At 40.1% G+C, this 57,671-nt stretch carries 60 protein-coding genes, 1 tRNA gene, 1 other RNA gene and 1 other annotated feature (1 of these 63 running past the window's edge); of the genes, 4 read left to right on the top strand and 58 right to left on the bottom strand.

Annotation, left to right across the window (positions count from 1 at the left end):
* The 33 genes from tilS to metG form a co-directional block, all read right to left on the bottom strand.
* Window positions 1-562: the start of a tRNA lysidine(34) synthetase TilS gene (tilS, locus tag KH400_RS17670; RefSeq protein ID WP_217226898.1), read on the bottom strand. It extends 833 nt beyond the left edge of the window; only the first 562 of its 1,395 coding nucleotides appear in the window; it begins with the start codon at window positions 560-562; the stop codon falls past the left edge of the window.
* Window positions 546-989: a threonine/serine exporter family protein gene (locus tag KH400_RS17665; RefSeq protein WP_217226896.1), complete on the bottom strand. Its 444-nt coding sequence runs from the start codon at window positions 987-989 to the stop codon at window positions 546-548. Before KH400_RS17665 ends, tilS begins: the two co-directional genes overlap by 17 nt.
* 53 nt (window positions 990-1,042) lie before the next feature.
* A complete protein-coding gene (locus tag KH400_RS17660; protein ID WP_217226893.1) occupies window positions 1,043-1,798 on the bottom strand; it encodes a threonine/serine exporter family protein in 756 nt (251 codons plus the stop codon).
* 62 nt (window positions 1,799-1,860) lie between these two features.
* A complete protein-coding gene (gene prkT, locus KH400_RS17655; RefSeq protein WP_217226935.1) occupies window positions 1,861-2,823 on the bottom strand; it encodes a serine/threonine protein kinase PrkT in 963 nt (320 codons plus the stop codon).
* Entirely contained in the window at window positions 2,792-3,532 is a 741-nt protein-coding gene (locus KH400_RS17650; RefSeq protein WP_217226891.1) for a vWA domain-containing protein, read from the bottom strand. The genes prkT and KH400_RS17650 overlap by 32 nt, the downstream gene beginning before the upstream one ends.
* 78 nt (window positions 3,533-3,610) lie before the next feature.
* Entirely contained in the window at window positions 3,611-6,106 is a 2,496-nt protein-coding gene (gene spoIIE / locus KH400_RS17645; protein WP_217226889.1) for a stage II sporulation protein E, read from the bottom strand.
* Between the two features lie 390 nt (window positions 6,107-6,496).
* Window positions 6,497-6,961, bottom strand: a complete 465-nt coding sequence (locus tag KH400_RS17640) for a S1 domain-containing RNA-binding protein (protein ID WP_217226887.1) — start codon at window positions 6,959-6,961, stop codon at window positions 6,497-6,499.
* Window positions 6,962-7,038: 77 nt separating this feature from the next.
* A complete protein-coding gene (locus KH400_RS17635) occupies window positions 7,039-7,422 on the bottom strand; it encodes an FtsB family cell division protein (protein ID WP_217226885.1) in 384 nt (127 codons plus the stop codon).
* Window positions 7,423-7,424: 2 nt separating this feature from the next.
* The gene (gene yabQ / locus KH400_RS17630) at window positions 7,425-8,021 is read right to left on the bottom strand and encodes a spore cortex biosynthesis protein YabQ (protein WP_217226883.1); all 597 of its coding nucleotides are present in this window, start codon (window positions 8,019-8,021) and stop codon (window positions 7,425-7,427) included.
* Window positions 8,018-8,299, bottom strand: a complete 282-nt coding sequence (yabP, locus tag KH400_RS17625) for a sporulation protein YabP (protein WP_217226933.1) — start codon at window positions 8,297-8,299, stop codon at window positions 8,018-8,020. Before yabP ends, yabQ begins: the two co-directional genes overlap by 4 nt.
* Before the next feature lie 144 nt (window positions 8,300-8,443).
* Window positions 8,444-8,719: an RNA-binding S4 domain-containing protein gene (locus KH400_RS17620; RefSeq protein ID WP_217226881.1), complete on the bottom strand. Its 276-nt coding sequence runs from the start codon at window positions 8,717-8,719 to the stop codon at window positions 8,444-8,446.
* Between the two features lie 2 nt (window positions 8,720-8,721).
* The gene (gene yabN, locus KH400_RS17615; RefSeq protein WP_217226878.1) at window positions 8,722-10,200 is read right to left on the bottom strand and encodes a bifunctional methyltransferase/pyrophosphohydrolase YabN; all 1,479 of its coding nucleotides are present in this window, start codon (window positions 10,198-10,200) and stop codon (window positions 8,722-8,724) included.
* Complete coding sequence (locus tag KH400_RS17610; RefSeq protein WP_217226876.1) at window positions 10,197-11,813, bottom strand: putative polysaccharide biosynthesis protein; 1,617 nt, start codon at window positions 11,811-11,813, stop codon at window positions 10,197-10,199. Before KH400_RS17610 ends, yabN begins: the two co-directional genes overlap by 4 nt.
* A gap of 301 nt (window positions 11,814-12,114) precedes the next feature.
* Window positions 12,115-12,654 carry a stage V sporulation protein T gene (spoVT, locus tag KH400_RS17605; RefSeq protein WP_246589802.1) on the bottom strand — a complete coding sequence of 180 codons (540 nt, stop codon included), beginning with the start codon at window positions 12,652-12,654 and terminating at the stop codon, window positions 12,115-12,117.
* Window positions 12,655-12,825: 171 nt separating this feature from the next.
* A complete protein-coding gene (gene mfd, locus KH400_RS17600) occupies window positions 12,826-16,374 on the bottom strand; it encodes a transcription-repair coupling factor (RefSeq protein WP_217226874.1) in 3,549 nt (1,182 codons plus the stop codon).
* Window positions 16,375-16,615: 241 nt separating this feature from the next.
* Complete coding sequence (fin, locus tag KH400_RS17595) at window positions 16,616-16,843, bottom strand: anti-sigma-F factor Fin (RefSeq protein WP_217226872.1); 228 nt, start codon at window positions 16,841-16,843, stop codon at window positions 16,616-16,618.
* Window positions 16,844-16,919: 76 nt separating this feature from the next.
* Complete coding sequence (gene pth, locus KH400_RS17590; RefSeq protein ID WP_217226870.1) at window positions 16,920-17,477, bottom strand: aminoacyl-tRNA hydrolase; 558 nt, start codon at window positions 17,475-17,477, stop codon at window positions 16,920-16,922.
* Between the two features lie 80 nt (window positions 17,478-17,557).
* Complete coding sequence (locus KH400_RS17585) at window positions 17,558-18,181, bottom strand: 50S ribosomal protein L25/general stress protein Ctc (RefSeq protein ID WP_217226868.1); 624 nt, start codon at window positions 18,179-18,181, stop codon at window positions 17,558-17,560.
* A 100-nt stretch (window positions 18,182-18,281) separates the two neighbouring features.
* Window positions 18,282-19,232 (bottom strand): ribose-phosphate diphosphokinase, encoded by a 951-nt coding sequence (locus KH400_RS17580; protein WP_217226866.1) that lies wholly within the window; start codon window positions 19,230-19,232, stop codon window positions 18,282-18,284.
* Window positions 19,233-19,265: 33 nt separating this feature from the next.
* Window positions 19,266-20,636, bottom strand: a complete 1,371-nt coding sequence (gene glmU, locus KH400_RS17575) for a bifunctional UDP-N-acetylglucosamine diphosphorylase/glucosamine-1-phosphate N-acetyltransferase GlmU (protein WP_217226864.1) — start codon at window positions 20,634-20,636, stop codon at window positions 19,266-19,268.
* A gap of 333 nt (window positions 20,637-20,969) precedes the next feature.
* Complete coding sequence (gene spoVG, locus KH400_RS17570) at window positions 20,970-21,263, bottom strand: septation regulator SpoVG (protein WP_217226861.1); 294 nt, start codon at window positions 21,261-21,263, stop codon at window positions 20,970-20,972.
* Between the two features lie 190 nt (window positions 21,264-21,453).
* The gene (locus KH400_RS17565) at window positions 21,454-21,828 is read right to left on the bottom strand and encodes a RidA family protein (protein WP_217226859.1); all 375 of its coding nucleotides are present in this window, start codon (window positions 21,826-21,828) and stop codon (window positions 21,454-21,456) included.
* Window positions 21,825-22,673, bottom strand: coding sequence for a pur operon repressor (gene purR / locus KH400_RS17560; protein ID WP_217226857.1), 849 nt, complete (start codon window positions 22,671-22,673; stop codon window positions 21,825-21,827). The genes KH400_RS17565 and purR overlap by 4 nt, the downstream gene beginning before the upstream one ends.
* A gap of 60 nt (window positions 22,674-22,733) precedes the next feature.
* Window positions 22,734-23,600: a 4-(cytidine 5'-diphospho)-2-C-methyl-D-erythritol kinase gene (gene ispE / locus KH400_RS17555; RefSeq protein WP_217226855.1), complete on the bottom strand. Its 867-nt coding sequence runs from the start codon at window positions 23,598-23,600 to the stop codon at window positions 22,734-22,736.
* A gap of 343 nt (window positions 23,601-23,943) precedes the next feature.
* Complete coding sequence (locus KH400_RS17550; protein ID WP_217226853.1) at window positions 23,944-24,123, bottom strand: small, acid-soluble spore protein, alpha/beta type; 180 nt, start codon at window positions 24,121-24,123, stop codon at window positions 23,944-23,946.
* 119 nt (window positions 24,124-24,242) lie between these two features.
* Entirely contained in the window at window positions 24,243-24,506 is a 264-nt protein-coding gene (veg, locus tag KH400_RS17545) for a biofilm formation stimulator Veg (protein WP_217226851.1), read from the bottom strand.
* 263 nt (window positions 24,507-24,769) lie between these two features.
* Entirely contained in the window at window positions 24,770-25,636 is an 867-nt protein-coding gene (yabG, locus tag KH400_RS17540; RefSeq protein ID WP_217226849.1) for a sporulation peptidase YabG, read from the bottom strand.
* A 62-nt stretch (window positions 25,637-25,698) separates the two neighbouring features.
* Window positions 25,699-26,571, bottom strand: a complete 873-nt coding sequence (rsmA, locus tag KH400_RS17535) for a 16S rRNA (adenine(1518)-N(6)/adenine(1519)-N(6))-dimethyltransferase RsmA (RefSeq protein WP_217226847.1) — start codon at window positions 26,569-26,571, stop codon at window positions 25,699-25,701.
* Window positions 26,564-27,124: a ribonuclease M5 gene (rnmV, locus tag KH400_RS17530; protein ID WP_217226845.1), complete on the bottom strand. Its 561-nt coding sequence runs from the start codon at window positions 27,122-27,124 to the stop codon at window positions 26,564-26,566. Before rnmV ends, rsmA begins: the two co-directional genes overlap by 8 nt.
* 109 nt (window positions 27,125-27,233) lie before the next feature.
* A complete protein-coding gene (locus tag KH400_RS17525; RefSeq protein ID WP_217226843.1) occupies window positions 27,234-28,484 on the bottom strand; it encodes an RNA-guided endonuclease InsQ/TnpB family protein in 1,251 nt (416 codons plus the stop codon).
* Between the two features lie 422 nt (window positions 28,485-28,906).
* Complete coding sequence (locus KH400_RS17520; RefSeq protein WP_217226841.1) at window positions 28,907-30,124, bottom strand: resuscitation-promoting factor; 1,218 nt, start codon at window positions 30,122-30,124, stop codon at window positions 28,907-28,909.
* A gap of 231 nt (window positions 30,125-30,355) precedes the next feature.
* Window positions 30,356-31,123, bottom strand: a complete 768-nt coding sequence (locus KH400_RS17515; protein WP_217226839.1) for a TatD family hydrolase — start codon at window positions 31,121-31,123, stop codon at window positions 30,356-30,358.
* Between the two features lie 177 nt (window positions 31,124-31,300).
* Window positions 31,301-33,262, bottom strand: coding sequence for a methionine--tRNA ligase (metG, locus tag KH400_RS17510; RefSeq protein ID WP_217226837.1), 1,962 nt, complete (start codon window positions 33,260-33,262; stop codon window positions 31,301-31,303).
* An 855-nt stretch (window positions 33,263-34,117) separates the two neighbouring features.
* Between metG and abrB the strand changes: the two genes are divergently transcribed.
* Complete coding sequence (gene abrB / locus KH400_RS17505) at window positions 34,118-34,402, top strand: transition state genes transcriptional regulator AbrB (protein WP_217226835.1); 285 nt, start codon at window positions 34,118-34,120, stop codon at window positions 34,400-34,402.
* Between the two features lie 54 nt (window positions 34,403-34,456).
* Here abrB and rsmI read toward each other — a convergent pair whose 3' ends face one another.
* From rsmI to KH400_RS17460, 9 genes are all read right to left on the bottom strand, one after another.
* Window positions 34,457-35,326, bottom strand: coding sequence for a 16S rRNA (cytidine(1402)-2'-O)-methyltransferase (rsmI, locus tag KH400_RS17500; RefSeq protein ID WP_217226833.1), 870 nt, complete (start codon window positions 35,324-35,326; stop codon window positions 34,457-34,459).
* The gene (locus KH400_RS17495; protein ID WP_217226831.1) at window positions 35,301-35,591 is read right to left on the bottom strand and encodes a GIY-YIG nuclease family protein; all 291 of its coding nucleotides are present in this window, start codon (window positions 35,589-35,591) and stop codon (window positions 35,301-35,303) included. Before KH400_RS17495 ends, rsmI begins: the two co-directional genes overlap by 26 nt.
* Window positions 35,581-36,321 carry a tRNA1(Val) (adenine(37)-N6)-methyltransferase gene (locus KH400_RS17490; RefSeq protein WP_217226829.1) on the bottom strand — a complete coding sequence of 247 codons (741 nt, stop codon included), beginning with the start codon at window positions 36,319-36,321 and terminating at the stop codon, window positions 35,581-35,583. Before KH400_RS17490 ends, KH400_RS17495 begins: the two co-directional genes overlap by 11 nt.
* Before the next feature lie 172 nt (window positions 36,322-36,493).
* Window positions 36,494-36,850 carry a DNA replication initiation control protein YabA gene (yabA, locus tag KH400_RS17485; RefSeq protein WP_217226826.1) on the bottom strand — a complete coding sequence of 119 codons (357 nt, stop codon included), beginning with the start codon at window positions 36,848-36,850 and terminating at the stop codon, window positions 36,494-36,496.
* A 13-nt stretch (window positions 36,851-36,863) separates the two neighbouring features.
* Window positions 36,864-37,691, bottom strand: coding sequence for a PSP1 domain-containing protein (locus KH400_RS17480; protein WP_217226824.1), 828 nt, complete (start codon window positions 37,689-37,691; stop codon window positions 36,864-36,866).
* A 6-nt stretch (window positions 37,692-37,697) separates the two neighbouring features.
* A complete protein-coding gene (holB, locus tag KH400_RS17475) occupies window positions 37,698-38,684 on the bottom strand; it encodes a DNA polymerase III subunit delta' (RefSeq protein WP_217226822.1) in 987 nt (328 codons plus the stop codon).
* Between the two features lie 37 nt (window positions 38,685-38,721).
* Window positions 38,722-39,051 carry a cyclic di-AMP receptor DarA gene (gene darA, locus KH400_RS17470; RefSeq protein WP_217226820.1) on the bottom strand — a complete coding sequence of 110 codons (330 nt, stop codon included), beginning with the start codon at window positions 39,049-39,051 and terminating at the stop codon, window positions 38,722-38,724.
* A 35-nt stretch (window positions 39,052-39,086) separates the two neighbouring features.
* Window positions 39,087-39,710: a dTMP kinase gene (tmk, locus tag KH400_RS17465; protein ID WP_217226928.1), complete on the bottom strand. Its 624-nt coding sequence runs from the start codon at window positions 39,708-39,710 to the stop codon at window positions 39,087-39,089.
* Between the two features lie 29 nt (window positions 39,711-39,739).
* On the bottom strand, window positions 39,740-41,179 hold the full coding sequence (locus KH400_RS17460; RefSeq protein WP_217226818.1) for an aminotransferase class I/II-fold pyridoxal phosphate-dependent enzyme: 1,440 nt from the start codon (window positions 41,177-41,179) through the stop codon (window positions 39,740-39,742).
* 627 nt (window positions 41,180-41,806) lie between these two features.
* On the opposite strand from KH400_RS17460, the gene KH400_RS17455 reads away from it, so the two are divergent.
* Together KH400_RS17455 and KH400_RS17450 are read left to right on the top strand one after the other, a co-directional pair.
* The gene (locus KH400_RS17455; protein ID WP_217226816.1) at window positions 41,807-43,366 is read left to right on the top strand and encodes a BCCT family transporter; all 1,560 of its coding nucleotides are present in this window, start codon (window positions 41,807-41,809) and stop codon (window positions 43,364-43,366) included.
* A 253-nt stretch (window positions 43,367-43,619) separates the two neighbouring features.
* Window positions 43,620-44,195, top strand: coding sequence for a DUF2179 domain-containing protein (locus tag KH400_RS17450; RefSeq protein WP_217226814.1), 576 nt, complete (start codon window positions 43,620-43,622; stop codon window positions 44,193-44,195).
* A gap of 151 nt (window positions 44,196-44,346) precedes the next feature.
* Here KH400_RS17450 and KH400_RS17445 read toward each other — a convergent pair whose 3' ends face one another.
* The 16 genes from KH400_RS17445 to guaB all read right to left on the bottom strand — a co-directional run bounded on the left by KH400_RS17445 (window position 44,347) and on the right by guaB (window position 56,494).
* Window positions 44,347-44,553, bottom strand: coding sequence for a sigma factor G inhibitor Gin (locus tag KH400_RS17445; RefSeq protein WP_217226812.1), 207 nt, complete (start codon window positions 44,551-44,553; stop codon window positions 44,347-44,349).
* Between the two features lie 221 nt (window positions 44,554-44,774).
* Window positions 44,775-45,041 (bottom strand): pro-sigmaK processing inhibitor BofA family protein, encoded by a 267-nt coding sequence (locus tag KH400_RS17440; RefSeq protein ID WP_217226810.1) that lies wholly within the window; start codon window positions 45,039-45,041, stop codon window positions 44,775-44,777.
* Between the two features lie 95 nt (window positions 45,042-45,136).
* The gene (locus tag KH400_RS17435) at window positions 45,137-45,364 is read right to left on the bottom strand and encodes a YaaL family protein (protein WP_217226808.1); all 228 of its coding nucleotides are present in this window, start codon (window positions 45,362-45,364) and stop codon (window positions 45,137-45,139) included.
* Between the two features lie 38 nt (window positions 45,365-45,402).
* Entirely contained in the window at window positions 45,403-45,999 is a 597-nt protein-coding gene (recR, locus tag KH400_RS17430) for a recombination mediator RecR (protein ID WP_217226806.1), read from the bottom strand.
* A gap of 12 nt (window positions 46,000-46,011) precedes the next feature.
* Window positions 46,012-46,323 carry a YbaB/EbfC family nucleoid-associated protein gene (locus KH400_RS17425; protein ID WP_217226804.1) on the bottom strand — a complete coding sequence of 104 codons (312 nt, stop codon included), beginning with the start codon at window positions 46,321-46,323 and terminating at the stop codon, window positions 46,012-46,014.
* A 74-nt stretch (window positions 46,324-46,397) separates the two neighbouring features.
* The gene (dnaX, locus tag KH400_RS17420) at window positions 46,398-48,086 is read right to left on the bottom strand and encodes a DNA polymerase III subunit gamma/tau (RefSeq protein ID WP_217226801.1); all 1,689 of its coding nucleotides are present in this window, start codon (window positions 48,084-48,086) and stop codon (window positions 46,398-46,400) included.
* 144 nt (window positions 48,087-48,230) lie between these two features.
* Window positions 48,231-48,496, bottom strand: an RNA gene (ffs, locus tag KH400_RS17415) — signal recognition particle sRNA large type.
* A 148-nt stretch (window positions 48,497-48,644) separates the two neighbouring features.
* Window positions 48,645-48,806, bottom strand: a complete 162-nt coding sequence (locus tag KH400_RS17410; RefSeq protein ID WP_217226799.1) for a YycC family protein — start codon at window positions 48,804-48,806, stop codon at window positions 48,645-48,647.
* Window positions 48,807-48,883: 77 nt separating this feature from the next.
* Entirely contained in the window at window positions 48,884-49,393 is a 510-nt protein-coding gene (gene tadA / locus KH400_RS17405; protein WP_217226796.1) for a tRNA adenosine(34) deaminase TadA, read from the bottom strand.
* A 167-nt stretch (window positions 49,394-49,560) separates the two neighbouring features.
* On the bottom strand, window positions 49,561-49,683 hold the full coding sequence (locus tag KH400_RS25355) for a hypothetical protein (RefSeq protein ID WP_281418743.1): 123 nt from the start codon (window positions 49,681-49,683) through the stop codon (window positions 49,561-49,563).
* Window positions 49,684-49,963: 280 nt separating this feature from the next.
* A tRNA-Ser gene (locus tag KH400_RS17400) sits at window positions 49,964-50,056 on the bottom strand.
* A gap of 151 nt (window positions 50,057-50,207) precedes the next feature.
* Window positions 50,208-51,488 carry a serine--tRNA ligase gene (gene serS / locus KH400_RS17395; RefSeq protein ID WP_217226794.1) on the bottom strand — a complete coding sequence of 427 codons (1,281 nt, stop codon included), beginning with the start codon at window positions 51,486-51,488 and terminating at the stop codon, window positions 50,208-50,210.
* Window positions 51,489-51,559: 71 nt separating this feature from the next.
* Window positions 51,560-51,777: a binding site (T-box leader), on the bottom strand.
* Between the two features lie 33 nt (window positions 51,778-51,810).
* Complete coding sequence (pdxT, locus tag KH400_RS17390) at window positions 51,811-52,404, bottom strand: pyridoxal 5'-phosphate synthase glutaminase subunit PdxT (RefSeq protein ID WP_217226791.1); 594 nt, start codon at window positions 52,402-52,404, stop codon at window positions 51,811-51,813.
* 72 nt (window positions 52,405-52,476) lie between these two features.
* Complete coding sequence (pdxS, locus tag KH400_RS17385) at window positions 52,477-53,361, bottom strand: pyridoxal 5'-phosphate synthase lyase subunit PdxS (protein WP_217226789.1); 885 nt, start codon at window positions 53,359-53,361, stop codon at window positions 52,477-52,479.
* A 171-nt stretch (window positions 53,362-53,532) separates the two neighbouring features.
* On the bottom strand, window positions 53,533-54,897 hold the full coding sequence (locus KH400_RS17380; RefSeq protein ID WP_246589798.1) for a D-alanyl-D-alanine carboxypeptidase family protein: 1,365 nt from the start codon (window positions 54,895-54,897) through the stop codon (window positions 53,533-53,535).
* 139 nt (window positions 54,898-55,036) lie between these two features.
* A complete protein-coding gene (gene guaB, locus KH400_RS17375) occupies window positions 55,037-56,494 on the bottom strand; it encodes an IMP dehydrogenase (protein WP_217226787.1) in 1,458 nt (485 codons plus the stop codon).
* A gap of 151 nt (window positions 56,495-56,645) precedes the next feature.
* On the opposite strand from guaB, the gene KH400_RS17370 reads away from it, so the two are divergent.
* Window positions 56,646-57,602, top strand: a complete 957-nt coding sequence (locus KH400_RS17370; RefSeq protein WP_217226783.1) for a YaaC family protein — start codon at window positions 56,646-56,648, stop codon at window positions 57,600-57,602.
* Window positions 57,603-57,671 lie beyond the last annotated feature (69 nt).

Here is a 57,671-nt window from a genome sequence, read left to right as displayed (position 1 = left end):
GTCGCGGTTTTAGCGAGACTTCTTTACAATAGTGCTCAATTTGTGCTTTCGTTATTCCTAAAAAGGGTCGAATAATTTCACCACAACTAAACGGACGACGAACAGGAATTCCTGCTAGCCCTATGCCGAAGCTGCCGCGTACTTGTTTCATGACCATCGTTTCAATTTGGTCATCTCCATGGTGAGCAAGGGCGAGATAATCAGCCTGAAACTCTTTCATCACTTCATCAAAAAAAGCGTAGCGGCATTCACGCGCAGCCATTTGCGCACTCACCTTGGTCTGTTCTTGATACGCCTTAACATCAATACGCGCCCCCCGAAATGAAATCCCTTGTTTGAGACAATAATTCTCGACATACTTATAATCTTCATATGATTGCTGTTTGCGAAACATGTGGTCTACGTGGGCGGCAACGATTGTTAAATGTAATTGCTCTTGTTCTTTAGAAAGATAGTGAAGCAACGCCATCGAATCAGGTCCACCTGACACACCTACGACAACAGTCGCCTTAGAGCGCAACAAGGCATGGCGCTCAATAAAATGCTTAACGGCTTGTTTCATAGCGTTGTCCGATCCCCTTTCCAAATGAAAAGATTGAAAGTGCAAAAATCAATCCAGCTGCAATGGCCCCTGCTTGAAGCATTGTTTCAATTCCATGCTCTAGACCTAGTAAGTAATTGCCATCTACAAAAGCAAGCATCGTAAAATAGGCTTTACTTCCAGGCAACAGTGGAATAATACCTGGAATACTAAAAATCGTCCCTGGTAGCCGGTAACGTCTTGCTAAAAAATGAGCAATCGATGCACTAACAAAAGCAGCAACAGCAGTTGCAAAGATAATAGTAACATCATATTCAGGTAAAACCCGATAAATGACCCAAGTAATCACACCTATGCCGCCGCCTAACACAGCCGCTTTGTTTGGGACATTAAAAATAACCCCAAACGATACAGTTGCAATAAAGCAAAAAAGTAATTCTAATAACATCCGTCTCTTCACCACGTCTTCCCAAGCTTCATCAATCTACCTGTTAGCCTTCTTCATAAAAACAAACCGATCGCAAGCGCAACACCAGTAGCGATCGACAATGAGGTGATGGTTGCTTCAGCACCCCGGCTAACCCCAGCAACAAGATCTCCTGACATTAAATCTCGAACAGCATTCATAAGTGGAATCCCAGGTACTAGTGGCATCAGTGTACCAATAATCACTTGATCAAGATTTTGACCGATTCCAAAAAAAACAAGCCCGATTGCCGTCGCTCCACCTAAAAAGGCAGCCATAAACTCGGCAAAAAACTTAACCTTTAAATACTCCTGAAATTTCACTACGCTTATACTGGCGATAATCCCAGCGATAAAAGCAGGGAATACATCCCTTACACCCCCACCAAATAAATAGGAAAAGCCACCACCAGCGAGTCCAGAGGCAAAATGAATCACCCAAACTGGGTAATTCATTGGTGCTTTTTCAATCATAACAAGTCGATCATAAGCTTCATCCTCATCAATTTCACCGCTGACGAACTGTCTAGAAACTTGATTAACGAGTGAGACTTTATTTAGATCCTGCATCCGGTCATCAACACGAATCATCTGCATCGTATCACCTATTCCTTCTTCTTCAAAGGAAAGGAAGATTCCTGTTGTTGTCACAAAACTATGGACATTCTTAAAATGTGCTGCTCTTGCCATTCTCTCAAGCGTTTCTTCAACACGATACGTTTCAGCGCCATAGGTTAGCATAATCTCTCCTGCTAATAAGCAGATATCCATCATTTTATCTGATCTTCTCATCGGTACTCCTCCACGCCGCTGGGAACTCATTTTTCTAGTTTTAGGATGTGTTCAACAACCTTTTACATTAATTGCCCAAATAAGTATAGAATATATGCCAAAAGAATAAAAGAGACGACCAGAAAGATTTCAACAAACACCGAAGATTTTTGCTTGCGTTCTCTTTTTCTCTTTGCTTGTCTTTGCTGTGACCGCTTCGGTTTTGGTTTATATGTTGTGTGCGAACTTATTGCATCAACAAGCTCCTTTCTCATTTCCTGGGCATGCTCATATCGCCCTTGCAACGCTTTCATAAGAACACCTTCATATGGGCGTAATGATGATTTAGCTGTAATAGCCTCCTTTAATTGTTCAATTCCTTTTTCACTCTTCTTTTCAAACCTTGAAGGGTAACAACAGTTGATCATAATCATCGCAACAGCAAACAAATCATAACTAGGTTCAGCCTTACGCGTCCCCTGCCCCCAATACCCTCGGTCATAAAACTCCGTATATTCTTTAATGGAGCGTCCTAACAACGTTGTCCCCCCAACATCAAACCAGCGAATCCTTGCAGGTGGTCCAACTACAATTAAGTTATCTGGCTTCAAATCACCAAACACCCACCCCGCACGATGAAGACGATCAAGATCTCCTAATAATTGTACAACTAAAATCCCAATCCACTCGTCACCGCGCTTTTGTATAAACTGTAGTAGCTCCTGTCCCTTTAAATACTCCATTACATAAAAAGGATACTGATTTCCGCCACTGACAAGATCGTCAACATCTAACAAAGAAGGTCCAAGAACTTGTCCTTGGACCTTTGAAAAATGCTTCAATACGTTTACTTCGGACGTAATTGCCATATTATTTATTCCTATTTTCAACGCGATTCTACCATCTTGCGAATCAGCAAGATACACTGATCCAGTCGCACCAGACCCTAACTGCTTAATGATTTTATAAGGCTTGTTGTGCCATTTCCCTACAATTTTAGTTCCAGGTGCAAAGTTACATACCGGACTCTTCGAATAGCTCTTCATCGCCACGAGAAATCAAACTCCTTCTCGAGTTATTTTTTGCAAACTTTTTCATAACTGCTTGGAGTGCTGGACCGGTTGGCGTAACCCCACCGGATGATAGCTTATGAAACACTCCTGTTAAAGAATTTAATTTCGGAGTCCAATCTAGCAAACGATCAACCTCTTTACGTTTCCCCGGAAATGAGTAAAGGGAGAAACGGTTTTGCCCCATCCGTGACGTTAAGCTAATCGATAAGTCGGTAAGCGCCTCTTGAACCATCGGCAACTTACTTCTCATACTCGCACTTGTATCCACTAAAATAAGCACTTCTAAATCAATCGTTTCACCTAATTCATCGACAACTTCCATCACTTCGCCACGCTTTTCAGGTGATAGGTCTTCAATCTCTTGTTTGTCGCCTAGAATTTGTGATAACTCTTTATTAACAACACCGTGCAATGTTTGTGTCATTGCTTTTCTCGTAACCATTTGAACTGTTTTTGCTAATTGCTTCGTATAAACAACCTGACTGACGCCACCTCCTGCCATTGCAATCGATTCGATCTCCTCAATCCCTTGTTCACTAATGGGGCTATCGTCAACAACACCAATGACATTGATAGTTACACCTTGCTCTTTTGCAAACGTCGCAATGGCAACAGGATCTTCACCTTGGTTTGAACAACCATCCGTTAATAGTAAAATCTGCTTTAACGTTCCTTTACCCATAAAATCCCCTCCAAATCGTCTAGTTATCACCATCATTGACCAGTTAGGAGGGGATTATACCTGTACCGTTGTTGTAGGTTACTGTGCTTCTTTTCGTAAAAACCGAGTCTGATGATAGAGTGGAATCGCCGCCCATTTTGGTGTATTCCTTTTAACTTGAGCAACAACGACAGTCATATCATCTTCAATCGCACCACTGCCAGAGCGTATCACATGCTCAAGAATTAAATCGGCGACTTCTTGAGGGTCATTTGTTTCAATCTCAGAAATAATTCGCTTAAGCCACATTTCTTTATTTTCCACATGTTTAGGCGCATCAAAAATACCATCACTCATCATAATGAGCAAATCACCTGCTTTCAGCTGCTCACTAACGACATCAACATCAAATTCCTGAATGATTCCCATTGGTAGGTTACTCGCCTCTATCTTCGTAACATCATGCCCTCGTTTAATAAAGCTTGGGATCGATCCAATCTTCAAGAACTTTGCTCTCGCATCTTGCAAATCAACCATCGCCAAATCAAGCGTTGAAAAGATTTCATCCGTCGTTCGTAGTGACAAGACAGAGTTAATCGACTTAATCGCGACCGTTTCCTCAATCCCTGACTGAAGGACCTTTTGCAACAATTGCAACGTTTCATTACTTTCTAAGTGCGCCCGTTCACCATTACCCATGCCATCACTAATGGCGATTGCATACTTTCCAGAACCAAGCTCAATCGTTGAATAACTGTCTCCGGACACCCAAGCGCCGCCTTTTGCAACATTAGCTACTCCTGTCTCAACGACAAAGCGTTTCGCCGACCCGAAGGAGACATGACTATAACCATTTGGATAAAAGGCATGCTCTTCGCTTTTTACGACAATTGTTTCATTGACGATATCAGATAGCATCGGAGCAATAATTTTTTCTGCTTGCCCATGACCGTCATCATTCGGGACACTCATTTCAATTTCTATATTGCCTTCTTCTAAACGATAAATATCAAGGTGCCCAATTTCTAAACCGACCCCACGTAACGCATCCAAAATTTGTTCCTCTTGAGCATGATTCACTTCCTTTTCGCGCTGGATTTCTTTTGCAAAGTCACCCATGACCCGAGAAACTCCTAACAATTGATCTGCTACTAACTTTCTACTTTCTAGCACCTGCTGTTTTAGCTTTTTATTGGCCTGAAAATGGCTAATCTCATCCTGAATCGCTTTTATAACCTTTTCATCCTTCACACAATAGCTTGACCATTCCGCTATTAGTGAGCGGTCACTAATTTTACGATTTTTCTCTGTTTCATTCATAATCATCGTCATATAATCATAGGTTGTATTAAAGTTCGTCACCCAGCACCGTTCCTTTTTAAAGCATGTTTGACATGTTTTTTCGGTAACATTGCTCAGGAAATAATCAATCTCTCGCTCTGCATCATCGATATCTGACACCGCTTGTGATGATTGAAAGCTATTGGATAGTGTTTGGAACAAGTGTGAAAACTGTTCAACACGACCAGCGGTAATATCACGTATTTTTCGTAAATATTGTTGTTGCTCTTGCGAATACTCCGTCGTACCTGGGATATAGCGGCTAAGCTGTGAAATAAGTGATCTTGGTGTTAATAAAAAGACTGCAACAGCAACCAAAGATTCCATCACCGTTAGCGTTAACTCCCCGCCTCCTTCACCATAAAGACCGATCATCAGTGTTCCAACAAGGAGACCAATACTAACACCTAATTTCTTCCCTTCTTTCAAAAGCCCACCTAAAAGACCGGCAAAAGCAAGTAAACTCATTTGATAAAGACTAGCCACACTCGCTAAGCTTAAAATCAGCCCAGTGACCACCCCTACCGTTGAACCAATGGCTGCGCCACCAACGAAAGCAAATAAAAGAACTAAATAACGAGCAAGCATATGCTCAACTGTTAAGTCATAAATAACCCAACCGATTGTTCCAGTCATCACTGAGGCTAATAAAATGATTAAACAAACAATCTCTTCACTTTTTAAAGGCTGTTTGACCGTACTCATCGTCACTAATGGAACACTTTGCAAAAAGATCATCGTTAGAATAAAACTTAATCCTGCTTCAACCCCAGCCATCATCAAAGCATAATTACTCACTTGCCCAGTCATAACAAATGTTAATATAACCCTAGCAAGTAAGCTTGAGAGAAGAACGGTAAACGGCAATACCTTCGTCGCATTGTCACTAAACCTTTCTACTACTTTCTGTACGACAAAATAGACAATAATCGCGGTTAAAACAAACCAACCACTTTCATATACACTTGTCAATGCCCCCGCAAACAAAGCGATCGCTGCAAGGCCTGTTTTCTCCTTACGAAGGACATAGATGACTGCAATGAACGGCAGCACAAATGGAGTAATTTCAGAAAGGATCATTGCCCTGCCAAGTAAAAATCCTATGATAAATAGCAATAATCCCCATTGAAGAAAGACAGTGTTCACGGCTTTTTTTGCACTGTCACCTACTGCTGTAAACAAAGCCTGTGTCCGATCAATTAATACCGATGTACGCATCGGTTCAATAACACCTCTAGTTACTTTTCGAATCATTACTAACACCACCCGTATTTATAATCGTGCTACCATTATAAACAGATGATTGTCCAAATTTTTGTCAAAATAGGTGGCCTACAACAAAAAAGTCTTCGACGTCTTTCTAGAATATAGAATAAACTTTAAGACGTTTAGTACATGAATTTGTACTATTGTTGCGTTTACCGTCTAATTCGCAAAAAATAACGTAGAACCATTGAAGATTGTTGCGTGAAATTACGAATCGGCCAAAAAATTGACTTTGAATAGTCTGACAGTAACCAAAGCGATTGATTATACCCTCTTTTCGTAGCAATTCCCTACCCATATGAAAAAACACCATAAAAAAGACAAGCGCATCAATATGCGCTTGTCTTTTTTTCTATTGTTGAAAGTTAGCAGCAAGCTTTACCCACGACGGGCGCCGCGACCACCACGCTTTGATTCAGTATTACGCTTTAATACCGATAAACGTTCTTCACTATCCTTTAAGAAACGGTTCATCTTGTCCTCAAAACTTAGCGACGGACGGCTATTTCCACGTTGTCCTCCACGAGAGCCTCTTCCTTGTGATCCACCTGAACGTGGTGGTCGTGAAGATCTCTGTGGACGTGTAGACCCATCTGCGCCATTTGGACGTTCTTTTGCCTTACGAATTGACAAGCCAATTTTGCCATTGTCCTCGACATTGACAACCTTAACTTCTACCTCATCGCCGACTTTTAAAAACTCATTGATGTCTTTCACATAATTGTCAGCTACTTCACTAATATGAACAAGACCAGTTTTACCACCTGGCAGCTCAACAAACGCTCCAAAATGGGTAATACCTGTTACCTTTCCTTGCAACTTGCTGCCTACTTCAATTGACATGTAAAAATTGCTCCTCCTTAAGAAAACAAATATATAAATTTCATCTTATTATAACTGATTCTAAAATTGAGTGTCAATCAGTCGGAAGATGTCTCACTTGGTAATTTAAAGATTGTTTCACCAGGCTTTGAAAGATAATAATCTTTGCGGGCAACTTCTGCGATATACTCTAAATCATTGTAGTTCTTAATTTCAATCTTCAGTTGCTGTTCATTCTCTTTCATTAGTTGCAACTGTTCCTCTAGCTGTAGCTTCTCTTGTCTCTTCTCGTCTATAACACTAGCTTGCGAATAAATTGTAATCCCTGCAAATATGCTTATAAAACCAGCAACAACCGCCATTGCTGTCAGCCTTCTTACTAAGCCTTTTCGCCGTCGCTGTTTTTCTTTTTCTTGGCGTTCCTGCTGATCCTTATAAGAGGAATGAAGTTCTTTGATTTTTTCCTCACGCTCGATCCCCACAATTAATCACCCCTATCGTCCCTATTGAACAACCTTTTTATAAAACCTTTCACTTGCTGATAATAAGTAATCTTTTTGAGAAATGCTATGATTTCAGTTGTTGGTATCAGTTTCAACAACGCATTTCCAAGCCACTGCAATGGCTTAAGCAGCACCTTGCCGACAAAGACAAGGACCGCAACCGTCGCTGTTATCACCATCATACATAACGAATATAGCAGTTTCAACAACCATTTAATCGGACGGATAAATAGCACGATAATGACTGAACGAATAAAGCGAAAGGTCAAGATTGCAAAACGAATCAAACGTTCTAAGAGGGCTTGATAGTAATTGCGGAAAAGCGCTTGATAACCGGCATAACCGCAAATAAGTGCAAGAAGGACATAAAACCTCATTTCACCTTGATTGACTTGCAGGAGGACATAAAAAACAAGTAACCCCTGTATCAACCAAAATAAAAGATCGTTAACAGCAACTAGCCAATGAAACGAACGCCGTTGCTTTGCAAAGCGTCCGTACGTATCGATCGCAGCCCCAAGCCAAACTCCCATGGCTGACATCGCAATCATCGTGCTAAGTTGTACTGTTAAACTCACTTGAACAACTTCCCAAAGAATCCTTTAGACTTATCGCCTTGGTTTTCGTCTAGATAGACGAGATCAAAGATTTTGCCTTCAATCGAGACCAATCCCTCCTCGACATTTAAGTTTTTCATATGAAGGTTTTGACCACGGATAGACAAAAAACCCATTTCTGTCTCTAACAAGAACTCTTCGTTATCAAAGCTCTCTACTTGCCTAACTCCAGTAATATCTAACGATTTTCGCCCTCTTAATGTAATATCATGTTCCTTTGTTTTGCGGGCTTGACCCATCGGTGTACCAAATTCATAGTTATGATCCACACTAACCCCTCCTCATATAGACTCCTTTTACTTTTTATATCTATGATAAGGAGGTAGAGAATAGAACAAGCCTAAAGACTGTTCACTTTCAAAATAGTTAATAAACTTTATTTTTTATAAAAAATCTGGTTCTGATTTAATCGGCTCTTCCTTGACGACTGTATACATTGAATCGGCATCAGCCTTTCGAGTCGTCTCTTTAATTTCTTCAACTTGAATCGTGACTAGCTTTTGTCCAAAACGAATCGTTAGTTCATCCCCAGCCTTAACATTTGACCCTGCTTTAGCCGTTTGACCATTAATAGTAATTCGCCCTTGATCCGATATCTCCTTTGCCAATGTACGGCGTTTGATCAATCGGGAAACTTTCAAAAACTTATCTAATCGCATATTTAACCCCTCGTTTCTTTCTTTGCTTCTTCCCAAATCTCATCCATTTCAGCTAAGGTTACATCTGCAAATGTGAGCTTTCGTTCTTTGAGTTTTTCTTCAATCATTTGAAATCGTATCGTAAACTTTTGATTGGTTGTTTGTAACGCCTCTTCAGGATAAATACTGTAATACCTTCCTAAATTCACGAGTGCAAATAAAATATCACCAAACTCTTTTATCATCATTTCTTTATTTTCAGCCTTAACTTCTGTAAAAAACTCAGCAATCTCCTCTTGGATCTTCATCCAAATCGGAGCAACATCATCCCAATCAAATCCGACTTTTGCTGCTGTTTTTTGAAGTTGATAGGCACGAATGAGTGCCGGCACACTTTTACTGACATCATCCAAAATCGAATCCCACTCTTCGCCTTGCCCACTCTCTTGCTTTTCTTTCTTCTTAATCGCCTCCCAGTTACTCTCGACTTCTTCAGCCGTGTCCGCTGAAGCAACTGAAAAGACGTGTGGGTGGCGACGAATCATTTTTTCAGTAATGGATTGAATGACATCATCTATTGAAAACAACCCTTCATCTTCACCAATTTGCGCATGAAGCATCACTTGTAGTAAAACATCACCAAGTTCTTCAGCAAGATGATCATCATCTTGTTCATCAATCGCCTCAAGCACTTCATATGTTTCCTCAATTAAATACTTTTTTAATGACTCATGCGTTTGCTTGCGGTCCCAAGGACATCCATCAGGTCCTCTTAATGTGGCAATAACCGAGCGTAATTTACCAAAGTCATGATACAGAAGCTGCTCATCTCTCACAGGGGGGACATAAACCGCTGTCAAATTATTCACTTCCGTCGCTCGATCCAACTCATATAATGGTACCGTTACTAACTCCTGCTTGGCACTTCCGACTGCAGTGGCAATCGTTACCTCATAATCATCAGGCAAGAGCTCCATTAATGTTAACTTCACTTCAGAGGCAATAAAGCTATCATAAACCTGACAAATAATCATATGCTGTCTAATTTGAAGGCTATCTTTTTCAAGTGCGGTTCCATCGACAACCTGACAACCCTCAATTGGATCAATTCCTAATACATGATACATCGGATCAAGAAAGCTTTGTCCACCCAATATGTTGACTTCAATCCCTTGATTCGGTCCTTCATGTAATAAGTATTGGACCGTTTGCTCAGCAACGAGCGGATGTCCTGGAACAGCATATGTAACTTCTTCGTTATCAGCAAGCGAAAATAATTGCTCACTAATTTCACGGTACACATCAGTAAATTGATCATGCTCTTCATAGATCGAATCGAATGAGGTATACTGAAGCCCTTCTTGCTCAAGTTCAGTGATAACCGGATGGTGCTTCGTACGTAAGTATAATGACGATGCTTCCTTGATTTGCTTATACAAACCAATTGGCATTTGGTTAAGGTCACCAGCACCTAAACCAATGACATTTATTTTCTTCTTCATCTGTCATCTTTCCTTTCATCTTTTGTAAAAAAACGTGTCAATTTTTTGAGCTTTGGAATGGTTGCTAATTCCTGTTTTGAAAAGGCTTCGAATCGCAATAAGAATAACAGCAAAACAACAGTTGCGATGAAAACAGTAGTCAGTGCAATAACAGTTTCAAACCACCGCTGTCCAAGGTACGTTACGAATAACCATTGAAGTCCACTCTTCCAAAGCAAAGTGGCAACAACCATCGCAACTAATGACAATAGAATCGCGAAGATACGCTTACTCTTTGGTTTCTCTATTCCATCAATTCTTACAATCGCCCAAATATTTAAACCGGCAACTACAATAAAGGCAACCACAGTAGCCACAGCTGCTCCGGCCGTCCCATAAGTAGGGACCATAATAACGTTTAACAGCAATTTCACAAACACACCGATGATAATATGAATTGCTGGCAACTTGACATAATCAAGCCCTTGTAAAATCGCTGATGTTGTTATAACGACTGAACTAAAGAGAATCGTTACAGCTAGGATAGACAAAACAGCAGACCCATCATTATTCATATAAAGCATAACATTCGTCGGTTCGATAATAACAATTAAACCTGCTGTTGCACTGGCCGCCACAATGACGGTCAACCGAAGCGCCAACTCCCCTTGTTTTCTTGCCAGATGGTGTTTACCATTCGCTCTTGCCTTTGTAATCATCGGCACAAGCGCTAATGAAAAGGCCGTCGCTACGATCGTCCCAAGTTGAAGTAACGGCTGACCACGATCAAAAACACCTTTTGCTGTTTTCGCACTCTCAGCATCGATACCTGATGCTTTCAAGAAACGGATCATCGTCATCGCGTCAATAAATTGAAAAAAGATAAATACGAGTACACTAATACAAATGAGAAATCCTTGAAAAAACAACTGTTTAATAATCATTGCTTCGTTAACATGAGCGCTTTTTGTGCGCTGGTTAAACAGTAACTTTTTCCGACTAAACGTAACTAGTACAACAATGGCTACGAGTCCCCCAACCACTGAACCAATCGCAGCACCAATGGCGGCCGCATAAGGGCCATGTCCATTTATAACAAACAAGTAAGATAATACTAATATAACAAATACCCTAACACCTTGCTCACTTACTTGTGACACAGCTGTTGGAATCATATTTTCAATCCCCTGATGATACCCACGCAAAACGGATAATACAGGGATTAGTAAAAATGACAACGAAATGACCTTTAAAGCTGTTGTTAAGTTCGGATCAGCCATGATTTGTGCGAGCCAGCCCGCTCCCATATATAAACTGATGAAAATAACAAAAGAAAATACACTTAAGCTATAAAAGGCTGTTCGAGCAATTTGGTTAGCCCCTAATTTATCCCCATAAGCGTGGCGCTCTGAGACAAGTTTTGATATGACAACAGGGAATCCATAAATCGATAACGTCAACGCCATCCCGTAAAATGGATAAATCTGCTGATATGCATAAAAGCCGAGGTCTCCTGCGATATTTTGATACGGAATTCGATATGCTGCACTCATCACCTTCGTTAATAATGCAGCAACAGCTAGAAATATCGCTCCTCTCCAGACATGCTTTGCTCTCTGTTCTTCTAGCACCATCTTTGCTACTCCTCCCACCTCGACCTAACAAGACAAAATCAGGTGATATTATATCATAGGTTCTCATCATTCGATTGAAAAAGTGCGTCCGCCTCGTGCGAACTTCAACAAATTTCTCGGCAACAACTCTTTATCAACACCAAGCCTGAACATTTTTATTTTTTTAAAACTGACGACGATCACCATTATCTTCAGCTATTATTTCTGGCTAATGTCCCCCTAATGGCTAAGGTCACCAAGCATTGCTCCACACCAAAAAAAGAGAAGGTGGAACACTCCACCTCCTCGGATATATGATTACTTATTGTTCCATTTGTCTTGCTAGAAATCCTGCTGCGGTTTCCGCAAGCTTTTGTTCAATGTCTCCACCAATCGACTCATCTTTAGAAAGCATCACGACAGCACCGATCGGATCACCATTGGCAATAATTGGCGCAACGACGTAACCACTCATTTCTTCCTTACTATCGCCAACAATGTTGTATTCACCTGATGTGGTTTCCACTTTTGATTGGCGCTCATCCATAGCTGTTTCAATAATTTCACCAATACTTTTATTCGCATATTCCTTCTTCGAACCACCGGATACGGCAATATATGTATCACGGTCAGCAATCAAAACAGTAACATTAAGACTATCATAAAGTGCTTCCGCATACTCTTTTGCAAAATCACCTAGTTCCGAAATCGGTGAATATTTCTTTAAGATAACTTCGCCATCACGATCCACGAAAATCTCTAACGGATCTCCTTCGCGGATACGTAATGTCCTTCGAATTTCTTTTGGTATAACAACTCGACCTAAGTCATCGATTCGACGAACAATACCTGTTGCTTTCATTCTTATGATGCCTCACTTTCCTAAGATGTTTTAGCTAAGCTACAATGATGATTAAGTGTGTTCTTGGTGTGAATCATCTGTTGTCTTGTCTATATTATCCGTCTTTAAAAAAGAACTATTCACCAATTCATGAATTTGTTCGGCGATCACAGGCCTACCCAGGTGGTAATTCTATACTGTTTTGGCGGTATCATCCTTACTCTTTTTGGCTGTGTGTAATTGCGATAACAACGTCTCGAGCAACTCCAATGTTTGCTTGGCGGTCATTTTCTTCGTTTTAACATTAATGATGATTTTATCTCCAGACGTCCCTAAACCAACATCTCTTCCGAACTGGTTGATGAGTTCAAATAACTTTGCACCATCGACCTCACTGCTCGCATCTTCCGTAAGAAGGAGTGAACATTGATCCTTACTTTCAGAAATCGACTCGACTTGTTCTTGCTTTGCATACATCTTTATCTTGGAAATGCTAAATAAATAAGCAACTTCATCTGGGTATTGTCCAAAACGGTCAATTAACTCATCTTGTAACTCCGTAATATCTGTTTGATCACCTAATGCCTTGAAGCGTTTATACATCTCAATCTTTTGTTTGGCATCACCAATATACGTTTCTGGGATATAGGCATCAACATCTATATCAACTTCGACATTGAAGGACGGTGTCGTTGGCTTGTCACCTTTACGTTCTTCAATCGCCTCTTTTAACATTTGCGAGTAAAGATCAAAACCAACAGATTCGATATAGCCATGTTGTTGAGCTCCGAGTAAGTTTCCGGCACCACGAATCGATAAATCACGCATCGCTATTTTAAACCCAGAACCGAGCTCGGTAAACTCTTTGATCGCCTGAAGACGTTTTTCAGCGACTTCTGTTAACACTTTGTCGCGCTGATACGTAAAGTAGGCATAAGCGACTCGATTCGAGCGTCCCACACGTCCCCTAATTTGGTAAAGCTGTGAAAGCCCCATTTTATCTGCATTATAGATAATTAATGTATTTACATTAGGAATATCTACCCCTGTTTCAATAATTGTCGTTGTAACTAATACATCACTGTTTCCTTCAAGGAAATCAATCATGACCGCCTCAAGTTCAGTCTCATTCATTTGTCCATGGGCAAGGTTTACTTTTGCATCAGGGACAAGCATTGAAATTCGCTCAGCCATTTGCGCAATATCATCGACCCGGTTATAGAGGAAGTAAACCTGTCCCCCTCTTGATAATTCCCGTTCGATGGCTTCTTTTACAAGCGAAGCATTATACTCAACAACATAGGTTTGTACCGGAAAGCGGTTTTCAGGTGGTGTCTCGATAACAGACAAGTCACGAACACCAAGCATCGACATATGCAATGTTCGCGGGATTGGTGTCGCTGTTAACGTTAATACATCAATATTGGCTTTCATCCGCTTAATTTTTTCCTTATGGGTAACTCCAAACCTTTGTTCCTCATCCACAATTAATAACCCTAAGTCTTTGAACTTAATATCTTTAGATAATAACCGATGTGTCCCAACAACAAGATCTACCGATCCAGCATTTAATCCTTTTATGGTTTGCGTTTGCTCCCTCCTTGAGCGGAAGCGGCTTAAGACACTCACATTGATTGGATAGTCTTGGAAGCGCTCTTTGACAGTCTCATAATGTTGCTGTGCTAAAATAGTTGTTGGTACTAAAATCGCAACTTGCTTGCCATCCATGATCGCTTTAAATGCTGCTCGAATCGCAACCTCTGTTTTTCCGTAGCCAACGTCACCACAAAGCAAGCGATCCATCGGCCGCTCCTTTTCCATATCTTCTTTAATTTCTGTAATCGCTCGGATTTGATCTTCTGTTTCTTGGTAAGGGAACGAGGCCTCAAAGTCACCCTGTTCAGGTCCATCAGGTGAGAAGGCATGACCTTTACTCGCCTCACGCTCAGCATAAAGCTTGATCAAGTCATCAGCAATATCTTCAACTGATGATTGTACCTTTTTCTTGACCTTCTTCCAATCATTACCGCCCAACGCATAGATTTTTGGATCCTTCTCTTCAGAGCCAACATACTTTTGAACTTGATCAATTTGTTCGACAGGTACATACAATTTATCATTTCCTGCATATCGTACATGCAGATAATCTTTGTGGATGCCGTTGATTTCTAGTGTTTCAATACCTAAATATTTCCCAATTCCATGACTGGCATGAACAACAAGGTCGCCAACTTCTAATTCAGAATAACTTTTAATGCGCTCGGCATTCGATAGCTTTTGCTTTCGTTGAGGTCTTTTTGCTTTCTGTGTGAAAATTTCCTCTTCAGTAACGACTACTAGTTTTTGCATCGCTAATTCGAACCCGCCACTTAATCCACCGATCATAATTTGCTCTTGTTTCGTTGATAATTCTGTTTTTTGCTCAACAATGGTTGCTTCGATATCGTAGTCTTCCAAAACATGACTCAGTCGTTTTGCACGTTCCTTTGTCGCCGCCAAAAAGACAACCGCATAGTCAGACTTCGCCCACCGTTCGGCTTCACTTTTCAATAAATGAACTTGGCCATGGAAGTTTTGCATCGCCTTGCAGTTGAAATTAAGAATATTTTGCGGATTAGTCGAAGGAACATGTCGTAAAAACAACGATAAGTAAACAAGTGGATGCTGTGTTTGCTTGATTATTTTTTCGAAGTTTTTTGACATCTCCAAATCGGAAATAACTTCCCCATGTTCAATTAGTGTCGTAAGCCATTCTGCCTCTTCCTTATCGAGGTTATCAGCCATTTCTTGTACACGACTAATCTCGTCAATAAAAATAACACTACTCATAGGTAAGTAGTCGATAATTGACGACCGTTCTTCATAATATAAACTCATATATTTATACATACTTTGAAAGGCGGTTTTATTTTTTAACTGTTGAACTTCATATGAAATATGCTCGCTCATCTTTTCTTTTGCAGTTTTATTTTTTAGCTTCTTTAAGCTATCTGCTAGTCCCTCTTCTAGCTTGATAGCGCCCCGCTCATATTGTTCATTAAATAAAATAACTTCTTGCGCAGGGCCAATGGTGATCTCATTTATTTGTTTTTCAGAGCGCTGGTCTTCAACGGTAAAGAAACGGACAGAATCGACCTCTGTATCAAACAACTCGATTCGGACCGGCAATTCCTCAGTTAATGGGTAAATATCGATAATTCCACCACGAACACTAAATTCCCCTGGGGCAGACACCATATCGACTCGTTGGAATCCAATGGCAACCAGTTTTGCTAGCGTCTCTTCTACGCTGATTTCTGTCCCTACTTGAAAGCGGCACTGACTTTGCTCCCAAACGTTCCTTGGTGGAAGCAAACGTCTAACTCCAGCCATTGGTACAATCACAATCCCATGGCGAAGACGCCCTTGGACAAGCCGATCTAATACTTCAATTCGTTGCGACTTCATCTCAGGGCTGGCAATCGCAATCTCTGAGGAAATTAACTCATTGACTGGGTAAAGATAAACACTCTCTTCACCTACAAGTTCAGTGAAATCTTCATATAACTTTTGAGCTTGATACAAATTATGAGTAATTACCAATTGTGTCCGCTTTGTTTCTTGAAAGACAGATGCCATCGTTAGTGTCCGAGCGGATCCCGTTAACCCGGTGATGAGTTGCTCTTTAATATTTGCATCAACACTTTCTGAAACCGCTTTTATATCATCACTTTGTAAAAGATATTGCTGTAATCCAAACATCCATGTTCCCCCTAACTCCATAGCTGTCATCATATGGATGAACAATAGATTTGTTCATGGAATTCCAAATCTATAATGGTAGTAATTTCTATGAATCTAACCATATTCCTCTTTTATTCTAATCATTCTCTTTATCAACCGTTTGTTAACGATTTGAAACAGATTCAATAAGTAACAACAGAAAAACGCTTTGGTGATTACAACCAAAGCCCTTCTGATTATGTCTTGAGCCATTTTTTACTTATTGAATAAATGTTTCAAGCTGGTGATAATCGGGATTGCGTTCAAGCGCCTCCTGACAATCTTCACAAATAACATCGACATTAACATCTCCATTATTGTCATACCGGATCATTTCTTGTCTTTCATGCTCATTTAAGTGATGAAATCCTAGTTGTTGTGAATCCAGTTGTTCATTAAATGAACCCATCCCTACACCGCAATGGCGGCAGCGGTAATGAATTGCCATTAATATATGCCCCCTTAATCATGAATATGCATACTATTAAACGTTAGTATGAACCATGCGGAGGTAAACTATTCATTTAGTTAAACTCATTCATCACTTGCAAAAAGTCATTGGTAACCCAAGCTTCACAAGCCTTTGCGGATTGTTCAACAGCTTCTGCGATCCCGTCTCTTTCATCAGGGCGGAACGTACTTAAGACATGGTTAATCACTGTATCATCTGCTGTCGGTCGATCTACACCAACACGAATTCGCTTGAATTCATTTGTCCCTAAATGTGAAATGATTGATCTGATACCATTATGTCCACCATGGCCACCTTTTTGCCTCAGACGGATTTTACCAACTGGTAAATCTAAATCATCGTAAACAACGAGAAGATCGTTGATATCAATCTTATAAAAATCCATCAATGGGCGAATCGATTCGCCTGATAAATTCATGTATGTAAGTGGCTTGAGGAGAAACACCTTTTCCCCTTCTATCGTTTTATATCCATAAACCCCTTTAAATTTTGATTGGTCAATATCAATCATCAGATCTTTAGCACATTGGTCAATGACTGAAAAACCCACATTATGTCTTGTACCTTCATACTTCTTACCAGGGTTACCTAACCCAACAATTAACTTCATCGTGAATAGCCTCACTTTCATCAACATAAGAATAACCGATAAAAAAGGTATAACCCTGTTGGCTACACCTTCCTTATTCGTTATTCTTCTTGCTTTTCTTCAGCTGCCTCTTCAACTTCCTCTTCTGGCGTTTGCTCAGGCTCTTTCTCAGCAGCAGGAGCTGTAATGGTTACGATTGTTTCTTCTGGATCATTATTAATCTCAAATGAATCCACGTGAGTTAGATCACTAACTTGAATAGAATCGCCAATTCCGAGGTTTGAAATATCAACTTCAATCTCTTCTGGGATATCAGCAGGCAAAGCACGGACCGAAAGCTCATAAAGTAAGTGCGAAACAACACCACCCTCTTTTGAACCTGGTGCTTCACCTGTAAGCCTTACCGCTACATTCGCATCAAGTTCTGACTTCATATCTACTTCGAAAAAGTCGATATGGAGGAGACCGCCTTTTAACGAGTCCGTTTGGAGGTCATGAACAATGACCTGATGTGTCTTTCCATTGCCCTCCACTGACAAAGAAAAGATCCCATTACGACCAACTTCTCGCAACGCTTTTATAAAAGGGACACTATCAACGACAACTGGCTGACTTTCTAGTTTTTTTCCGTACAAAACTGCTGGCACTAACCCGCTTAATCGATATTCTCTTGTTTGCGATCGTTTTAGATCATCTCGATTCTTAGCGATAAGTTTTACTGCCATTCTATCACCTCAATCGTATAATAACGTTCCTTATAAGGTGTTCCCTTTTTTGCACAATTTAAACGAGAAAAGTGTAGAACAGCAAATAAAATCAGCTATTTTAATCGAATAATGTACTAACAGATGCATCTTCATGGACGCGGATAATCGCATCCGAAATTAACGGCGCAACTGATAACGGAGTAATCTTGTCGATCTTCTTCTCTTCCTCTAATGGAATCGTATTCGTTACGACAAGCTCTTTAATTTTTGAATTGTCGATACGCTCAATCGCTGGTCCAGATAAAACAGGGTGTGTACAACATGCATATACTTCTTTAGCACCTTGTTCCACAAGCGCATTAGCAGCGAGCGTAATTGTTCCTGCTGTATCGATAATGTCATCAATAATAATGGCAGTCTTTCCTTCAATATTTCCGACAATATTCATGACTTCAGCCACATTTGGCTTCGGTCGACGCTTGTCGATAATTGCGATTGGTGCTTTGAGGCGATCTGCCATTTTTCGCGCACGAACAACGCCACCATGGTCAGGAGATACAATAACAACGTCATCCAATTCTTTTTGCTTGAAGTGATCTGACAAGATTGGAACACCAAGAAGTTGATCGACAGGAATATCAAAGAATCCTTGGATTTGTGTGGCATGTAGGTCCATTGTTAAAACACGACTCGCGCCTGCTGTTTCCAAAAGATTAGCAACTAGCTTAGAGGTAATCGGCTCACGAGCACGTGCTTTGCGGTCCTGGCGAGCATACCCATAATAAGGAATAACAACGTTAATTGTTCGTGCCGATGCTCGCTTTAATGCATCGATCATAATTAATAGCTCCATAATATGCTCATTTGCAGGCGCTGATGTCGATTGGATTAGATAGACATCACAGCCACGAATGCTTTCTTCAATGTTAATTTGTACTTCACCATCACTAAAACGAGCGACAGAGCTTTTCCCCATTTCTACACCAATGTGTTTTGTAATCTCATGAGCAAGCTCCGGATTTGAATTCAATGTAAATACCTTTAAATACGGATCTCCATATTTAGCCATTTTGTGTGTAAACCTCCGTTAATTTAATTCGTGTTATTTATCGTTCTTTTTCGTTACATAACCTTCTTTATTCGTTTGTCTTGCTCGAGCAATCGATAGCGCTTGACCTGGGACATCGTTGGTAATCGTTGATCCTGCCGCAACATACGCTTGTTTACCAACAGTCACAGGGGCAACTAAATTTGTATTACACCCAATAAATGCACCGTCTTCGATGGTTGTAAGATGCTTATTCTCTCCATCATAATTCACCGTAATTGAACCACATCCTAGGTTAACATCTTCACCAACATTGGCATCACCAATGTAGCTTAAATGAGAGGCTTTACTACGGTTTCCAAATACAGACTTTTTCACTTCAACAAAATTACCGATCTTCACTTCATCATGGATCTCCGATGATGGGCGAATATGTGCGAATGGGCCAACATTAACATCATTTCCAATCTGACTTTGATGAATGACAGATTGCTTAAGCTTCGTTCGATCACCAACTGTACTATCTATGATTTCCGTATGAGGGCCAATGGTACAATCATCACCAATAACTGTTTCACCTTGAATCACTGTTCCAGGCAACAAAACCGTATCCTGACCAATCTGAGCATCAGAAGAGACATATGTATGATCTGGGTCAACAATCGTCACACCTGCTCGCATCAACCGTTCATTAATTCGTTGCTTCATGACCTGCTCTGCTTGCGATAAAGCCACACGGTCATTTACTCCAAGTGTTTCTGAGAACGTATCCGTTTGATAAGCTGAAACAACTTCACCTTGGCGTTGCAAGATTTCAATAACATCCGGCAAATAATATTCGCCTTGAACATTATCATTTCCGACCTGTTTCAACGCTGCAAAAAGAGAGGCATTGTCAAAACAGTATGTACCTGTATTAATCTCAGAGATTTCCCGTTCATGTTCTGTTGCATCCTTATGCTCAACAATTCGTTCTACAGCACCTTCAGCATTACGGACAATTCGCCCATACCCAGTCGGATCGCTGGCATTTGCAGTTAGAATGGTTACTTTCGCTTGTGTGTGTTCATGGTGTTCCATCAATGCTTCCATCGTTTCAGATGTAATTAAAGGTGTATCACCACAAACAACAATTGTAACCCCTTTTTCTTCTGCCAACTCGGCTTCTGCTTGCATAACCGCATGACCAGTTCCAAGCTGTTCATTTTGAAGTGCATATGTAACTTGATTACCAAGTTGATCTTTTACGGCATCGGCCCCATGTCCAATGATCGTTACAATTTTTTCAAGTCCGACTCCTGAAACTTGGTCAACGACATGTTGAATCATCGGTTTACCACAAACTGGATGCAACACTTTGTATAACTTTGATTTCATTCTGGTCCCTTGACCCGCGGCTAAAATGACCGCAAAACGATTGCTCATGTTTACCCTCCAACAGTTCCTTTTTCCATTACGAATATATCCTAAAAACGAGGCTATTTCAAGCGTTCTGACGTTAATAATTACACGAAACAGTGAAAGTTATAAACATAGAAGGCGGTCGGGAATTTTGCGATTTCACTGTAACATCACGGTTGTAATCGGGTACAACCTTAATAAATTACAATATCCGGTGTATCACTTCTCTCCGACATAACGTTCACACCATCGGGATTATCCCATTAACTTTTCTCACTTAGTAAGAAACCCCCTAGTTCATAACATCACAAAAAACAGTGACTCCATCAAGATGACAGAGCCACTGTTTTTTTGTTCTTAAGAAGCACCTGCTTCTTCATATTCTACCTTTTCAATTTCACCGGCACGATCATATTCCTCTAATACTGCAGTTTGAATCTTTTCACGTGTTTGTGATGAAATTGGGTGTGCAATATCTCTAAATTCACCATCTGGGGTTCTTTTGCTTGGCATTGCCACAAATAAACCATTATTTCCATCAATTACTCTGATGTCATGGACAACAAATTCATGATCAATTGTAATGGATGCAATTGCGCGCATGCGCCCCTCCGTATTAACACGGCGTAGTCTCACATCTGTTACCTGCATTTCTGTCACCACCTTTTTCCATTAAGTCGATCTTAATAACTTAGATTCAACAAAGATTTTCCAATCCCTTCTTAAAAATTAGAAAAATAAAATAAATCATTAAATTTTTTCGGCTGTTCACAAAAATTTCAAAATCTTTAAGAAATGAAAGGCCTCACACCAGTCATTTAGTGTAAGGAAGGAAAGATTATTATTTTACTAACGCGATAACTTCGATTTCAATAAGTACATCCTTTGGCAATCTTGCCACTTCAACACAAGAGCGAGCTGGCTTGTGTTCACTGAAATACTCACCATAAATTTCATTGATAACTGGGAAATCTCCCATGTCTTTAATAAAAACAGTTGCTTTGACAACACTATTAAGTGAAGCGCCAGCTTCTTTTAAAACGGCCTGCAAATTACTAAACACTTGATGAGTCTGTTCTTTAATGCCACCTTCGACAAGTTCTCCTGCTGGGTTCAACGGGATTTGCCCTGAACTATAAAACATGTTATTTACAACAATCCCTTGTGAATACGGGCCAATCGCTGCAGGGGCTTCATTTGTTTGTACAGTTTTCATTGTGTTTCCTCCTTCATCTCTGCTAATTTTTCAAAAAAGTTGCCTACTTCAACCTTAACACGTTTTTCTTTACTGTTGACATCCGCAAGTCTTGTAATTGATATGTAATCATCAATCAAACGTTCCTCAACATCAACCGATTCAACTAAAACTCCAATCCCAACAACGTCAGCTTGTATCTCTTCTAGTAAATCGATCATGCCTCGGATCGTTCCGCCTGCCTTCATGAAGTCATCAATGATTAGTACATTTGATCCAGGCTTTAAACTACGTCTTGCAAGTGACATCGTTTGGATTCGCTTTGATGAACCAGAAACATAGTTAATACTAACCATAGAACCTTCCGTTACACGATGATCACGACGTACGATGCTTACAGGAACATCCAAATAACTACCTACAGCATAAGCAATCGGAATTCCCTTCGTTGCAACAGTCATCACCGCATCAATTTTCTTGTGCGAGAATAACGCTGCAAACAACCGTCCAATTTGGTTCATTAACCTCGGGTTGCCAAGGATGTCCATCATATAAAGGTATCCACCCGGCAGCAATCGATTCGGTTCTTCTACTTTTTCACACAACTGATCAATCATTTGCTTTGCCTCATCCTGATTGACCATCGGGATATACTTCACACCACCACTAGCTCCAGGAATGGTTAATAATGATCCGATGCTTTGGCTTTCAAAAATTTCTTTCACAATCGCTAAATCTTCACTTATTGATGATTTTGCTGATTGGTACCGTTCAGAAAAGTAACTTAAAGAAATTAATGTATGAGGATGTTGCAATAAATAGTTAGTCATATCGACTAACCTACCACTGCGTCTTAACTTTTTCATAGCGCCCTCCAGTTTTAAAAACCGAATATTTAAAAGTAATATACCACTTTTGTACGGTTTTTAGCAAGGGTGTCCTTGACTAATCAAACGAACGGCATAGACGTCACCACAGAAACCTCTTAATCCATTGTAAACACGGTGGACACGTGATTCTTTTTTCACTAATCCAAAAACTGTTGGGCCACTCCCGCTCATTAACACGCCCTCGGCCCCAAATCGCTTCATTTGTTCTTTAATCCGTTTCACTTCCGGATGAAGCTTAAACGTCACTGATTCCAAATCATTGGATAAGTGCTCACAGATATCATCAAAGTTTTGCTCATTAATGGCCTGCAACATCGGCTGGACGCCACTCTCTTTTGCCTTATCGATGTTCAACTTCCGATATACCTCTGCTGTTGAGACACCAATCGGTGGTTTGGCAAGCACGACCCAACATGGTGGCGGTGATTCAATTTGCTTAATGATTTCGCCTCTTCCCGTAGCAAGTGCGGTTCCACCATAAACACAAAATGACACATCCGATCCAATCTCGGCACCTATTTCAGCCAATTCGTGATCACTTAACTCTAGATTCCATAATAGATTTAAGCCACGCAATGTTGCCGCTGCATCACTACTACCACCAGCTAACCCTGCAGCTACCGGAATCTTTTTTGAAATATAGATCGAAACACCTTTCTTGATTTGGAATCGCTTTTTTAACACATCCGCTGCTTGATAGGCGAGGTTACGTTCATCATTTGGGACAAAACCTTCAGAAACCTCGACAGCGATGCTATCTTCATTTAGCTCAATAAGGTCAACGCGGTCGGCTAAATCAACTGTGGTCATAATCATTTCAACTTCATGAAATCCATCGTCACGTTTATGCAGGACATCGAGGGCCAAATTGATTTTTGCCGGTGCTTTTACTGAAATTTTCACTGTTCATTCACCTTCTACTCTACTGTTCCATTTGCTTACGTTATTTTATCATTAGTTCCTATATCATACCACCTTTTCTACGATCACCTTACCTGACCCGAATAAAACACAAGATATGACTATATTCGCCATGTTTCCGTTTAACCTATCATCATTCTTTCTAGCATTTGCGACACTTATACGTAAGAAATCAGCGAAAAAACGTGAATCACCAGTCTTATGAAAATACAACTAAAAACAAAAGAGACCATGATTATTTCGATACATAAACCTTCTGTGGAAATCCAGTTTAACCAAAAAAGACTGCTCCACTAGGGAACAGCCTCTGTCGCACCAATCACAATTATTTTTGTTGTCTAGAAAGTTGTTCTTCGGCCATTTCAACTGCTCGTTTCACCATATTTCCAGCATCACGAGCACGGATGCCTCCCCAGCCTTCCTTTTGAACAGTATCATAGAAGCCGAGGTCTTTCGCCAACTCTTCCTTAAAGCGCTCTGACATGATCCCGCGTCGTCTGCTCATGTACAACAACTCCTTTAAGAAATGTGATGGTCCGACAAGTATAGTATGTACAAAAACAAAATAAATATAGCTCCCTTAACACCACGTTAAGAAAGCTATTTTATCCTCGACAACGCATCCTACTGTTCTAGAGTAACTCCTGCCTCTTCCTCACAAACAGTTAATTCAACTGTTTCTGTCAGAACATCTGCATAACTATAAGATACGCGTTCAAATGCATTTTGTTGTTCATCTAACTTCACAATGAATACTGAAGGGTATGTTTCTTCAAGAAAACCTGACCGCTCAATCGTTTTTCGACGCCCGCCATTTGCTTTAATTGTAATTCGCTTTCCAACGTTAGCATCCAAGGCACGCTTAATATCAACCAATGTTTTTCCCATTTATACACCCCACCTCGCTATGTTAAATTATAGCATGTTTTGTAGTATCTTGTCAAATAAATTTAAAATTATATCAACTATTGCGTTTGGTTGTCAACGGATAACTACATATTGTGATTTTTTTACTTTATGTACATGCTATATTCTATTTATAGTTTGTATAAAAAGGCTGAAATTATGTATGATTTTCCTGAATTTCTTTACCGACTCAACGTAAAAAAGTAGGCCTCTAGTAATCACCAAAGACCTACTATGCTTTCTCATCACTCATCATCATACTTTTTTATCGGCATGCCACGCCGTAAAACTCCACGAGTCTCAATACCGCCAATTCCCTTTTCGCCAGTAATTGTATTTCGAAGCACATCCCAAACTCCCACCCGGTCCATAAAAGGAGTTAAACTAATTTTAGCAACGATATAAACAGGATCAAGCGCATGAATATTGACGCGTTCAGGTGAGCTAGCAAAGTTTGCTCCCGACTTCAATATCGACTCAAAATGAGATTGGCAAGCACCTGCAAAGATCACTAAGTGATCAAGCTGTGGCACAATCTTTCTGGCCGTTCTAACCGTCTCAGCAAAATGCTTAGAATTGCGGTATGACTTGATATCATCTGAACTCCCTCGTGCCTTCATATAAGCGTCATGACCGGTTATGACCAGGATATCTGGTCGAACCATTTCTAATAATGATGTGATTTGGTGCGGCATCTCTTTCTCCTGGATATGGACGCCATAAACGGGGACACCAAGCTTACCGTAGAGTTCTGTGCACTTCTTTAAGTAAAGAGGATCACCATCAATATGCAAGACACGCCCTCTCATTTCAAAATACGGGCGGCCACTCGCATACCCTGAAGATACTTCATATTCATTGCGTTGCTGCAAGAGCCGGTATTCCTGGTTAAACAACCGGTAGCAATTCTCTTCCTTTTCCTTTTCTTGTTTGCGGCGTTTCTTACGCTCTTGGTCATCAATGAGTTTTAAATCACCGATCGGAGCATCGGCGATTAATCGAACATCTTCACCGTATAACTCGGCCTCACCTTCATTAATGTTAACAATACGAAATAGCAAATCGTAATTATACGATTTTCTAGCAACGATATCACCGATGTTTAGTTTCATTTGAAACTCCTCCTCACGTATATACCATATGTAAGCAGGAGTCAAACAGTGCCTATAACGAGTTATTTTCCTTGTGCTAAAAGTGTATTACTTATACGAGCAAACTCAGCAATCGATAACGTCTCTCCACGTCGACGAGGATCGATCTCACTTGCCTTTAGAGCAGACTCTAAGATCTCCTTGTCACCATAGTCTAGGTTATGTACGAGGTTATTTAAAATCGTTTTTCGACGTTGTGCAAAGCTTGCACGAACGACATTAAAAAACAGTTCCTCATCATCAACAGCTACCGGTGGTTCATCCCGAAGCGTTAACCTCAACACCGCAGAGTCCACATTTGGCTGCGGGACAAAAACAGTTTTCGGTACAGTTAAGACGCTCTCAGCGGTTGCGTAATATTGTGCTGCAATCGATAGTGAACCATAAGCTTTTGTTCCAGGCTTCGCACTAATCCGGTCCGCAACTTCCTTTTGAATCATGACAACAATGCCTCGAATCGGCAATTTTTCCTCAAGCAGTTTCATTAGGATCGGTGTCGTCACATAGTAAGGAAGATTGGCGACAACCATGAGATCTTGCCCAGGTTCAAAAGAATCCCTAATCACTTCTTTCACATTGGCCTTTAGCACATCACTATGGATAATATCAATGTTATCATATAGAGATAGTGTATCCTTCAACACTGGTAATAGCCGCTGATCGATTTCAAACGAGACGACTTTTTCAGCACGTTTGGCAAGCTGTTCAGTCAATGCACCGATTCCTGGTCCAATTTCAATCACTCCTGAAGACTCAGTAACCCCAGCATAATCAACAATTTTATCGAGGATGTTTGTATCAATTAAAAAATTTTGGCCTAAACTCTTTTTAAAATTAAACTTATACTTTTCGAGTATTGCTCTCGTTCGAAGCGGTGTTGCGATGTCTTTATTCATTTTCTTCCTCCTCTAACACTTGCTTGATTGCCTCTGTAAATTCAGCTTTACTAATTTGAAACATGACTAACCGTTTGTGAAGTTGCTTTCCATTTGTATACCCAATTTTAAGGATTTCCCCAAGCCTCTCTCGCCTACTTTTTGCTTTTTTGCCACCAATTAAGCCTAAATAAACGAGGTCTTGCCAAAAAACATCTGACTCTACCGCGACAAATTCCTCTTTCACATGGCTCAATGCGGCTTTGATCGCTTCAGGCGTCGCATTTTCAACGCCTAAATCATCACCTTTTTTTGAGACCGCTTCATACTTTGGCAAAAATGCATGTTTACAGCCTGGGATAGCTTGGCTAACGATGTGGCGAATACGCTCACCTGGATAATCTGGATCAGTCAGAATAATGACTCCACGACGTTGTTGAGCAAGGCGAATTCTTTCAATGACTGCCGCTCCAACAGCTGATCCATTTGTCTCCAACGTATCAGCATCAACCGCTCGCTTTATCGCTACTGTATCATCGCGTCCTTCCACGACAATAATTTCTTTAATTTTCATCTTTGCCTCCATCTTTCGTTTCAATAACTAGTGTACCCCATAGTTTGAACTACACACGACTAAAGTCGCGTGATTCTATGAGAAATCAATTGGACTCACCTTGTAAGATTTAAACCAATTTTATTCTCATTGGGGCTGCCAAAAGCCCCCTACACACTTTATCGAATTCGATATTATGCTTACTTTTACGCAAAATATTAGCCGCAGCGTTAATATCTGCGTTAACGTATATATTTTTCATAGTTTTATACAAGCCACGTTTCACACGCTTTCCAGAGAAAGTGTGTGTTTCTTTTTTCTCTTCATCAAATGATGGTATATCATCATTATCTAGAAAACTGGCTTTAGATGTATACGATTCTTCTTGTTTGATGGACGTTATGCCATAACGTTCACACAGGGCTTCTAGTTTTTGAATGAGTTGACTATGTGGTATTTGTACGAAACGTTGATTTGATTTTTTGCCCATATTAGAATTTTTCTTCCACTCTTTATTGTGACCGACAACTAATTTACCGATTCCATTATCCAAGCAATGCTTGATAATGTGATGAGTTGTTCTATTTAGATAATCGCGTAAAATGTTGTTTCGTTTTTTCAATAAACAAACCTGACGCTTTGTTAAGTGGTTGATGTGTTGTTTATCTTTAATGGATTGTAATCGTTTATTTTCTTTGTTGTACCATTGGTTAACAGATTTAATACGCTTTCCATCAATAATGAAAGAGTTGCCTAACGTATCAACGACAGAACAAAAATTATCGATACCTAAATCGATGGAAAGTGCCTCGTTTTCATTTAAATTGTATTCTTCTAACTCTTTGATTTTGTACACGTATTCAATCTCAAAATAATGTGCGTTATATCTTGGAATGATACGAATTTCAGCTATTGTTGAAGGGTCTAAATTTGTAGGAAAACGAACAATAATACTTCCATTTTCCTTTTTAAAATATGGTGACATAGGAACATTAAATGTACCATCGTCTTGTAACTTGAATTGAGGGTAACTCAATTCAAAAACACCATATTTTTCTAGATACTTTGGGATTCTCGCATCTTTAGATTTCTTTTTAAGCAAACCAAAGAAACTTTTGAAGTTCTTGTCAACTTTCTTCAATGTTTGTTGAGCTGCTGCTGAACCCATTAATTTGTAATTCTCATTATCTTTGCACTCATGATAGTTTTTTGAGTAACTGAGATATTTTTTGGTATTAAAGAAGTGCTGGCGTATTGAATACAAGCCAACATTGTACATGTTTTTACTCAAATGAACGAGTTTTCGTAAAGCAAGATACTCTTGTTTTGATCCTAATTTTAAAACTTCTTTTTCAACTCCAAATTGCTTCTCAGTAGACATTCTATTTCCACCTCCTTAAGGTATATTATACCAAAAGGAACATGTGTTTGTCGGTGTTTGATAATTAAATTAAAGAGTTTCCGACGAAAATTCATCCCATGACTGAAGACACGGGTGTTCTTTTCGTTTTCTAAACGTCTTCGAAAGAAAAGCTATTTTCTACCCAGGTTACTGAAAAAGTACGATTTTCAGCAACCTCTTTTCTACCGTAACCGTTTTACATCTTTTCTCGTCTATTCTCATAGGTCCACTACTTGAAACAAATCTCCTAAACAAGTGTATTCTCTCTCACCTTCAATCTAAGCTGGCGTGGGTAAGCCCACTTCTCTGTATACCCTCCACCGTTCGCGCACTCCCCCCTTTACTACAACAAAAAGGTGCCCAAAAAGGCTCTCTGTCACCTTTTGGGCACCTACCAATCATTAATCTAAAATTGTTACTGTGACTTGCTTGCGTCCCCAGTTACGAGCATCGGTCTTTGTCGGTACGTGAACATCAATTTTATTCCCTTTGATTGCACCGCCAGTGTCTGCTGCAACAGCTTCACCATAGCCTTCCACATGCACTCTCGTACCTAGTGGAATGACATTAGGGTCAACCGCAATCACTTTTTGGTTACGGTTTTGGTTAAGGTTAACGCCGGTCGCCGTGATGCCACTGCACCCACTACAATTCGCTGTATAGGCTGTAGCGGTAACCGTTAGCGTTTGCCCATTCGCTCCACTACTTGAGCTTGACGGGCTTGAACTACGAGACACTGATGCCGCTGATGGTCTCGTGCCAACCGCTACAATACGATCAGTACTTTCCTTTACCGTTTCTGTTTTCACTAATTCTCTCGATACTTCTTCACCGTTTTCAAGGACAACTTCAAAATGCTTCTTCACTTGTCCCTCTTCACCTGACTGTACAACCTGTTCATTCCCACTTTCTAGTGAATCATCTTTACGGGTAACCGTTGCATAATCAGTCGCTTCCTCAACAATATCAGTTACTTTTTCAACGCGCACGACACTAACCTTTTCAAGATCGCTCGTTACTTGTTCATCTTCAGTAGGCTCAACTCGGTCAAGCTCGCCTAAAGAAATCTCTTCTTGATCTAAAAAGTCAGCGACAGTCGTCGATGTCGTCCAGACGGCCTGCTCTTCACCGCCGTTGTCTAGTGTGATTTCAAAAGCAGATTCATAGGTAATATTCATATCGTTTGTGATATCTGTCGTTAGGCTAGGACTAACTTTATCATGTTCAGCCACTGTTATGTCTAATTGATCTATTAATTCTTCTACGTTTGTTGCTGTTGTCCAAACTGATTCTTCTGTTCCATTGTTCGTTACAAAGACTTGTTTTGCAGGTGTCCAAGTGATAACCATATTCCCCGTCAATTCTGTATCTAACGACGGTTCAATAACATCATGGTCTTCTACGACGAAATCATGGTCCATCATCAACTCTGCTACTGTGTTAGCATGAGTTTTTACTACAGTCTCTTCCCCATCAACGGTAATTGTAACCGTTGCTTTTGTCGTTTCATATACTGAATATGAGATAACTGCAACGACAACCATAAGACTAATGATAGACATGATCAACCTTTTCCCAGTATTCATATCGGAAAAAGATTTATTCATGTTCGGTGTCATGGTTATACATTCCTCCTTCTCAAAGACCGAATTATATACATTTCACCTCACCTTGTCAACCTTTGTATTTGAGTTCCTTGGAACCTTTTCTCCCATTATCAAGGATGTCGTCCCAAAAATAAACAAAAACTTATCGACATGTCCGGCCCTCGGAAATAGAAAGAGGTGTAGAAGACAAACGAGTGCGATCATATGTAGACAAGCTTCGCCTCACTTAGACAAAAAACTGTGTCAGCTTATGGAAAATAGTTTTTTTGCATTTTCCATGGTTTGCTTTGAAAGCTGTTCGTAGCTAACCTCTTTCAGTTCTGCAATCTGCTCAGCAATTAACTTCACATACGCAGGCTCATTGCGCTTACCTCGATATGGATGCGGCGCTAAAAATGGACAGTCCGTTTCGATTAATAGGCGATCAAGTGGAATTTCCTTTGCCACTTCTTTTGGTTTTTTCGCATTTTTAAACGTCACAGGCCCACCAAATGAAATATAAAAGTTCATATCCATGCATTGTTTGGCAATTTCAAGACTACCGCCAAAACAGTGCATAATCCCGCCAACTTCCTCGGCATTTTCTTCTTTTAAGATCGTTACAATATCTTGGTGAGCCTCACGATCATGGATAATAATTGGCATATTTACTTTTTTAGCGAGGCGAATTTGTTTTCGAAAAACTTCTTTTTGAACGTCTTTAGGTGACTTATCCCAATGGTAATCAAGCCCCATCTCTCCAATAGCAACAACTTTCGGGTGGCTTGCTAACTCCTCAATCCACTCAAGATCAGCATCAGTCATATCGATTGCATCAACTGGGTGCCAGCCGACAGCAGCATAGATAAATTCATACGTCTCAGCGAGCTTTATCGCTCCTTTAATTGTCTCCGTATCAAATCCGACAACAACCATATGAGAAACACCTTCTGCATTGGCTCTCTCAATCACTTCACTCGCATCTTCTTTAAATTGGTCAGCATTCAAATGAACATGTGTATCAAATAACATTGTGTGAGTTCCTTCCTTTCTCTTCCTTTTTGGTTCAAAGGTAATCGAAAGGGTTGTCCTAATGGGATAGCGACTACCCTTTAGAACAACCCTGAAATAGGTTAAAGTCACTATTTAACCCGATGTTGATTCTTGATATCAAGACCTACTTTAGCTTTTGACAGACGTGGTGGTTTTTTACTTGACTTGTGAACCATTCGGTAATGCATCTGCCACTGTTGCTAATGTTAATTGGTCATCAGTAGAAGCAGCAAGCACCATACCTTGTGATAACTCTCCACGTAATTTAACAGGTTTTAGATTTGATACACAAATAACCTTTTTACCAACTAACTCCTCAGGCTTGTAGTGCTTGGCAATTCCAGAGACAACTTGACGCTTTTCATAGCCAAGGTCAAGCTGTAACTTAAGTAGTTTATTTGCCTTTTTCACTGGCTCCGCTTCAATTACTTCCGCTACCCGCAAATCAACCTTCGTAAAGTCATCAATGGTAATTTCATCAACTTCTGGTGCTTCAATTTCACTTTCTTCCTCTTGATCTTCTTGTCCAATCACCGTTCCACCCATATCGTTGATGATATTGGCAACTTCCTCTTCTACATCTAGACGCGGGAAGATTGGTTCACCCTTTGTAACAGCTGTTCCTGTAGGCAGACTAGCAAATACTTTTAATGACTCCCATGTTGTATGTTGCCGTTCAATACCAAGTTGTTCCCAAATCTTTGCCGGAGTTTCTGTCATAAACGGCTGAATGATGATCGAAATATGACGAAGAGACTCAGCTAAATGGTACATGACGGTTCCTAGCTTTTCACGTTCGTCTTCATTTTTAGCAAGCACCCATGGTTGCGTCTCATCAATGTACTTATTTGTACGGCTAACTAGCTGCCAAATCGCTGTCAACGCTACTGAAAACTCCATATCTTCCATCGCATTTTCGACTTTTTCCACTGTCGCTTCAACAAGTTCAACAAGAGGTGCATCAAAAGGTGTCCCGTCTTTGACGTAGGCTGGAAGCTTGCCATCAAAATATTTTGTAACCATTGCCACTGTTCGATTGAGAAGGTTACCTAAATCATTTGCTAAATCATAGTTCACACGCTCCACGAAACTTTCTGGTGTAAATACACCGTCAGATCCAAACGGAACTTCACGAAGTAAATAATATCGAAGTGCATCTAAACCATAGCGGTCGATTAATGGAACTGGATCGACAACATTCCCTTTTGATTTCGACATTTTTCCGTCTTTCATCAGTAACCAACCATGCCCAAACACTTTCTTTGGTAATGGCAAGTCGAGTGCCATTAGCATAATTGGCCAGTAAATCGTATGGAAGCGCACGATTTCCTTACCTACTAAATGAACATCTGCCGGCCAGAATTTTTCATATTTAGTGGCATCTTCCGTTCCATAGCCAAGGGCAGTTATGTAATTTGATAAGGCATCAATCCAAACATAGACGACATGTTTCGGGTTACTTGGGACTTTTACTCCCCACTCAAAAGATGTTCGTGAAACAGCTAAATCTTCTAAGCCTGGTTTAATGAAGTTGTTGATCATTTCATTTTTACGTGATTCAGGCTGGATAAATTCAGGATTCTCCTCGTAAAATTGCAGTAAACGATCGGCATATTTACTCATACGGAAGAAATACGACTCCTCGCGAACACGTTCAACATCACGGCCACAGTCAGGGCACTTCCCTTCATCAAGCTGAAGTTCAGTATAAAATGACTCACACGGTGTACAATATGAGCCTTCATACTCATCAAGGTAAATATCTCCTTGTTCGAGTAAACGTTCAAAAATTTGTTCGACAATTTTTTTATGACGGTCTTCTGTCGTGCGAATAAATTCATCATAACTAATATCAAGTTTGTTCCAAAGGTTCTGAATACCACTAACAACTTCATCAACAAACGCCTGAGGTGTTTGACCTTTCTCCTCAGCCTTCTTTTGAATTTTTTGTCCATGCTCATCAGTACCTGTTAAATACATGACATCGTAGCCGCGTAGACGTTTATAACGTGCCATCGCATCGCCAGCAACAGTTGTATAGGCATGACCAATATGGAGCTTATCACTCGGATAATAAATTGGTGTTGTAATATAAAACGTTTTGTTTTCAGGTGCCATACAAGACCCTCCTCATTATTATTTGATTTCTCCTATACGTAAATCCGTTTTAGCCAATGTAGGTATATTGATCAATACAAAAAGCCCTCATCCACAAAGGGACGAGAGCTTCCTCACGTGTTACCACCCAAATTCCCCCAGCTTTCACAAGTCTGAGGCTCAGTTAGTCAACTTCCATTGACTTACTCTAGTAACGCTAGATCACGTTGCTCCCTTATTAGTCGGACAACTTAACTCGAAAGCAAATCCTCTTTGGACCATCTTCCAACGTTCATTCTATACCGGTTTCCAGCTCCCCCGGCTCTCTCCACAACTCCTTGTTGCTAATAGAAATTCCGTTGTACTCATCCCTTCATCGGACATTATATAGAAGAAACACATAGGATTGTTTTAATACAGAATGATTCCTTGTCTACAGTATCACCTAGACTCCCACCAAAATATACTAAAAATAATTCATAACTGTCAAGCAGCCATCGCTTAGTTACTATGCTTCCTGTTAGTAGAGTCGAATTGTCGAACCGGTTCATTCTCCAATAAATTTTGTCGAATCTGAGTTTGTCGAAATGAAAATCAGTTTTGATTAATTTCCAATCAATCGAGGCTATTGCCATTGAGCTTCATTATAAAATGACAAATTTCTAGCATTTCTATTCTCTATCAAACTGTAAAATCCCATCAGTATCAGGTTTTTTCGACATTATCCCGCATTTTCTCTATTAATTTGTAAAAAATATACTTTATTTTAATTGACTTGTTTTGGAAATGCTGGTATTCTTAGTTTAACAAAATTTTTGTCGAAAAATGACGTAATCTATTAATTACTTTATTATATTTTTTAGGGGGAAACCGAGGATGAAATCTACTGGTATTGTAAGAAAGGTCGATGAATTAGGACGTGTCGTTATTCCAATTGAGCTTCGCCGCACATTAGATATTGCTGAAAAGGATGCACTAGAAATCTATGTCGATAATGATCGAATTATTTTAAAGAAATACAAACCAAACATGACGTGCCAAATTACAGGCGAAGTCTCAGATGAAAACATTTCACTAGGGGATGGGAAGATTGTATTAAGCCCATCTGGTGCTCAAGAACTTATGAATGAATTACAAGACTATGTAGCGAAAAGCAAATAAAACATAAAAAAGGTGATCAAGAACAACACTCACGGTTCTCTGATCACCTTTTTTCTAATCTTTATGATATGTTGCATAAACCTCACGCTTTGGCAATTTCCGTTCACGCGCGACTTGCTTAATTGCGTCTTTTGAACTCATCTTCAATGATAGGTAATGCTCAACATGCTGTATGATTGTTAGGTCTTGCCACCAATTCTCTTCTTGTTGTTCATCACCAGAAGCCCCAGCGACAACAAAACAAAATTCGCCTTTTACTTGGCCAACTTCACACCACTCAATAACTTCACTGATGGAACCACGAATAAACTCTTCATGTTTTTTCGACAACTCCCTCGTAACTGATATTTGTCGATTTCCAAAGGCCTTTTCGATCAGCTGCAGCGTCTCTTTTAAACGATGAGGGGACTCATAAAAAATGATCGGCACTTCAATCGACTTCAGATGCTCAAGCTCTTCGTTTTTTTGTTTTTTCTGGCGGTGGAGAAAGCCATAAAATAAAAACTGATCCGTCGGCAAACCGGAAGCAACGATGGCCGGTAATGCAGCATTCGCACCAGGTAATGGAACAACGGCAAGCTCTTCTTGAAGACAAGAAACAACAAGTTCATATCCCGGGTCTGAAACCGCTGGCATGCCTGCATCACTAACTAAGGCAATATCATGGCCGTCTCGCAAATGTTGGAGTAGCTTTTCTCCACTCGCTTCCTTATTATGCTCGTGATAACTCACAAGCTTTGTCTGAATCTCAAAGTGATTACAAAGTTTACGCGTTTGCCTCGTATCTTCGGCAGCAATCAGATCAACTTCTTGTAACGTCCGAATCGCTCGGTAGGTCATATCCTCTAAATTGCCAACGGGTGTTGGTACTAAATACAGAACCCCTTTGCCACTTTGATCACTGTAACTGCTTTGTTGCCACATCTATAACCGCTCCTTCTTTAACAAACTTGAGCTTTTCATCTCGTGTTAATTGTTTGATTGCATACTCCGCCTGCATCGCATCACGCTTCGATTCATATTGCTGTTGATAGACAAGTACGAGCGGGGTGCGTCCACGTGTATACTTTGCCCCTTTGCCTTGCTGGTGTTTTATGAAGCGTTCTGCGACATTGGTTGTATAACCCGTGTAAAAGCTCCCATCCTTACATTTCAGCATATAGACGTAATGCTCACCCCTACTTTCCATAGTAAATCTCCTTAAACGTCTCGGTGTATTGATTGTCCTCACCGTAGACAATTAGTGATGGGAGAACTTTCATCCCTGCTTGTCCATCTTTGATCCCTTCAATTAAGACGATGTTTGCCTCTTTACCCCTTTTGGGATAAATCATCTGTACACGCTTCGGCTCAATTCGATATGAGCGCATCGTTGTGATGAGATCGGCCAGCCGCTCAGGCCTATGAACAAGTGCTACCTTGCCTTTTTGCTTAACTAATTGACTTGAGACGCGGATCACATCATCTAATGAGCACATAATTTCATGACGAGCAATCGCATAGTGACGGTTAACATTTAACTCCTCAACTTCACTAGTTTCGAAGTAGGGAGGATTACAGGTCAAGAGGTCATATTGGCCATGTCCGAGCTGTGCAGGCATGTCTTTAAGGTCTCCATGAATGATTGATAGTTGGTCTTCTAAATTGTTGATAGCTACACTTCTTACTGCCATATCATATAGCCGCTCTTGGATTTCAACCCCAGTAATTGCAGCGCGAGATCGACGGCTAAGAACGAGCGGAATGACACCATTGCCTGTACACAAATCAACAATTTTCCCTTTTTGGATCGGCACATACGTAAACTTTGCAAGTAAAACAGCATCAATTGAAAAAGAAAAAACATCATGACTTTGAATCACTTGCAACTCTTTATCGAACAAATAATCAAGCCGTTCACCTTTATTTAGTCTAACCATTATTCTATAGCCTCTTTTCATCAAATGAAATTTTTTTGTAATCTTAGTAATTATCATCGAGATGCAAGCCAGCTTTCCCTTTGCCCCCACTCTCCTTCTCATAGCGATTAAATGAAGAAAAACGGCCTCCCACAATTGGAAGACCGTCATTACTTTTCCTGTTTAGACATCATTATTTTTGATTCAAGAAAGCAAGGCAAAAAAGGCAGTCTCCTTCTGATCGTATACTCCCATAATGAAGATTACAAATGTGAAACCCTTCCTGATAGAGTCGCGCTAAATTATCATAACCTTCACCAACGCTCGTCTTTAAGTTCTCATTTGCTTTTTTAGATTGCTTTTGATCTGCTTCTTCCTCGGCTTCTTTTTCCTCTAGCCGCTTGCGCAGATGTTCATTTTCAATCTTTAGATAATGATTTTCTTCAATAAGGAGTGCTAGCTGTTCCTTTAACTCACCTAGCTCATGATGTAGCCCGCCAATTCGCTCTTCGATATGACTAACTTGTGAGAAGACTTCTTTTTTCTCCACTAGCTCCACCTCATTATTCTCTAGCTTGAGCCGAAACTGCCCCTTCATTCATTAATTCTTCAAGGGAATATTCAACGACACGACCTTGTTCATACAGTTCGACTTGAACAACGCGCTCTAATATATTCAAACCAATGACACGGCCTTTGCCTTCAGGTCCACTAATATCCTGACCGATATCAGGCAACTCTTTCTTTGCCTCTTCGTAATGGTCATTTTCATATTTTAAACAACACATTAGGCGACCACATAACCCTGAGATTTTTGCCGGATTTAATGATAAATTTTGATCTTTAGCCATCTTGATTGACACCGGTTCAAAATCCCCTAAAAATGATGAGCAGCATAAAACACGCCCACAAGGGCCAATGCCACCTAACATTTTTGCTTCATCACGAACACCGATTTGTCGTAGTTCAATTCGGGTACGGAAAATCGAGGCAAGATCTTTAACTAAATCACGGAAATCAATGCGTCCATCGGCTGTGAAATAAAAAAGAACCTTGTTGCGGTCAAATGTATATTCAACATCGACGAGCTTCATCTCAAGGTTATGCTCGGCAATCTTATCAACACAAATGCCAAAAGCCTTCTCTGCAGCCGCTTTATTCTCCTCGACAATTAATTTATCCTTACTATTCGCTACTCGAATCACTTGCTTTAATGGGAGGACGACGTCGTTTTCACCGACTGCCTTCTTTTCGATCACCACTTTACCAAATTCGATTCCTCTTGATGTCTCTACGATTACAGACTCACCATTAGGTAAGTCGAAATCCCCAGGAGCAAAATAATATATTTTTCCTGCTTTTTTAAAACGGACACCGACTACATGATGCACAATTGATTATCCCTCCTGTAACCTGAGCAGCAACTTCTCCATTAATAATTGGGTATTCACATTTGCACTCAGATGTCTCTTCGCTTCGAGAATCGCCGTCATCTGTTTTGTAAGTTTATCCCGAGAGCTAGAGAGTGCTTGTTTTTGCAACAGGTTTGCTTGATCGATATAGGTTATCTGATCCGTTTCACCTAGCTGCACAAATAAAATATCTCTATACCAAAGGAGGATTAGATCTAAACCTATATTCACTTCATCCTTACTTTTGAATAGGTTGATCCATTTATCCTGCAATGTAAACATAACTTGATGAGGTCGCTCATGAACCTCTCCTGTTAATTGTATCACTAGATTACGTGCTTGTACAATCCAGTCGTCTTCACAAAACTCGTCTGCTTCACGTAAATCATTGGTTAACTCAGCAAGGACTTTTGCTACTGGCTCAGCAATTCCTCTATTTACTAGTTGCTCGGAAAAACGACCTGGAGGAAGTGGTGAAAATGAGATCACTTGGCTCCTTGATAGGACCGTATTAAGAATTCGCTGTGGTTGTTCCGTTAATAGGATTGCGATCGTCGGACCTTCTGGTTCTTCTAGAAATTTAAGTAGGCTATTCGCTGCACTAGCTGTCATTTGTTCGGCATCAGCGATAATATAGACCTTTTTCTTTGATTCAACACCCCGATAGGTAAATTCCTTTTGCAAATGCTCAACTTGACCCTTTTTAATCGACTGTCCCTCTGGAGCAATGAAGTGAACGTCTGGATGATTTCCAGACGTTATCCGTTTACATTCCGCACATTGTTGGCACGGTTCGGCTCCATTTCTATGCTGGCAAAAATGACTTTTTGCCAACTCATAGGCAACCTCCTTCTTCCCTGTACCACGTTTACCTTCAAATAAATAGGCGTGAGCTAAGCGATCTCGAATAATCGAGTTTGTTAATACTTTTGCTACTGTTGGTTGTTTACTTTCAACTTCTTGCCAACTCATTTGCTTGACCACCATCTATCATTTTCATTTTTAACGTTTAAAATTGCATAAATTGCTCAACCGGTACGACAAACACCGTTGCACCACCGACTTGGACGTTCACAGGAAACGGTACATATGAATCCGTGTTTCCGCCCATCGGCGACACTGGTGCGACCAACTGTTCACGGCTGCGGCAATTATTTTTAATGAGATCTAGGAGATCATCCACATGTTTGTCATCGGTTCCAATCATAAATGTTGTATTCCCTGATTTCAGGAAACCACCTGTACTCGCTAATTTGGTTGCACGAAAGTTTGTATCGACAAGGGCATTTTCTAGACGGCTACTATCCTTATCTTGAACAACTGCAATAATTAGCTTCATATAAGCCTCCTCATACATCATCATTCAAAAAACTACTAGTCAAACATTAGACGTTCATTTGCCACCTGTTTAACATTAGCGTACACGTCATCAATTGATTGGTCAGCATTAATGACGACGATTCGCTCTGGGTATGCAGAAGCGAGCTGTTGGTAGCCTTCACGAACCAATGTGTGAAAAGATTTCTTTTCTAAGTCAAGCCGGTTTACTTCTCGACCTTGATTGGCTTGAATACGTGCTAGACCAACCTCTGGGTCAACGTCAAAATAAAAGGTCAAATCAGGATAGCGACTGCCAATCGCAAATTCGTTAATCGCTTCAATCTCTTTTACTCCGATTCCTCGCGCATATCCTTGATAGGCTAGACTGCTATCGATAAAACGATCACACAAGACGACTTTCTGTTGCTCTAACGCTGGAATCACCTTTTCAACTAGATGCTGCCGACGTGCTGCGGCATAAAGGAGTGCTTCTGTTCTGGCATCCATTGCAGTATGTTCTGGATCAAGGATAAGTGCTCGAATCTTTTCAGCAATTTCAATCCCACCAGGCTCTCTCGTTGTTACCACTTCAACCCCGCGTTCTAACAAATCACGTTCTAACTTCTGTATGATTGTTGATTTTCCTGCTCCTTCTCCACCTTCTACAGTAATAAACATTCCTTCCTTACTCACTACGGTCCACCTCTTTATTTATCAATATCAACGATGAGTAGTCCATCACTTACTTGTTTATTTTGAAATCTTGCCCCTTCAGCTAGCAAAATCTGCAATCGTTTCAGTTGTTCGCTCTCGATCCGTTCTCCCTTCATAATCAACGGGATTCCTGGCGGATAAGGAATGATGTTCTCTGCTGAAACCTTCCCGACTGAATCTGCGAGTGCAACTCGTTTGGTTTTAAAAGTTTCGATTATTCGGTAGTTAAGTTCAAGTGCTGAAATCATGGCGGGCCCCTCCATCGACTGCTGACAGGTATCCTTACTCTTTACATCATAGGATGATAAATGCGCACTTAATGTGTCTATGACCATCGTGTCAACCTCTTCATCTGCTAATGGCATGACAAACAGAACATGATCAGGATCTGCCAACTCGGTATAGATCCCTTGCTGCTCTAATAACGCTTGAATTTGAAAGCCAGAAAGAGCACACCTCGAACGAAGAGTGATTTTTAGTGGGTCAATCACATAGCGGTTCTCTTCACCTTCAAGCACTTCAACTTGCGGAATCTCAACGAGCATCTGTTTGAATTTATGAAGGTTTTCTACTAACTTACTAATCCCCTGTCCTTTGACACCCCTTAGATAATACCGCGCAAGGTCTAAGGAAGCCATTAACGGGTACGAAGGACTGCTTGACTGTAGCAGTTCCAAGCACTCCTCAACCTTTTCCTGACGAACCAGAGAGCTATTGTAGTGAAGAAATGAAGCCATTGTCATCGCTGGCAAGGTTTTGTGAGCAGAATGAACAACGAGATCGGCGCCAGCAGCTAGTGCCGAATCCGGAAATGGTTCTCCTATTCCAAAATGAGCACCATGCGCTTCATCCACTAATACAGCTACGTTATTTTGATGGGCTAGTTTGACCATTTCACGCACATTGACTGTCATCCCAAAATAATTCGGGTTTGTAAGCAACAACGCTTTTGCTTCGGGGTACTTATAAATGGCTTTTTCTACTGTATCATACGTCACTCCATAGCCCATTTGTGCATCTTTTGTCAAAGAAGGGGTTAAAAAAATTGGTGTTACATTGGCTAATTTTAACCCATTAATGATTGACTTGTGACTATTACGTTGCACTAAGACGACATCACCAGGCTGACATGTTGCAAGGATCATTGCTAAGTTACCTGCAGTAGAACCACCCACAAGAAAATAACTTTGACTGGCCCCATATAACTCTGCCGTTAATTGCTGTGCTTCTTGAATCGCTTCAGTTGGCGCATGCAAGTCATCTAACCCTGTAAGCTCAGTCGCATCAAGAGCGAGCAATTTTGAAAAATAGGCTTGTCCAACCTCAGGGAAAACACGTCCATATTTATGGCCAGGTACATGAAACGAACGGGGGCATTTCTCTGCATGTCTAAGTAATTGATTATACAATGGCAACTGTTCTCGTTCTGACATTCAAAAACCTTCCTTTTTCCTCCATTATAAAGGAATTTTACGAAAAACGATAAAAAAACAAGCCCATTTTTCGTAATGGGTTCCGTTATCATCATTTACACAAGAAGATGTATTTCTAAGCTGCAACTTTAATAATAGAGATCTTTAACTCTCAATCTCCTTTGTTGAAGAAGACAATCAAAAATTTTACTGTTTCCATTCAATCGCTCTTCATTCCAAATCTTATGCTAAATCATTATTACCCTCATTTCACAAAATTAATTTCCAAAGGTTATACCCCAGGCTTCTACACTATACGACAGGTAACATGATAATTTTTAAGAATTAATAGGGTTCACCTCTTCTAACATGGACTAGTCAGTCTATAGCTCGAATAGAGACTACATTTCACATGTGCTTAATATCTCTTTTTTCTTTACAATATAAAAGTTCCCAAATTATTTATTTTATTTAAATGATTTAAAACTTGTCTAGTTTATTCATTCTATTAGGGCAAGTTGATATTTTGGGGGTTGTATAAAGCTTCAAAAAAATCCTTTTTAAATATTGGTTTTACATTTTTATATGTTTCTCCAATCGTAGTAAAACCCACTGCGAACAAATCAATGATAGGAGTTATTAATTTATATGAGAAATGTTTCAGTTGTTTTTTACGCATCATTAGCAATAGTGGCATGTCTTGTCCTTATGGGAATTACAATGCCTGAATCATTAGAGAGTGTCACTAGTAGCACACAAGGTTTTATTACCAATTCGTTTGGTTGGTATTACTTAGCCATAGTATCGGTGTTTGTATTCGTGTGCTTTTACTTACTAGTAAGTCCAGTTGGCCAGATCAAACTAGGGAAACAAGAGGACAAGCCAGAGTTTTCGCGACCAACTTGGCTCGCCATGCTATTTAGTGCAGGTGTTGGTATTGGTTTAATTTTCTATGGCACAGCCGAACCTATTAGTCACTACGCTGTAAGTTCACCTACAGGTGAACTTGGGACTGATCAAGGCGTTATGGATGCAATGAGATTTACATTTTTTCACTGGGGTATCCATGCATGGGCAATCTATGGGTCCGTTGCTTTAGTTCTTGGTTACTTTACCTTTAGAAAAGGTGAACGCAGTTTAATTAGTAGTACATTAAGACCGTTAATTGGTAAGCATGCAGATGGAACCGTTGGTAAGGTTATTGATGTCATAGCTGTTATTTCAACAGTTATCGGGGTTGCAACAACACTAGGGTTTGGTGCCATGCAAATAAATGGAGGACTCACCTATTTATTTGGCATACCTAGTAATATTACATCGCAAACTATCATCGTTCTTATTGTTACAGCCTTATTTATGATATCTGCATTAACTGGTTTAAGCAAAGGTATTAAGATCCTAAGTAATTTAAACATGGGACTTTCCGCCGTCCTTTTCTTGATCGTATTTGTTTTTGGATCAACAATTTTTACCTTAAATCTATTTATTGATACCATAGGGGCTTACATGCAAAATTTCATTAATATGAGTTTTCGAATTGCCCCACTTAACGAAGAGAGTCGAAGCTGGATTAATGGATGGACAATTTTCTATTGGGCATGGTGGATTGCTTGGTCTCCATTTGTAGGTATTTTTATCGCCAGAGTATCAAAGGGAAGAACCATCCGTGAATTTGTTGTATATGTTCTACTAGTTCCATCACTTATTGGTTTTCTGTGGTTTACGACATTCGGAAGTGCAGCAATTACAACAGAAATGTCTGGGTTGCTATCAATATCTTCGTTATCACCCGAAGAGTCGCTATTCGGAGTTTTAGAAGGTTATCCACTTAGTATGGCAATATCGATTTTAGCCATTCTGATTATTGTTACGTTCTTTGTTACATCCGCAGACTCTGGTACATTCGTTATAGGTATGATGACAACTAACGGATCACAAAATCCTAGTAGTAGAATTAAGGTCACTTGGGGAATATTCCTTTCAATTACTGCTCTTGCTCTGCTTTATTCTGGTGGACTGCAAGCTCTGCAAAACACAATGATCATTGCAGCTCTTCCATTCTCAGTTATTATGGGGCTAATGGTATTTAGTTTGCTTAAATCTTTACAAAAGGAAGCAAAAGAGATGGGAATTGGACAGTTAAGGAATCGTCAAAAGAAGAAAACAGATGGTAAAGTAACTAATGAAAATGCTAAGAAAGCTATATAAATGTGTAATTAAAAAAGCCTTGTATCAACTCCAAGTTGTTACAAGGCTTTTTTTACTATTAGGCTCTGTTATCGTTGAATGTTGATATTGGGCTCATTTTATGGGAGATATTGAAAAAAAGTAAGTAATTATTTAAACAGGCAATGATTAAGTTCTCAATAAATTTTTTTTAATGCATATAATAAATGATCAGACATTGGAGTATTTTTCTATTACATTCACACGGCGTACTTTAATTGAAAGGAAGATTGCCATGTTACAAGCCATAATTATTTTTATCGTGCAATTATTGTATGTGCCAGCTTTAACACTCAGAACAATCCTTACTGTGAAGGGGATGAGAGTGCAGGCCTCGGTTATGGGTATGATTGAAGGTATTATCTATGTAGCTGCATTAGGTCTTGTATTCAGTGATTTATCAAATTATATAAACATGGCTGCTTTTGCATTAGGCTTTGGTGCAGGAGTGTGTGCTGGGAGCTTTTTAGAAGAGAAATTAGCAATTGGTTATGTAACCATTGAAGCAAATATTCCTCAAAAAAATTCAAGTCTCATTAATAGATTAAGAGAAGTTGGATTTAGTGTTTCCACAAGTGAAGTTGAAGGGATGAATTCTATTCGATATCGTTTAGACTGTACAGCCAGAAGAAATAGAGAAAAGGAATTTTATAGGTTAGTCAGTGAGTATGAGCCACATGCGTTTGTTGCATCCTATGAGCCAAGAAATTTTAAAGGTGGATATATTACTAAAGCAATGAAGAAAAGAAGAGAGTTATTCTTGAAAAGGAAGAAGAAGAAAGAACTTGAAAAAAATAATCAAGACATTTAACACATTCTAAGGGTGTACTCAAAAAAAACGTATGAATGGAACTATATCAAAAGAAAATGCCCATCAAATTACTATAACTTGATAGGCATTTTAGCTTGCATTTTAATGTTTACGATAAGAAACCGAACCCATTACTTTTTCCGGACCTAATTTAACTCGTTGATGGTAATTTGATCTTACGTAATTTTTCAAGGTAATACTTATATAATTTATCTTTCGTATCAGTTAAGACAATTTCCCTTTCACAGTCCTCGCAAATAAATGAATCAAATAAATGAATGCCTTGTTGTTTATTTTCGTCGCAAACAACACATTGTTTATGTTTATGTTGATATTGTTGGTTATACGCTTCTCCCATATGTTCCACCTCCACTATCCAGTAATCCCCACTTACGACGGAAAATATACACTATTTTAAATTTTTTCATTTATCTTTTTTCCACAAGATAACGAACTTGTTGTTACTATATGTTCAATACCCGTTTTCCGTGTCTGTACACATAAAAAAAGAGGGTAACCTAAGAGGTTCGGCTACGCCCTCTAGGAGACCCTCATCGCTATCTCAACGTTATTATTTGCTTACGGGATAATAAACTGTTCAAGTGCAATTAATAACACAACACCAGGGATACCTAAAAATCCCGACACTGATGCAGTAACTAGATTGATCGGAATATGATAATCAATCATTGACCCAAATGCATTAAGGAAAAATAAAAACAACGCACCAATCATCAACTTGATTGCCCCTTGTCCAAGCCAACGTAGAGGTTTAATTGGTGCACCAATGACCAGCAATAAAAAGATGAGTCCTCCTAGTAGCGATACTAACAATATCGGATCCATTATACGACACGTCCCCCTCTGCTTGTAAGCTTTTGAACAAGCCATCTACTCATCAAATATATATGACGAGAAGGACAAAAAAAGAACGACAACCCTTAATTAGATTTGTCGTTCCCATTTTCATGGCGTACTCTTGCCTCTTTTAAAAGAAAAAGATATTTAGCTTCTGTTATTCGCAAATCATTTAAAACAGTCGGTGATGGGTCAACACTACTGGAAATAATCGCCTGTTGCTTTGACAAGCGCTGTTTCATTTCCTCAATTAATGCTAGTAACCGTTCATCCTCCGCTTGTCTGATTCGCTTTTTCCGTTGAAAAAACATAAGCATTAAACTCCTTTTCACTTATCTCCTACACTGATTTAAAGCTCACGTCGCCCTTCAATTGCTTTTGATAACGTCACTTCATCGGCATATTCTAAGTCTCCTCCAACTGGAAGGCCGTGAGCGATTCGAGTGACCCGGATGCCCGTTGGCTTAACAAGACGTGAAATATACATGGCAGTCGCTTCGCCTTCAATGTTTGGGTTCGTCGCAATAATCAGCTCTTGAACCTCATCATCTTGGAGACGCTTTAGTAGTTCAGGAACTTTAATATCTTCTGGACCAACACCGTCCATTGGTGAGATGGCACCGTGTAAGACATGGTATAGTCCGAAGTATTCCTTCATTTTCTCCATGGCGATGACATCTTTTGGATCTTGGACAACACAAATCATCGAATGATCTCGTTTCGTATCCGAACAAAGCGGACACGGATCAGAATCGGTAATGTTATGACACATCGAACAGTGCGTTAAATTCCGCTTTGCATTGACTAACGCTTTTGCAAAATCAAGCACATCATCTTCCTTCATGTCTAAAACGAAAAAAGCCAGGCGACTCGCAGTCTTTGGTCCAATGCCTGGCAATTTCATAAATCCTTCCATTAACTTCGATATTGGTTCAGGATATTGCAAGCAGTTAACCCCCTAAAACATGCCTGGGATATTCATTCCTTTAGTAAATTTCCCCATGTCTTGTTCTACTAATTCATCCACTTTCTTAAGCGCTTCGTTCGTAGCCGCTAAAATTAAATCTTGGAGCATTTCAACATCATCAGGATCAACAACATCCTCTGAAATTTCAACATCTAAGACACGCTTATCACCGCTAGCAATGACTTTAACCATTCCACCGCCTGCAGTTGCTTCAACTGTTTTATCTTTTAATTCCTCTTGTGCCTTTGCCATTTGCTTTTGCATTTTTTGCATTTGTTTCATCATATTTCCCATGTTTTTCATCGTAAGGTCCTCCTTGGTATCATCCTAAGATTCTTTTTATCATTATCATGAACACGGCCAATTATGAAGCCTGGCTACTCTATAATTTCCACTAGATCAGAGCCAACTAGTTTGATCGCTTCATCGACCAATGGATCTTCTTCTGAATCAGTCTCATCACTGCGTTGTTCACGAACATAATCATCCTTAATCTGTTCCCATTGGCTCAGTAAAACAGTGACAAGTCTTAAAGGTTGTTGAAACGTTTCTTGAACAACGGTTTCAACAAAATCACGAAACTTCGTATCAATCATATCGCGATGCATTTCATTTTGAAAGCCTAATAAAAATGAATCAGGTGAACAAGCGACGGGCTTACTATCACTAAGCCATGCATGAGCAGGGATATTTTGCTGACGTACCCGCTCCATTACATTTCCCCATTCACTCGTTAATTGCTGTAAATCCTGCTTTGTCGCTGATTTTAACATCTCTTTTACTTGAGCACTAGCCACTCGTCCCTGACCTGGTTGGCTCTTAAGTGGGCGACGCTGTGCTTTCGGTTGAGATTTTTGCTGCTCACTAGAAGCCTCTCTTATGCCTTCTTGTTTTAGCTTCGTTAATGCGTTCTCAAGCTCGCCAATCTTTGTTTTAAGCTGCTCATAATCTTGATCATTCGTTGCCGTTGTTACAGAAGGCTTTTGCTGATTACAAACCTTGACGACAGCTAACTCAAGAAAGATCTTCGGGTGACTTGACCACTTCATTTCTTGTTGACTTTCATTTAAGCTCTCAATTACTGCAAATAGCCATTCGTTTGCTATCTCATTTGCTAACTCCACAAAGGCATTATCGACAGCTGCGCGATCAAGGACTTCTTCTAACGCGGGGGCAGTTTGATATAATAACATATCACGGAAGTAATAAATGAGATCCTCAATAAACCGTAATGGCTCTTTGCCCTCGCGAACAAGCTCGTCGACCGCCTTTAAGGCAGAAGCTGCGTCGTTGTCCTTCAACGCCCTCGCTATATCGGTTAAGAACTGCTGTGAAACAGCTCCTGTAATCGAAAGAACATCTTCAGTCGTCACTTGCTCGGTCGCATATGAAATCGCTTGATCTAGCAAACTTAGTGCATCCCGCATCCCACCTTCAGCTGCTCTAGCGATCATATAAAAAGCCTCTTCCTCGACGTTCAGGTTACTTTCTGAAACGATATATTTCATACGATCTACGAGCGCCTGGTTTGAAATGCGTTTGAAATCAAACCGTTGACACCTTGAAATGATCGTTAGTGGAATTTTATGAGGCTCAGTTGTCGCCAAAATAAAGACAACATGCTTCGGTGGCTCTTCAAGAGTTTTTAGTAATGCATTAAATGCACCCGTTGATAACATGTGAACTTCATCAATGATGTAGACCTTATAAGTCACTTCATTTGGTGCAAATTTTACTTTATCACGAATATCGCGGATTTCGTCGACACCATTATTTGAGGCAGCGTCAATTTCAATGACATCAACAATTGACCCGTCAGTAATTCCCCGACACGCCTCACACTGATTACACGGTTCCGCTGTTGGTGCTTCCTTACAGTTAATGGCTTTTGCTAAAATTTTAGCAGCACTCGTTTTTCCCGTGCCACGAGGACCAGTAAATAGGTATGCGTGGGAAAACTTCATTTGCACTAATGCATTTTGTAATGTTTTCGTTATATGCTCTTGTCCGGCAACATCCTTCAGTTGCTGCGGGCGCCAAACTCGATATAACGCTTGATAGCTCATCCCACACCCTCCTTCGTCCTTCGTTTCATTCCTATTATACCGATTCAACCTATAGATTTCAAAACTTTCCTGTAAACAAATGAAAACATTAAGAAAGCAACCAAACTTCATCAAGAAGTTGGTTGCTTATCTATAAATTTACTGCCGTGCACCTTTCTTCGATTAAGTTGCCATAAGCGTTACCTAAGCAGTTAGCTCGGTTCAGGCGACTCTACGGCACACGAAAGGGGCCACTTACTGCTGCTTCCTTCCGGACCTGACAGGGTTCATGGGTTTTCGTTGCGTAGAACCCGAACGTCAACACCACTTACTTAGGGCAGACCCTACGGCAACAAAACCTCGGAAAGGGATTCAGCCTCGCTATAGCGGATTGCGAGTACAGGGCACCGCTACCTCCCCACCTAGCACGACAAAGTGTATAACATTGTTGTTTGCGTCTGTTTTGTTTGACGCATTTATTAGTATAGATGTTTTTTCACTAAAATGCAATAGTAACAAAAAGACAATCACGGATATGTTATCCAGTGCTAGTATGTCACTTGCATTTACAACTATGTATTAATTTGAATCCTCTTCAGTTTTTTCGTTTTCTTTTTTCTCAAGTTCAGCGATCTTAGCCATAATAATATGCTTCGGTGTATGCATAATATGTTCGATTGGCATATTTAACTTTTCAGCAAGCTTTTGGGCAGTTTCTAATGAAAATTGATTGGGATTCACTTAAATACCTCCAGTGCCTTAAGATAAAAACCTTTTTTGAAAATATAACATATTTTATCGTTGTATTCCACCAGATTTTAAGTTGAATCTGACTGACTTTCGCTGTTCTTCTTTTTCTTCTTTTCACGTAATTGTCGAAAAAAGTCTTTTAATAACTGCGCAGATTCACCCTTTAACACACCTGCAACAACTTCTGCACGGTGATTAAAGCGAGGGTCTTCCAATAAATTCATTAAGGTACCAGCGCAACCAGCCTTCGGGTCACTTGCACCATAAACGACGCGATCAACACGTGACTGAATGACAGCACCTGCACACATTTGACATGGCTCGAGCGTTACATACAACGTACATCCAGGCAGACGCCAGGATTGTTCATGTTTACACGCTTGTTCAATTGCTAATAGCTCAGCATGGGCACTGGCCTGTTGACTGGTTTCCCTCATATTATGAGCTGAAGCAATAATGTGACCGTCCTTCACAATGATCGCACCAATTGGTACCTCTTCCTTTTCCCCTGCTAACATCGCTTGTTCAATGGCTTTCTTCATAAAATATTGATCTTCAACATGCTGCTTCTCATCCATCGTATCACCTTAATTGTTTTCCCTACATTATAAAGTCTTCTCTAACGAAAATACAGTAAAGTTCAATCAAAGGCAATGCAGGTGCTCACTTCACAACTACACTTTCACACACCGGTAGACCCTTTCGAAAACGGCCATAACAACGAAAACGAAGCAGTACATCAATACTACTTCGTTTTGCGCATTTTATCTTCCTCATACTTTCTGAAACAGCTCCACCGAATAAAAGCCTTCTCAACTTGGTCAAGTCGACTTTTTTCGACCTCTCGCTTTTTTTCGATACTTTTCACGCTAACCCTCCATTAGTTCATACTCGTACATTATAGTATGCGTTAATGAAAGAAGGTCTATACATCGATTTATTTTAAAACTGCCTTCCTTGACATAACTCCTCTATCACTCAGGAAGTTAACCCACATACTCTAATCTAAGGTGGTGCGAGTAAGCGAACTTACTACATTGCTTACTACCATCATGACCTTCCACCATTGTCACTTCATGCTAGGTAGCTCCGCCCCTTTTCCATTAAAAAAACACTACAGTAATCCGTAGTGTTGGATATTTTTAATATGGCGGAGGAAGAGGGATTCGAACCCCCGCGCGGTTTGACCCGCCTGCCGGTTTTCAAGACCGATCCCTTCAGCCAGACTTGGGTATTCCTCCGTGTTTTTTCGACAAAAGAAGTATACCATAAAACAAAGAAAGCTGACAACCATTATTTTCATAAAAAAATGCTGGGACAAAAGATAAAAAATTAACCATTTATCCCAGCGTCGACTAGCTTCGCCCCGATCACTTTTACATAAACCACTAATTATTTTACTTTGATAACCTCTACATTCCCCATATACGGTCTTAATACTTCAGGAACGATGACAGAGCCATCTTCTTGCTGATAATTTTCTAAAATAGCCGCTACTGTACGACCAATTGCTAGACCTGAGCCATTTAATGTGTGGACAAACTCAGTTTTTCCTTTTGCTTCTCTGCGGAAACGAATGTTTGCACGTCTTGCTTGGAAATCCTCAAAGTTACTACAAGAAGAAATCTCGCGATACGTATCATAACTTGGTAACCATACTTCAATGTCATACTTTTTAGCTGCTGTGAACCCTAAATCACCCGTACACATACTCATCACACGGTATGGCAAGTTTAACAACTGTAAAACTTTCTCGGCATGTCCAGTTAACTTTTCAAGCTCGTCATATGAATCATCAGGGTTTACAAAACGAACGAGCTCAACTTTGTTAAATTGATGCTGACGGATTAAGCCACGAGTATCACGCCCAGCTGAACCTGCCTCAGACCGGAAACAAGCACTATAAGCTGTATATGTAATCGGCAGCTCCTCACCAGTTAAAATCTCATCACGATGAAGATTAGTGACAGGTACTTCTGCAGTTGGGATCAAGAAGTAATCTTCCTCACGGATTTTAAATGCATCCTCTTCAAACTTTGGCAATTGCCCTGTTCCTGTCATACTTGTACGATTCACCATATATGGTGGGAGAATCTCTTCATAGCCATGCTCATCTTGGTGTAGGTCCATCATGAAGTTAATTAATGCGCGTTCAAGACGTGCCCCTAAACCCTTGTAAACAACAAAACGGCTACCGGTTATTTTTGAAGCCCGTTCAAAGTCGATAATCCCTAACTCTGTCGCGATATCCCAGTGTGCTTTCGCCTCAAACTCAAGCTCTTTTTTCTCACCCCATGCACGAACTTCAACATTATCATCTTCTGTTAATCCAACAGGAACACTTTCATGTGGAATATTTGGAATGGTCAGCAACAGTTCATCTAGCTCTTGCTCGAGGTGCTTTAATTCTTCATCCAAGCTTTTTATTTTTGCTGATACTTCCTTCGTCTCAGTGATTAAGTGGTCTGCATCTTTTTTCTCTCGTTTTAGGGCAGCTACTTCCTGAGATACTTTGTTGCGACGGCCTTTTAGTTCCTCTACTTCGACAATAATCTGTCTTCGCTTTTCATCAAGCTCACTAAAACGATCGATGTTGCCTAACTCTTCCCCTCGGTTCTCTAGCTTCTTTTTAATTCCTTCAAAGTCTTTTCGTAGTAATTTAATATCTAACATTGTCGATGTTCCTCCTTTAGCTTTCTTGCTTTATATTTCTATACCCATTAAAAAGAACTCTCATCCCCTAAAAAAGGGACGAGAGTTCTCGCGTTGCCACCCTACTTACACCAGCATACGTGCTGATGTCGCTCAACATCTTGTAACGGAAGATGACCGAAAATACTTACTAACAATGTTTCAGTATTTTACTCAGGGAGGGATTCACCGCACCGTTTCATCGATTCACACCACCCATCGACTCTCTGAACAAACGAATGTGATTACTAATTCCCTTCAACGCTTTAAGATATTACTATTGATTATACCTAGTTTTTGACAATTACATACGTACTTTATTATCCTTCGCTTCTCTTACCATTTCGATAAAATATCGATGGAAGCGATGGTCATCGGTAAGCTCTGGATGGAAGGAACAAGCTAAAAATTGCCCTTCTCGTGCGACAACGATTTCTTCGTCATATTTTGAAAGAATCTCGACGTTTTCACCAACAGATTTAATTAATGGTGCTCGAATAAATACAGCTGTAACGTCGTCACCAACTCCAGTCACAATTAAATCAGTTTCAAAGCTTTCACGTTGACGACCAAATGCATTACGCTCAACAGTCATGTCAATCAACTCTAAATGCCCTTGATCTTGTCCAGCAATATGCTTAGCCATTAAAATCAGCCCAGCACATGTACCGAAGATCGGCTTACCTTCAGCTGCAAACTCTTTTAATGGTTCAAAGAAACCATATTTATCAATTAAACGGCGCATCGTAGTGCTCTCACCACCAGGGAACACTAGGCCGTCAATCTCATTAAGTTGTTCAACTTTCTTTACAATGACAACCTCAGTATCCGGCGCTGTTAGACACTTGACATGCTCTCTGACTGCACCTTGTAGAGCAAGGACTCCAATCTTAACCATTTCAAAGCTCCTTTACAATGTTGTACTTGCTGTCATTTTCTACAGCGCACAAGCCTTAAACAGCTTGTTTTTTTACCAACCGCGCTCTTGCATACGCTCAGATGGCTCAAGGTTTGAAATTTCAATCCCTTTCATTGCTGTTCCTAAGTTTTTAGATAGTTCAGCAATTAACTTGTAATCTTCATAATGTGTCGTTGCTTCAACAATCGCACGCGCAAATTGTTGTGGGTTATCTGATTTGAAGATACCTGATCCTACGAATACACCATCAGCACCTAATTGCATCATGAGTGCCGCATCTGCAGGTGTAGCCACACCACCAGCTGCGAAGTTAACAACAGGAAGCTTGCCTGTTTCTTTAATGTTTAATAGTAATTCATAAGGAGCACCTGTGTTTTTCGCTTCAGTCATTAACTCATCTGTTGACATTGAAGCTACTTTGCGAATTTGTGATTGCATCATGCGCATATGACGAACTGCCTCAACAATGTTTCCAGTCCCCGGCTCACCTTTTGTGCGTAGCATTGAAGCACCTTCACCAATACGGCGGCAAGCTTCACCGATATCACGTGCACCACAAACAAATGGAACCGTGAAATCATTTTTATTTAAATGGTAAACTTCATCAGCTGGTGTTAATACTTCACTTTCATCGATGTAGTCGACTCCTAATGCTTCTAGCACTTTAGCCTCAACGATGTGGCCAATACGTGCCTTTGCCATAACTGGAATTGATACAGCTTCCATAACTTCTTCAACAATTGTTGGGTCAGCCATACGTGCTACACCGCCTGCTGCACGAATATCTGCAGGAACACGCTCTAGAGCCATTACCGCTACTGCACCAGCTTCTTCAGCGATTTTTGCTTGTTCAGCGTTAACAACATCCATAATAACGCCGCCTTTTTGCATTTCAGCCATTCCACGTTTTACTCGATCTGTACCAGTGTTACTCATATGTAATTCCTCCTATATTTGCTTTTACTTTGATGACGTATATTGTATAAATTTCTTGTCGGTTTATAATACAATATAATAAATTTTCTGTATTTATTTTACCACTAATCTGTACATTAGCCAATTAAATCTCGATATATTTGCTCGGTTTTTAAGAATTACTAATACTCTTTAAAACCAGCCTTTCACAGTATCAGCTGCACTTGACCAAATTCCAGAGAAAAAGCCTCCAATACCACGCATCATCATTCTGAACCAACCAGCTTTTTCAACCTCTGTATCTGTAACAACAGCCACTTGTGGGTGTACAGTTTCTGAAGCAATTAACGAGTCATAATCACCTTCGCCTTCATAAACGATGTTAACTGTGCCCACTTCTTCCCCGCGCTCGAGTGGGGCAATTAACTCTCCATCTTCATTTAAAAGCTCAGGATGTAATTGTAACTCTGCACGATAGTAGTCCTCTTCACCCTCTTTAACCACTGCCGTTAACGCTTCATTCGTTGAGATCGCAACTTCTTTTTCCTTCCCTTTTGCGACTGGCACTGTCTGATGATCTTCTATCACCGCGTTAGCAGCAATTACCTCTTGGCTAGAAAACGTATTAAAGCCATAATCCATTAATCGACGTGTTTCATTAAAGCGTTCTGTTTCTGATTCTGTCCCCATGACAACAGAAATTAGACGCAAGTCATTTCTTTCTGCCGTCCCGGTAAAACAATATTTTGCAAAGTCAGTATACCCAGTTTTCAACCCGTCAATTCCTTCGTAAAAGTGACCAAGTCCCGGAAGCATGTCATTCCAGTTTTTCATACATGTCCAATCATTTAGACATTCCTGTGGTGTTACACCTGTTGCCGGTTCACCTTGGAAGTACTTCATTGGAATACTAGCTGTTTCTAAAACTTCTGGATAATCGTTAATTAAATGATACGCTAGCTTTGCTGTTGCTCGTGCTGACATTTGGTTTTCGTCATTTTCTGCCGTACCTTCTGCATGCTGACCAAATAAATAACTGTTGTTGAGTCCTGTCGAATTAACAAACTTGTAGTCCTGCAAATCAAGCTCTTCTGCTTTATCATTCATCATTCGTACAAAATCTGTATACGTTCCTCCAACATACTCGGCTAGCGCCATAGTCGCGGCATTCCCAGACTCAATCGCCATCGCTTCATATAAATCACGAACAGTATAGTCCTCATCAGGATCTAAAAATACATTTGATAGACCAGGGCTATGTGAGACCTGATTAACGAGATCACTAATAGGAACAACGGAATCCCAGTTAATCGAACCATTATTAACAGCTTCAAGAACAAGGTATTCAGTCATCATTTTTGACATACTGGCTACACCAGCAGTAAAATCGGCATTTTTTTCATAAAGAATATTCCCTGTTGAAGCATCTACAAGGATAGCTGTATCTGCACCACTATTAAAATCAGCACGCACTTCCGAAGACGTACTAAATAGATTTGCAAACAGGAATATAAACATAAAACTAAAAACAAACTTATTGATACGCAGGCTTTTCAACCCTTACACCTCCACTAGATTTCACATAAAGCTAATTTTACCATACCTAAAATTAAAAAAATAGATAGGTAAATGACCTATCTATTTTAAGGTAAAACGAACTATATTGAATACAAACAAAGGAAAGAAACGGTTCGTTTTATAACGAATAGTTTGGTGCTTCTTTCGTAATCTGTACATCGTGTGGGTGACTTTCTCGTAGGCCTGCACCAGTAATACGAATGAACTGCCCTTCTTCACGTAGTTCATCAATAGTCGCTGTGCCACAATAGCCCATACCAGCACGAACACCACCAACAAGCTGATGAACAGTATCACCTAAAGGCCCTTTATATGGTGTACGACCTTCAATTCCTTCAGGGACTAACTTCTGATTATTTTCTTGGAAATAACGATCCTTACTGCCTTTTTCCATTGCACCAATAGACCCCATACCACGGTAAACTTTAAATTGACGTCCTTGGTAGATTTCTCGTTCACCTGGGCTTTCCGATACACCCGCTAAAATACTACCGAGCATCACCGCATGTCCACCAGCAGCTAACGCCTTAGCAATATCGCCTGAGTACTTAATCCCACCATCGGCAATGATCGGTACACCATGTTTCTTTGCTTCTGTTGCACAATCATAAACAGCAGTGATTTGTGGTACACCGATACCTGCAACCACTCGAGTTGTACAAATGGACCCAGGTCCAATACCGACTTTCACAATATTAGCACCAGCTTCAATTAAGTCTCTTGTTGCATCTGCTGTTGCAACGTTACCAGCAATAATGTTTAAATCAGGATATTTCGTACGGATTTCGCCAACCTTATCAAGAACACCTTGCGAATGGCCATGCGCCGTATCAACAACAATAACATCAACACCAGCCTCGACAAGTGCAGCTGTACGTTCCATTGTATCAGTAGTAACACCAACAGCAGCCCCTGCCACTAAGCGACCTTGGCTATCCTTGGCAGAGTTCGGGAATTCGATCACTTTTTCAATATCTTTAATCGTGATTAACCCTTTTAATGTCATGTCATCAGAAACGAGTGGTAGTTTTTCAATCTTATACTTTTGCAGCAGTTCTTCAGCTTCCGCAAGCGTTGTTCCAACAGGTGCAGTAACAAGGTTATCCCTTGTCATAACTTCACTAATTTTAATTGAATAATCTTCAATAAAACGTAAGTCGCGATTTGTGATGATCCCTACAAGCTTTTGCTCATCATCAACAATCGGCACACCAGAAATTCGATATTTACCCATTAGGTGTTCAGCGTCAAATACTTGTCTATCTGGTGTTAAATAAAATGGATCTGTAATGACACCACTTTCTGAGCGTTTTACACGATCCACTTCTTCTGCTTGCTGTTCAATCGACATATTTTTATGAATAATGCCGAGACCACCTTCACGGGCAATCGCAATTGCCATTTTTGCCTCTGTTACCGTGTCCATTCCGGCACTAATAATCGGAATGTTTAATTCTAAAGTTTCCGATAACTTCGTCTTTACCGACACATCCCGTGGAAGAATTTCAGATTTCGCTGGAATGAGTAATACGTCATCAAAAGTTAAGCCTTCCTTAACAAATTTAGTTTCCCACACGCTAAACTCCATCCTCTCTCCTTGTAAGTTTCCTGAAAATATTATTAGTAGCTTAACAATTGGACAAACTACTGTCAAGAATGCGGTATAAGTTTGACTATTCAAAAAATACGTTCATGAATAATAGTTAAAAAAAGCGTAAAGGGAGGGATTGACGATTGTTACACCGACACACTGGCAGCCCATTACAAAATATCAATCAGCTACACTAACACAACGTTTCTTATCTGACTGCTATCGTAAAGGTGAGCTTAAAGATGCCGAAACCCTAAGCTATGAGAACTGCTACTCATTCATTTATCACCTTGAACATGGCGAAAAATACTATATCCAAGCAAGCAAAGCACCACTCGAACTACGGCCAATTTTACTCTTTTATGGCATGATTCAATTGCTGAAGGCTTGCATCTTAACGGTTGACCCTCATTACCCAGAAAACAGTCAAGTCCTTGCCCATGGTGTGTCCTCAAGAAAACGCAAGAAGTCAAATTACGAGTTTCTTAATGATGAAGTCCGACTACAAAAAAACGGTCTCCTTTCGCACTTTTACGACAAAATGTTTCACATGAAACATTTGGAAGGAGAGAAATATAAAATGGAGGTACTCCTCAAACAAGTACCTGAGCTACACCCTTTGTTTGCCTGTATTTATAAAAAGCCCATTTCTTACCGGTTACAAAAGACTGAGGAAAGTGATTTTAAAGTGACAGCTAAACTACTTGATGACTTTAACCTTGGGGTATCAAGTTGGGGGCGTTTTTTAAATACCCGTACACGCACACATCTAAACGAACCCTACGAAAATAATGGCTACGTTGTGATTCCTTTTGAAAAACCACTAAACCGATTAGATTGTGCACCGTTTCTCCGTAGTCATTCAGGCAACTATTATTTATTACGAATTCGTGATGATTATTTAACATTACCTGAAATCGTTGTTCATTATTTGTTGCTTTATAATTTAAGTATGATTTGCCGTTATGAAACGGAGTGGTGGGGAGATCTTTTTCATAACTATTCCTCAACAGATTTCCCCTTTATTAAACAATTCTTAATGGTAACTGAAACGAAAATTCCATCGTTACTTTTTCAATTTTTAGGGTTCTAAGTCAAATGTTGGGGTAGGCTATGTGCCTACTCCCTACCCTATATGACTTTGAATTCCTTTCCATTGATG

This window comes from Desertibacillus haloalkaliphilus (assembly GCF_019039105.1).
Classification (GTDB): domain Bacteria; phylum Bacillota; class Bacilli; order Bacillales; family KJ1-10-99; genus Desertibacillus; species Desertibacillus haloalkaliphilus.
This window is presented reverse-complemented; position numbering and strand designations above follow the sequence as displayed.

Bases quoted from the DNA above. Each gene is read 5' to 3' on its own strand.
- KH400_RS17620 (WP_217226881.1), bottom strand. From the start codon at position 8,719: ATGCGATTAGATAAGTTTTTGAAAGTTTCCCGATTGATCAAACGCCGT.
- abrB (WP_217226835.1), top strand. From the start codon at position 34,118: ATGAAATCTACTGGTATTGTAAGAAAGGTCGATGAATTAGGACGTGTC.
- veg (WP_217226851.1), bottom strand. From the start codon at position 24,506: ATGGGAAAAACATTGGTTGATATTAAGCGTGCCTTGGATGCTAACGTT.
- KH400_RS17455 (WP_217226816.1), top strand. From the start codon at position 41,807: ATGAGAAATGTTTCAGTTGTTTTTTACGCATCATTAGCAATAGTGGCA.
- KH400_RS17445 (WP_217226812.1), bottom strand. From the start codon at position 44,553: ATGGGAGAAGCGTATAACCAACAATATCAACATAAACATAAACAATGT.
- KH400_RS17515 (WP_217226839.1), bottom strand. From the start codon at position 31,123: ATGTTATTTGATACACATGTTCATTTGAATGCTGACCAATTTAAAGAA.
- KH400_RS17460 (WP_217226818.1), bottom strand. From the start codon at position 41,179: ATGTCAGAACGAGAACAGTTGCCATTGTATAATCAATTACTTAGACAT.
- spoVG (WP_217226861.1), bottom strand. From the start codon at position 21,263: ATGCAGGTAACAGATGTGAGACTACGCCGTGTTAATACGGAGGGGCGC.
- yabP (WP_217226933.1), bottom strand. From the start codon at position 8,299: ATGGGTCAAGCCCGCAAAACAAAGGAACATGATATTACATTAAGAGGG.
- fin (WP_217226872.1), bottom strand. From the start codon at position 16,843: ATGGCAATTCATTACCGCTGCCGCCATTGCGGTGTAGGGATGGGTTCA.
- metG (WP_217226837.1), bottom strand. From the start codon at position 33,262: ATGGCACCTGAAAACAAAACGTTTTATATTACAACACCAATTTATTAT.
- KH400_RS17640 (WP_217226887.1), bottom strand. From the start codon at position 6,961: ATGTCAATTGAAGTAGGCAGCAAGTTGCAAGGAAAGGTAACAGGTATT.
- KH400_RS17550 (WP_217226853.1), bottom strand. From the start codon at position 24,123: ATGAGCAGACGACGCGGGATCATGTCAGAGCGCTTTAAGGAAGAGTTG.
- mfd (WP_217226874.1), bottom strand. From the start codon at position 16,374: ATGTTTGGATTACAGCAATATCTTTTACAAAGTGATGATATAAAAGCG.
- prkT (WP_217226935.1), bottom strand. From the start codon at position 2,823: ATGAAGAGCTATTCGAAGAGTCCGGTATGTAACTTTGCACCTGGAACT.
- dnaX (WP_217226801.1), bottom strand. From the start codon at position 48,086: ATGAGCTATCAAGCGTTATATCGAGTTTGGCGCCCGCAGCAACTGAAG.
- tadA (WP_217226796.1), bottom strand. From the start codon at position 49,393: ATGGATGAGAAGCAGCATGTTGAAGATCAATATTTTATGAAGAAAGCC.
- KH400_RS17585 (WP_217226868.1), bottom strand. From the start codon at position 18,181: ATGGCAGTAAAACTTATCGCTAAGAATCGAGATGATCTAAAACGATCG.
- spoIIE (WP_217226889.1), bottom strand. From the start codon at position 6,106: ATGATTCGAAAAGTAACTAGAGGTGTTATTGAACCGATGCGTACATCG.
- KH400_RS17525 (WP_217226843.1), bottom strand. From the start codon at position 28,484: ATGTCTACTGAGAAGCAATTTGGAGTTGAAAAAGAAGTTTTAAAATTA.
- tmk (WP_217226928.1), bottom strand. From the start codon at position 39,710: ATGTTTATTACTGTAGAAGGTGGAGAAGGAGCAGGAAAATCAACAATC.
- KH400_RS17665 (WP_217226896.1), bottom strand. From the start codon at position 989: ATGTTATTAGAATTACTTTTTTGCTTTATTGCAACTGTATCGTTTGGG.
- serS (WP_217226794.1), bottom strand. From the start codon at position 51,488: ATGTTAGATATTAAATTACTACGAAAAGACTTTGAAGGAATTAAAAAG.
- KH400_RS17650 (WP_217226891.1), bottom strand. From the start codon at position 3,532: ATGGGTAAAGGAACGTTAAAGCAGATTTTACTATTAACGGATGGTTGT.
- KH400_RS17450 (WP_217226814.1), top strand. From the start codon at position 43,620: ATGTTACAAGCCATAATTATTTTTATCGTGCAATTATTGTATGTGCCA.
- KH400_RS17495 (WP_217226831.1), bottom strand. From the start codon at position 35,591: ATGGAAAGTAGGGGTGAGCATTACGTCTATATGCTGAAATGTAAGGAT.
- rnmV (WP_217226845.1), bottom strand. From the start codon at position 27,124: ATGAAAATTAAAGAAATTATTGTCGTGGAAGGACGCGATGATACAGTA.
- purR (WP_217226857.1), bottom strand. From the start codon at position 22,673: ATGAAAAAGTTAAGACGCAGTGGTAGGTTAGTCGATATGACTAACTAT.
- pth (WP_217226870.1), bottom strand. From the start codon at position 17,477: ATGAAGTTAATTGTTGGGTTAGGTAACCCTGGTAAGAAGTATGAAGGT.
- KH400_RS17435 (WP_217226808.1), bottom strand. From the start codon at position 45,364: ATGTTTTTTCAACGGAAAAAGCGAATCAGACAAGCGGAGGATGAACGG.
- yabN (WP_217226878.1), bottom strand. From the start codon at position 10,200: ATGAAGAAGAAAATAAATGTCATTGGTTTAGGTGCTGGTGACCTTAAC.
- KH400_RS17580 (WP_217226866.1), bottom strand. From the start codon at position 19,232: ATGGCTAAATATGGAGATCCGTATTTAAAGGTATTTACATTGAATTCA.
- KH400_RS17565 (WP_217226859.1), bottom strand. From the start codon at position 21,828: ATGAAAACTGTACAAACAAATGAAGCCCCTGCAGCGATTGGCCCGTAT.
- KH400_RS17610 (WP_217226876.1), bottom strand. From the start codon at position 11,813: ATGGTGCTAGAAGAACAGAGAGCAAAGCATGTCTGGAGAGGAGCGATA.
- pdxS (WP_217226789.1), bottom strand. From the start codon at position 53,361: ATGAGTAACACTGGTACAGATCGAGTAAAACGTGGAATGGCTGAAATG.
- KH400_RS17425 (WP_217226804.1), bottom strand. From the start codon at position 46,323: ATGAAAAACATGGGAAATATGATGAAACAAATGCAAAAAATGCAAAAG.
- rsmI (WP_217226833.1), bottom strand. From the start codon at position 35,326: ATGTGGCAACAAAGCAGTTACAGTGATCAAAGTGGCAAAGGGGTTCTG.
- spoVT (WP_246589802.1), bottom strand. From the start codon at position 12,654: ATGAAAGCAACAGGTATTGTTCGTCGAATCGATGACTTAGGTCGAGTT.
- KH400_RS17520 (WP_217226841.1), bottom strand. From the start codon at position 30,124: ATGACACCGAACATGAATAAATCTTTTTCCGATATGAATACTGGGAAA.
- yabG (WP_217226849.1), bottom strand. From the start codon at position 25,636: ATGAAACTAAACATCGGTGATATCGTTGCTAGAAAATCGTATAATTAC.
- darA (WP_217226820.1), bottom strand. From the start codon at position 39,051: ATGAAGCTAATTATTGCAGTTGTTCAAGATAAGGATAGTAGCCGTCTA.
- KH400_RS17490 (WP_217226829.1), bottom strand. From the start codon at position 36,321: ATGGTTAGACTAAATAAAGGTGAACGGCTTGATTATTTGTTCGATAAA.
- pdxT (WP_217226791.1), bottom strand. From the start codon at position 52,404: ATGGTTAAGATTGGAGTCCTTGCTCTACAAGGTGCAGTCAGAGAGCAT.
- KH400_RS17440 (WP_217226810.1), bottom strand. From the start codon at position 45,041: ATGGATCCGATATTGTTAGTATCGCTACTAGGAGGACTCATCTTTTTA.
- glmU (WP_217226864.1), bottom strand. From the start codon at position 20,636: ATGAGCAATCGTTTTGCGGTCATTTTAGCCGCGGGTCAAGGGACCAGA.
- holB (WP_217226822.1), bottom strand. From the start codon at position 38,684: ATGAGTTGGCAAGAAGTTGAAAGTAAACAACCAACAGTAGCAAAAGTA.
- KH400_RS17660 (WP_217226893.1), bottom strand. From the start codon at position 1,798: ATGAGAAGATCAGATAAAATGATGGATATCTGCTTATTAGCAGGAGAG.
- rsmA (WP_217226847.1), bottom strand. From the start codon at position 26,571: ATGAATAAAGACATCGCAACACCGCTTCGAACGAGAGCAATACTCGAA.